The following is a 53,702-nucleotide window of genomic DNA, read 5'->3' as shown; positions in this document are numbered from 1 at the left end:
CGGAGTACGATCTGCTATCCAGTCCTATAGCTCAGTTGGTTAGAGCGCTACACTGATAATGTAGAGGTCGGCAGTTCAAATCTGCCTGGGACTACGAAAGGACTTCAACCGGCGGGATTGGAGGGACAACAACGAGATAATTAACTCTTAAGGGGGATTAGCTCAGCTGGCTAGAGCACCTGCCTTGCACGCAGGGGGTCGACGGTTCGAATCCGTCATTCTCCACAAAACAAAGAGAGTCGCAATGTTATCTGACACTGCGACTCTCTTTTTATACCCTCTTTCTACTCCTAAACTTATTAAGATTCTGTTTAAGCATTTAATTTTATTGTCTTAGAAAAGGATATTCAAATACGAGCCACATATCCAATTCTTGATTCTCTTTAATTAAGTATCTGAAAATAAATCAGATAATTGGAATAAAATTCTCCCTTTGTCGTCTATCTCTACATTTGACCTGCATTTATTTCCCAAATTCTCTCAGAAATAGTTCCATAAAATCTGATTATCAAATTATTAGAGTTGTTGTCGACCTTCCACTCTTTTTCTATTATTATAGAACGACAACTTTTCCCTAAAATTTATCCCCTCTTTCTCTTCTCTATCCCTTTGTTTGCATCACTTTTTTCATGTAATTTTACGGCTATCAATCGTACCTTAGTGGAATTAAAACGTGATAAAGCCCCCCCCGTCAGGGGGGCTTTTTCTCTATCAATCGTACCTTAGTGGAATTAAAACAAGGAAAAAAAGAAGTCTTTTTGGACTTATATTACTATCAATCGTACCTTAGTGGAATTAAAACCTCGCATGAGGTCAAAACCTCTTTTCCGCTTGGAACTATCAATCGTACCTTAGTGGAATTAAAACATTCAATTTGGACCCTGCTATGTTTTTGAATATGACTATCAATCGTACCTTAGTGGAATTAAAACAAGATGTACCGCAATTCGGGTGCCTGATTTGGCAACCTATCAATCGTACCTTAGTGGAATTAAAACTCTTACAATGAAGCTTCAAATGAGATTGTTTTATACTCTATCAATCGTACCTTAGTGGAATTAAAACTATACTAAGTGTGGATTCAGACCAGCTCTGGCGACTATCAATCGTACCTTAGTGGAATTAAAACCTCTCCGTGCTTCTTCTGCATGCCGTAGTCGTTGATGCTATCAATCGTACCTTAGTGGAATTAAAACGTTGTCCCCTGGATATGAGACTTCACGCTCTTTCCTGCTATCAATCGTACCTTAGTGGAATTAAAACACGCTCTGTCGGATGAGAAATTTGTTTCTTATGTACCTATCAATCGTACCTTAGTGGAATTAAAACAAGGATGCTACTTTTAATAAGTATCTCGAAGAGTTTACTATCAATCGTACCTTAGTGGAATTAAAACGACGACCCTCGTAAATTTCCTACTCTTGCGGATTATAACTATCAATCGTACCTTAGTGGAATTAAAACAATGATTATACAGTTAATAGACCACAATACCTCGGGCTATCAATCGTACCTTAGTGGAATTAAAACGGTTGTCTAGTGCGAAATTCGTTCAAGCGGATGAGTCTATCAATCGTACCTTAGTGGAATTAAAACATTCCGTCGCAAGCTTCTACTTTTGATATTGATGCCTATCAATCGTACCTTAGTGGAATTAAAACTTTGCAGGCTGTTTTTACAACTTTTGCTAATGCTTCTATCAATCGTACCTTAGTGGAATTAAAACCTGGATTCTCAAGTTGTTGTTCATTCACCCACTCCAGTCTATCAATCGTACCTTAGTGGAATTAAAACGGGACATCTTTTCTTTGCGTCTCTACCTGCTTGATTACTATCAATCGTACCTTAGTGGAATTAAAACAGTTTGAGTATGATGTGAATTTGTTCGGGATTTATGCTATCAATCGTACCTTAGTGGAATTAAAACATATGAGGGTGAGATGCTTCTTCTCACTCTCATATCTATCAATCGTACCTTAGTGGAATTAAAACTTTGCTTATTCAGAGAATTTGTCTTTTGAAATGTATCTATCAATCGTACCTTAGTGGAATTAAAACAGCCTTAAACATTATCAAATGTTCATTCACTATCTTCGCTATCAATCGTACCTTAGTGGAATTAAAACTGAATATAGACAAGGAGCCGCAGGCTTTCATATCTCTATCAATCGTACCTTAGTGGAATTAAAACAAGCAAATCCCCATTTTATTTTATAAACAGCGAAGCTATCAATCGTACCTTAGTGGAATTAAAACATTCTCCGGGGAACACTCCTTGCATAAGTGTGAGCTCTATCAATCGTACCTTAGTGGAATTAAAACTCTTAAATGCCCGCTCCTTGTCTCCGGACAATTGAACTATCAATCGTACCTTAGTGGAATTAAAACACCTGTTCATCCACGTGGGATGGATATAGGCTATACTATCAATCGTACCTTAGTGGAATTAAAACGGATGAGGACGCTGAACACTTCGCTCATCAGTTCCTCTATCAATCGTACCTTAGTGGAATTAAAACTCGCATTAAAATTTTGTCTTGTGCAAAAGTCTGAAACTATCAATCGTACCTTAGTGGAATTAAAACAATTGTTACAATTGAAAAATGCTAATTGGCGACCCGACTATCAATCGTACCTTAGTGGAATTAAAACACCGAAACGGAGTCCGTTCTTTGGCAGCTGATTTGCCTATCAATCGTACCTTAGTGGAATTAAAACCTGATATTAGTGTTATTTCTTCTACAACATTTCCCCTATCAATCGTACCTTAGTGGAATTAAAACAAATGATTTCTTTTTTTCTTTTGGCAAAAAGACACAACTATCAATCGTACCTTAGTGGAATTAAAACAAGATTTTTTGGAATGCAAACCGAGTCTCGCTCCCTCTATCAATCGTACCTTAGTGGAATTAAAACAGTTGGTAGTTTTATTTCTACACAATCAGCAAATACTATCAATCGTACCTTAGTGGAATTAAAACCGCTATTATATAAAGAAGATTTTCACTGACGAAGACTATCAATCGTACCTTAGTGGAATTAAAACATCTCATTTTTGTGTGTGTAGATGTATCGCGGTATCCTATCAATCGTACCTTAGTGGAATTAAAACACGAGAGCGAATACAATCGTAGCAAACGCCACAACTATCAATCGTACCTTAGTGGAATTAAAACCTTCAACAAATGAACCGCTTGCGAGATGCTGGATTCTATCAATCGTACCTTAGTGGAATTAAAACGATGGGAATAATCGGGAAGACGACACTTAGCGATGAGACTATCAATCGTACCTTAGTGGAATTAAAACCGAATTTCTACGAGCGCGTACGCAGTCGTAGCAAACTATCAATCGTACCTTAGTGGAATTAAAACTCTAATCAGATGCAACGTATTAAAGATGCTGGTCTTACTATCAATCGTACCTTAGTGGAATTAAAACTTCGCCCCTCGTATGCTGCAAAAGGGCGTAAAGTTCTATCAATCGTACCTTAGTGGAATTAAAACTGCCTATCACCTGGTGTATAACTACTTTTATAAAGACCTATCAATCGTACCTTAGTGGAATTAAAACTTTGCTTATTCTGAAAATCTTTCTTTTGAGATGTATTCTATCAATCGTACCTTAGTGGAATTAAAACAATGGATTCATGGCACATCATACACCTGCTACAAACTATCAATCGTACCTTAGTGGAATTAAAACGTAGGGTGCATTTGCCCAAGGTGCGAGATTCCATGACTATCAATCGTACCTTAGTGGAATTAAAACCTTGGTACCCTTGGTGGTAAATCTGTTACTTCTTTTGCTATCAATCGTACCTTAGTGGAATTAAAACAATCAGGCACCATCCCTTTCCCAGATTGTTGGTGCTCTATCAATCGTACCTTAGTGGAATTAAAACAAACCTTGTTCCGTTCTTTGATGATGTTGATACGATCTATCAATCGTACCTTAGTGGAATTAAAACCTGACAACGCGCTAACCCGCTGGCTCGGTCGTGTCCCTATCAATCGTACCTTAGTGGAATTAAAACTTGAAGTCTGATTATCAAAAACTCTTGAAGCGATTGACTATCAATCGTACCTTAGTGGAATTAAAACGGCAACAACAACTTATTGTTTGCCAGATCGCGGAGGCTATCAATCGTACCTTAGTGGAATTAAAACAAGAGGCGTTTGAGGGGCTTGGCGGTAAAACCTCCCTATCAATCGTACCTTAGTGGAATTAAAACCGTTCTATTATCTCTCTTCTGACAGAGAAGAGAGCTATCAATCGTACCTTAGTGGAATTAAAAGAAATCAAACAGTACTCGCTTGGCATACCGTAAGATCCGCCAGCGAGTCATTTTTTTATATAAAATCAGAACAATAAAACAGGGACGAAAGTACAACGCTCTCGCCCCTGTTCTATAATAGCCCGATCTGGAAGTCTGTTCAGAAAGGTCTCTTCGGTATTCTTGCCTTGCCTGTTGCGCCTGTCAGGGCGGTTTTAATCTTCTTCTTGAGGTCTTCTACCTTTATCGTCCACTCCGGCTTGAGGTGTGCATAAGTGATGCTTATCCAATCTTCTACAGCTCTGCATACAAGATAATTCATGTATAAGTGTTTGCAGTAGATTTGCTGTTGTGATGGAAAATTTATCGTAGACATTCATTGTTACATGATAAGACTCCGGAACATGGAACTCATTAGTATATTCGCTCTTGTCGTCCACTTCATCTTTTGTTATTCTGTAAAGTAGCTCGACAACTTCATCAAAAGCAAGATTCAAGACCCTTGTAACTCTGTCGATGTTTCCATCTTGAGCAACATCTATAGTCATGTGTCTTGCGTTTTCTATCTCTTCGCCAATTACCTGCCCCTGAACATAGCAATAATTAGAGATGTCGTATAACAGAGCCTCACGACAGAAGCAGTATTGTAGCTTCTTCTTTCCTGCCTGTATCTCTAAATCACGAGGGATGTATATATGATAGCTCATTATTATTACGACCTCACGGGTCTTTTTCTCTGATGTATAGATCTTATGAGATTGTGTACGTTCTCTTGAGATTTCTCGAGATACGTTGCAGAACCTTCTCTGTTTGTAATGTCAAACCAATCTGCTATTGATTTGTTAACTATGTACTGATGCGCCTCTGTTGCGATTGTGTTGGCAGAGGCGGAGTTATAATTTTCAGGCATAGAGAGAGCCAGAGTGATATTGCTACTTGAAGAAATCAGGTTGTTTGAAGCAGTTGAGCTGCTATCTTCAATGTATTCAGATAGTATTGATCTCAGTTTGTTATAGTGATCTCCGATACTTCTAAGTATTTGATTTAGTTCTTCTTCGTCATTGTTGGCCTGCATATATGCAGCTTTGTCATGATTCCCATCGTCTCTCTTCGATCTACCTGTCAAAAATGTTTTGTTCTGTATGTCATAGATCATCTCTGAGATGTGTAGTGTAATCGTTAGATTTTTTCGTGCCATCTTATTTCTGTTTTATATTGATACTCGTTTTGGCTTTGCTCTGTAATATATGAGAGCCTTAATTTCTTTGAGTTGCCCAAGTGCTTGTTGTACGTAAGAAGAAGCAACATTCTCTCCTTTTGTCATTGTGAGCCATCTGCTTGATATAGAGTTGATAAAGTAAGAATATATAGATGTCTCTATGCTGCTTCTTAGGTTTGTGTCGAAGTTCGACGGCATAGAGAGCGTGAGTGTGTAGTTGCTTGAAAGATCCACTTTCGATGTTACCTTTTGAGTGCTAACTTCTTTTATGTACTCTTTAACCACCTGAGTGATCTCATCGCAAGTGCTGACCCAAAATGTCTCAAGCATCAGCCTGTCTGCATCAGATGTAAATACTTTTTCGTATGTGCTTTCGTCGTTCTTCGCTATATAAGACGTCGTCTTCGAGACCTCTTCATAGACAGACGTCTTTTTTATTGTTATGCTTATCTCTTTCATTATTCGTTATTCGTTATTCGTTGTTGTCTGCTTTCGATAGTTCAACGAGTTTGTCTTCTATTGTTTTAACCTTGATAGTTTGATCTTCAAACTGCACACTTTGCAACCTGGGTGCGCAGTATGGAAGAATTGCGACAAACGTTCTGCAATAATTTACTTCATCAAGAGCGTTCATTCTCTGTATAAATGTTTCCATGTTATTATCAACAAAGTCCTTTATCATAAGACGAACCTCTCTTGTGATAACATTTTCAGATCCTTTTTGTCTCCCTCCTCTTCTGACGCCTTTTTGTTTCGTCTCTTTGCTATTATCCATCTCTCGATTAAATACTTACGAGTTTAATATCTGCAATACTTCTACAAATATCGTATCGTACTTTCGCTCTTAGATTACAGATATTAAATTCATATAAGTATATGTTACCAATCGCAATTGGAGCCGGAATGTCCGTTCTTGGAAGTGTCCTCGGTGGCGTCCTTCAGGCAAATGAGATGAGAAAAGCGCAACAAGATCTTGAAAGCAGAAAGCAAGCGAATAAAGATCTGTTCGATAGAAGGTACAATGAGGATGCAACTCAGAGAGCATCTGCTCTCAGAATGATCAACATGGCTTCTGACGCTATCCGCAACAGATCTAACAGGTCGGCAGGGGCTCAGGCTGTAACGGGCGCAACGAATGAAGCAATAGCGCTTGAGAAGGAGACCGCCAACAAGGCTATGACAGATGTCGTTTCTGACATTGTGGCGCAAAACGATTATAGAAAAGATGCGCTTGAAAGAGCCTTCTTAAATAGAGATGAGGCGTTCAATGCTCAGGTCGCTCAGATGAAACTCCAGAGAGCGCAAGGTGTTGCTAATGCTGTGAGAGGTGTCATGAGCGCCGGTGCTTCTTTTGCTGCCAATCCGCTCTTGTCGAAAGGAGGAAAGCAATGAGAACGATAGACGCAATAAGCAAAAGAAGAACATCGGTCCGGCAGGATTCCGGCACTGAACCCAAGCAAGGAACTGCGATCTCAGCCCCGACACTTCAACCCATATCTACTGCTCCGGCTATTCTGCCAAAGGTGGAATCTGATGTTGTTGTGAAAGCTCCAAACACAAAGATGTCCTACCAGGATGCTATAGATATATTAAATCAAAACCACGAAAAGAAGGAAGAAGAGATTGCAAAAAGAGAGGGCAGGAATATGCTGCTTGCTTCAATAGGCGATGGCATATCTGCTCTATCTAATCTATTCTTTGCATCTAAAGGAGCATATAGTACATACGATCCTCGTAATAGCCTCTCCGGAGCTCTACAACAGAGATATGATAAATTGAAAGCTGAAAGGGATAGAAATAGAGATGCCTATATCAACTATTCTTTGAGAGCTCGCCACTTCGACGATCAGAGAGCAGATCAGGATAGACGCTACAATCTTGCTACACAAAGAGAAAAACGAGATGCACAAGAGCAAGACGAGAGAATGAAAAGGGACAGAGAAAACCAAATAAACAGGGCTGCCCTTGATTATTACAAGATAAACGCAGCCAAATCGGATGCTGGCAGAAAGGAAGTGGAGGCTGCTTATCAGAAAGATCTGTCGCAGAGTCAAATAGACAGAAACAGGGCGGCAGCGTCAAGCAGCAGGGCTTCTGCCGCTAATAGCCTGGCAAGTGCGGAGAAACACAAAAAGGGTAAGACGATATCTATCCCGATAGACGGAGAGATTGTTGATATTGAGGCAGGTAGGATCAATTCTGCGACAATCGGGAAAGGTTTTGCAGACTTAGGTCTCAGCGATGAAAGAGAGGTCAGGTCTACACGAGAGAATCCATATCAGGGCAAGACGACCACCGTATCTCGAAGAAAACTTACAGACGACGAAAAGCTTGTACACATTATAAATGAAGCAAACAATGGAAATGAGAGGGCGAGAGAGTTTGTGTACAAACTCGCCGGGAAAACAAAACCTAAAGCAACATGGAGATGGTGAAAGCGCAAGATAAAGAACTGAAAAGAATATATCAAACACTGTCGAAGAATTTCGATGGCATAGGATCTGAAGATGAGTTCAAGAAGAGAATGCAAGATGAGGGTAGCCGAAGGAAAGTCTTCGACTACCTTAAAAGCATAGACGGTAGTCTGAAAGACTTCGACACATTCTCTGATAGAATTGTTGTCCGTCCCAATCTCAATATGAGAGTATCTAACGAGTATGGGGAGGAGGAATTTCTGCCAAGGCGAGGAAGTAAAACAACCATACAAGATAATTCAAAAGACGGGTCCCCTTCTCAGAGAAACAGCACTCCCATAAGACGATTTGATGAAGGTTTTATGCAGGGAGGTAAGGCGCTTATACAAGGTGGGAAAGCTCTTGCGGGAGAAACTGCGAATCTATTTACAGGATCGAGCCGTGATGCCTCTGAGGCTATCAAGGTTTTGAATGATTTTGATGCTCTTGGAATAGACATAGATAGCTACGAGAAATCTTTGGGTGCCAAATTAAAGTATAGAGACTATCTGTACAGCAAAGCGCGCAGGGAGTGGGGGGATATGTCTAAAAAAGATAGAGGCTTTATATCTGAGGCTTTGTGGCGCATCAGCAACCCGGAGCCACAGAGATACCAATATAACAAGGAGGATAATAAGGGAGCCATTAAAGCTCTAAGAAAGGCAATAGAAGAGTCCGGAGGAGATAAGAAGAAAGCTGTCGAACTGCTATCCAAGTGGTCTAAAGACAAAACATGGGGGGATGAGATTATATCAGAGGCGGGCAAAGAACTTTCAGAGCAGAGACCGGTAGAGGGCGCTGCTTGGTTTGGCAATCTCCTTCCTCAGATGGTGCCAAATATAGCAGCTGTTGCAAGTTCATTACATCCTGCCACGAGACCTCTCGCAAGACCTCTTGCGCAGATAGGGATGAGCGGGATGACTGCATCTGCGACAGGACAAGCAATGGCGGAGGCCAGACAATATAGCGAGCAGGAAGGAAAGAAAATAAGCGATGGAGATATTTGGAAGTCCGGTATCACATCCGGAGCCATTGAGTATGCAACGGAGAAGATCCCTCTTGATTATTTCTTTGGATGGTTAAAGAAGCCCGGAGTCAAAAACAGCATAGGGAATGCTGTAGGGAAGGTTGTTGCGGATAATCCCACAGCACGGCAAGAGATGTCTAAGCTTGCAGAAAAAGCAAGCAGAGAGCTTGGAGCGGATGCTTTTGGGAAGAAAACATTACTGCAACTCGCTAAAGATTCAAGTGTTGAGGGTGCGAGTGAATTCGCTGCTGAATACCTTGGAGCATTTGTTCCTGTGATATATCAAAACCCGGAAGATTATCCTACGCTTAGCGAGGCACTACGCAATGGATTCGAGGGAGCAAAAGCAGGTCTTTTCATGGGCGGGGTTATTGGTGGACCTAATAGGATCGCATCCAATTATGTCAACAAAAAGAGACGGCAAGCACAGGGAGCGGTCTATGTAGTAGAGTCTAAAGATGGGAATATATCGGAAGTCTTAGGACTTGACAAGAATAATAATTTGATTGTTCAAGATTTTGATGGCAACCAGTCTTCTCTATTACAGAGCGATATTGCAGAATATACCTCTATCCCTTTTGAGCAATTCAGCAAAGGATTTTCCGATCAGGTAAATAATATTGCAGAGAAGAGCAGAGAAGAGGGGTATAGCATAGAAGATCCTACTCAGAAAAATCAAGCAAAGATGCTCTATGATAAGAGCAGAGAAGGAGTAGAGTCTATTTGGGGAGGAGATCCGGATGAGGAGCTGTTGAAATATGGCAATACGCCTGCAGAGCAATTGCAATCATTGAGTGAATCGGGAGCAGACGAGAAGACCATACAGGCAGTATCCGACTATATCAATGCTCGATCCGCATACGAAGGTATGATTGATAAAGTCATAGAGAGTGTAGACCTGAAGATTGCTCAAGACAGAGAGACGATTCAGTCTAATGCCAATAAAGATGGTAACGTATATTCCGCAAAAATACACGGAAGAGATGAGACTGAGTACTATATCGTTGGTGGTGATATCTCTCTTTCCTCTGACGAAAGCGGAGATATAGATAAAGAGAACAGCAGCGGAAGTGTTGTCATCAAGGATTCATCAACAGGTGCATTGGAGATGATTTCGATTGATCAGCTCTTTGACGTACAACGTACCTCAATTAATGATATGCTCTCCGAGCTTGAGACGACAATAAGAGAGACGGAGATGCAAAGGCTCGCGGGAGAGATAGATGGAGATCTACCTTTCAATCCCGGAGATGTGTATGAGATAGATGGACCGGATGGCAGTACAAGTTCTGTGCAAATTCTTCAAAGCAATCCGGATGGATCTGTTGTTGTTTCTGATGGACACAATCAAGAGGTTGCCAAACGAGAGGATGTGCAGGCGCTTGTTGATCTGAAGAAGAGAAACGACCTATTCGGAAGAGCAAAAGACGAGGGCAATGAATCCCGGATGCAATACGAGCCGGGGGATGTTGTACGGCTCGGTGATGGAATTGAGGGGGAAGTCGTTCGTGGAGAAGATGCGGATGGCAATATACTTGTAAGAGTAGAGAAAGATGGGCAAGAGTCGGTCATTCAGTACCCATCAAAAGACATCGGAACGACTGATATAATAGAGTCTGCCAATGCTGAGCAAGGGGGAGCTAATGCTGTTTCTATTCCAGATCAGACTACAGCACCAACCGATAATGTCTTTGAAGATACAAATAATGGAAAGACTCCTGTTGATGAGAATGGGAATATAGATTATGACTCCATTAGTGATGCGCAGATGTATGCAGATGCTCTTGTGTCTGAATTTCCGGACGACGTATCTCTGCAGTCCGAGATTATCAATGATGAGGTGGATAGGATTCAAGCGCAGATAGGTCATATTTCTTCTCCTGAACAATCGAAAGGGAAAAGGAGGATTGAGATAGAGAGAGAAAAGAAAGCCTTGAAGGAGAGACTCCGAATGCTAAAACAAGCAGAGGAGCTTCTGAATCCTAAAGATGTTCAAAAGGATGAGACCTCTGTTAGTGTTGCAGAAAATATAGATGCCTCGGAAGACAAACAGCAAGGCGATAATGAATTAGAGGATGAAGTTCCTGTTTCTTCTTCTATAGAAGAGATGAGGGAGAGCATAGATACCAATCCCTCCGAGGCGCAGAAAGAAGCCGGCAACTATAAGAAGGGACATGTCAAGGTGGATGGATTTTCTATTACAATAGAGAACCCTAAGAATAGTGAGAGAAGCGGAAAAGACAAAGATGGAGCGGCATGGAGCGTAACCATGCAAAATGACTATGGATATATACTTGGAACCAAGGGCAAAGATGGAGACCATATAGACATATTCTTGTCCGACTCGCCGGGAGAAGGATCTGTCTTTGTTGTAGACCAAATCAGAGAAGATGGCTCTTTTGACGAACACAAGGTGATGTATGGTTTCTCCAACATAGAGGAAGCCAAGTCCGCATACCTATCTAACTATTCACCCGGATGGAAAGGTCTTGGCAATATAACAGAAGTTTCTAAAGAGAATTTTAAGAAGTGGATAAAGTCATCCAAAAGAAAGACCAAGCCGTTTGCGGAGTACTCTTCTATGAACAGGGAGGAGAAAAATCCGGACTATCTAAACGAGTTGGAAGAGTTCAGAAAACAGACGGACACGAGCGGACGGACGAAGATAGACGAGGCAGCATACGATTCTGAAGAATTGTACGCTCCTTTATTGGTTGATGGGATGCCGTCAAAATTGGCTGTATTAACGGCGGTCTCAGACAATATAACAGACCCGGCCATTCAGATTGCCGTCTATGACTATTCTGACGAAATAGATGAAAAGACAAATGAGGGATGGCAGAAATGGGCAGACCTTTCAGATGAGTATAATAGTGGAACCAAAGCCCCCGACAAGGCAATAGAACGAGGAGATACAGGCTCATTGGGCTTTAGAACGGTAGATGCCGCTTTGAAGTTTACAGATTGGCTTGAAAAGAAAAACCGGGATAGTAACATCCTGTTTAGAGAGGGTCCGACGAACGTTTATTCTGACGAGGAGCGGAGTATAATATCCAAAGCAAAGGATGAAGGGGTATTCATGCTTGCCCCCAATGGCAATCCTACAAATCTCAATGAAAAGCAGTGGGTTCAAGTTCGTACCAAATCTTTCAAAGATTGGTTCGGAGATTGGGAAAAGGTTGCGAGGGTTGAGAAGTTGCGCAAGAGCAGTCCTGTGTCAATATCAGGCACGGAAATAGAGGCGAGCAAAGATCTCAAGCAATACAAGAAGAACGCGTTTGAGTACGGCAAAAGCTTGCAGGGCGTCTATGTCAACCGGGACACAGGCAAGAAGATAAGCTTACAGCGAGGTCGCAAGCGAGGTGGTCTCAATGAGGTCTTGCAGCATGATTACAAGGACACCGAACACCTCCAGAGCATAGCGGCAATTCCAGGTATCATTGAGAATGCCATCTATATTGACAGCGCAGACAACACGGATAGAAAGGTCAATGCTCAATCATTCGACTATTATGTTGTAGGGATACAGATCGGCGGCGTTGATTACACCGTCCGTGCGGTTGTAGTTAACACCAAGAGCGGTGAAACTTACTATGATCACAAGTTGTCAAGTATTGAAAAAGGAAAGCTCCTTGACCTGATAGCAAGACAAGGAGCCTACAACAGCGATTTTGGCACAACGCCCGACACGAAGTCTACTATCACTGATCTTTCTAAGGTCAAAGATACAAAACTTGTTTCTCTTTTGCAAACCAACACCTCAAAGGTTGTCGACGAAAATGGAGAGCCAATGGTGGTGTATCATGGAACATTATCGAAAAGTCTGACAGAGTTCAGCAAAGATTTTATAGGCAGTCGTTATAGCTTTGATGATAAAGGGTTCTTCTTTATCAGTAGCAAGAAAATCGCGGAAGATTATGCGACATCAGAGTTTGATTCTTCTAAAAAGGGAGAAGTTGTTGATGCCTATGTGGAGCTGAAGACTCCACTAATAATCGATGATAATTGGTGCAGGAAAAACGGACTTGGCAAAAACATATTCAAAGATTATGATGTAATAGGTTTTTGGGATAGTTACCAATCTTTAATTATAGAAGAGTCTGAAAACAATGATGGTGTGATCATTTATGATGGGAAGTCCTCTATGGTTGTTGCTTTTGAACCTAACCAAATCAAGTCTGCCTCAGAGAATGTCGGCACATTCTATTCTGAAAATCCAAGCATACTATTCAGAGAAAGCGATACACCGCTAAGAGAATCTGAAGAAGAGATCTTTGCAAGAGGTCAATTATCTGATGATATACCTGAAGACTTCGCCTCTGTACACTTTGCCTACGAACCAGGACTTAGACACATATATGCGAACCCGGAGGCGTACGACAAGCTGGAAGCTATATATAAAGAGAATGGCGGATATTTGGAAGAAGGGTGGGAATATGAGTTCTCGCCTGAAGATTTTACCCTGAAGAAAGGGTATGTGTGCTGCAAATCTTCAAATGAGTATGAGTATCCTGCTATGATCCCCGGAGCCGGTGATGACAGCTATTGCGTATTCTTCGAGGGTGAAGAGGTCGCAAGGATATATGATGGTGTCGTGGCAAAGGTTGGCAAACTGCTTGATGTCTGGAAAAGGCAAAAGAATGGCGTCTATGAAAGGACTGATAAGAAGAAAGCTCTTGATTATATTGCCAGCGCTTCCGCTCCAATTGCGGATGCTAAACATAATAACCAAGAGCTTATCTCTGCCACAAAGGTAATAAAAGAATTTGAAAACCCAAGCACAGGAGATAAGGATGTTAGGCTTAGAGATGCAGATGGTGCGAATAAGGGCATCGGTAACGGCACTGAGCGAATCGAACAAGCGGTAAAAGATCTTGCCGAAAAGCTTGGAGGAAATATACGAATTGTCAAAGATGTAAGAGAGATCAAGAGCCTCAACAAAGGGACGGAGATTCGCATGCAACGATCAAAAGGATGGTATGATCTGTCTTCCGGAGAAGTTGTTCTGTTGCTTGAAAATGCCACAAGTGAGGCAGATGCAAGGGCTACTGTTTTTCACGAGATGGTTGCCCATAAAGGCTTGAGAGAGTTGTTCGGTGATGATTTTGATGCTTTCCTTGACAGAGTTTATAGTCAAGTCTCTGTCAAATCAAGAGAGCGCATCAACGAGAAAGCAAAGGAAAAAGGATGGGACTTCCGCGTGGCAACAGAAGAGTATATGGCAGAACTCGCAGAAAGAGGTTTCTCCGATAATGAGGAGCATTCTTTTTGGAGGAAAGTGAAAAGCCTGTTCATGCAACTTCTGGACAAGGCGAGTGTTAAACTTGGATTCTCTTTGACGGACGACGATCTCAGGTATATCCTGTGGAGGAGTTATAAGAAGATGACCGATAAGAGCTTGCTTGCGGAGGCAGATAATGTCTCTATGAAAAACAAACTCGGCATAGGTGCTTTCAGAGAAAAAGGTAGAATACCGGAAAATAATTACCGAGACGAAGAGAAACCTGTAACCGGAGTGGCGAGAGAGTATTACGAAGAGAAAGTAAAAGGTTTCGGATATAAGATGATGGAGGGATATGTGGATCATTCAAGGGGTCTGTTGAAGTTTCAGGAGGCTCTTGAGAAAGAGCATGGCAAGCCAATCGAGGCTCACGAAAACGCCTATCTCGGTCTTAACAGGTTGAGCAGCGTTAATACTTTTGATATGGAGGATTACATGCTTAACTATTTCAAACCTCTCATGAAAAGCGTTGCCGATGTTTCCGATAAGAGCAAAAGCGGATATAATGATCTTTGTAACTACCTCATCGCAAAGCATGGTCTTGAGCGTAATGAATATATGGCAGAAAAGAAAGCTGTAGAGGCATTGTTCAAGGGCAAGGATGTGGATCAGGAATTGGCAAGAAAAACAAAAGAGAGCTTCTTGAATGAGAAGGAGGCTCTAAAGAAGAAGCTTGAAGACAGAGAGATTTCTACGGCAGAGTTCGGAAGAGATCTTGAAGACTTGAGGCATAGATGCCTCCCAAGGTATAGGAGATATAGAGCTATGGACCACTCAGGATTGTCTGCCTTAACCGGCGACCCTGTAAATTTTGAGTCGCTATCCAAAGAACTTGTTTCGGAGTACGAGAAGGGACGAGAGTCGGAAATACAAGGATTATGGGATAAGATTAGGTCTGCGACAGGCGAGACTCTGAAGAAAGCATATCATAGCGGTCTGATCAGTCGTCAGCAGTATGAGCATATAAGTGGGATGTATCAGTAAGTTATTATTATCCACATTACTGTCCTAGAGGGCGACCAAATCGGAATACCTCGACCCTGTCTCACAAGCAAACACAAATAGGTTTCGGATAATTACAGACAGCCCTTTAAGATCAAGGTTGTACAAACGCTCTATCTCATCATCAGACGAAGCAACCGTTGTAACCTCCTCAATGCCCATCTTGTAGTCCGAGTAGTCTCTGCGGGCATCATATCCATCACGCTTGAGGCGATTTAAGGTTGAGATGATTGCTTGTATTATTTTGACGACCGTGTTGTGTCTAAGCTCATAGTTCTGCCGCACAAAATAAAAGAATGCTTTGACCAGCAGATAGCTGAAATCACTATTATTCACCTCCGTACCTATATAGGCTTCGAGGTATTTGGCGGTGTTGCGCAGCGTGCTTTTCATGCTCGCTGCGCACCTTCTTTGCGAGGAGGAGATATTCAAATAAGCATATCTGTCAGAAAATCAAAATAATAAGTCTTCATAAATAGGAAAGGGATTACGACTTGTCAACGAGCGAACTTCTTTCATTAATGATGATTACTATGTGCCGATATAATAGAAATAGAATCTATGTTTCAGATCAGCAACAGACAACGATTAAATCTTTCAAGGTTCTACTTGCAGGGTGTGGCATAGGAAGTAATATAGCCGAGGCTCTACTGCGCCTCGGCTTTGAGACAATTACGCTAGTTGATTGAGATATTGTTCAAGAGAGTAATCTAAAGCGCCCAAATTATATGCTTTAGCTTTTTTAGTATATAAAATTGTATGCCCGTATATATAAAGAGTTATATTTACGTAGTAAAACAAGAGGAGATGAGAATAAAGGATGTCTTAAAAGAAAAAGGTATGACCTATCAGATTCTTGCAGATGCAATGGAGGTGTCTTTGCAATCTGTCAAGAGGATGCTTAACGCAGAATCCATTACAACCACAACAGCCGAGAGAATAGCCAAAGCAGTCGGGGTGCCTGTGTGGGAGCTTTTTGTTAAAAGGGAGGAAGTTATAGGAGAAGATCTGATGGCACTTGTCTCCCATAAAGGGAACTACTATAAAGCGGAAACAATATCGGAGCTTGAAAATATAGTAGAGTCAATAAAAAGCGATAACGGGCTTGTAGAAAGCCTTTAATATCTCTATATTTGCGACAAATCAAATCTTGAGAAGAATCAAAATTCCTGTTAGTTGATCTCTTTGTTGATTTGTCCTTTGATTTATCAATCGTACCTTAGTGGCAAAATATAAAGGATATTGGCTATATATGTTGTTCTATCAATTGTACATTAATGATTTGAAAGAATAGAGAGAATTAATCTCTAATTACTTGACAGCATAATGTTATCCTTGAGGAAAGATGATATTTGATTTTTTGCACAGATAAGTCAGGTCAAGAAAAATTTTATGGATTTTCTTTTCTACCTTTGTACTCTTCTAATTACAAGGATTTTGAACAAAAGATAAAGGGAAATATGAGCAATTATCTCAGTAGTGATAGAAAAAAAGTAACAACTCACAGACTGCTGGAAATGAAACAGAGGGGAGAGAAGATAAGCATGCTTACAGCTTATGACTTCTCTTTCGGTGGATTGATAGATGAGTCGGGCATGGATGTTATTCTTGTTGGGGATTCTGCCTCTAATGTCATGGCTGGGAATGTTACTACTCTTCCTATTACATTGGATCAGATGATTTATCATGGCAAGAGCGTGATGAAAGCTGTGAGGCGTGCACTTGTTGTTGTAGATCTTCCATTTGGCTCTTATCAAGGAAATTCAAAGGAGGCATTGCACTCTGCTATACGTGTGATGAAAGAGACTCATGCAGATGCTATCAAGATGGAAGGTGGTTCAGAGATTACCGAGTCTGTTCAGAGAATTTTGTCGGCAGGTATTCCAATAATGGGGCACTTAGGGCTTACTCCTCAAAGTATAAATAAATTTGGCACTTATGCTGTCCGAGCAAGAGAAGAAGCAGAAGCCGAAAAACTTCTTGCTGATGCAAAACTTTTGGAAGAATTGGGATGCTTTGCTCTTGTGTTAGAAAAGATCCCAGCACAGCTCGCAAAGCAAGTTGCGGAGAGTGTGATGATTCCTGTTATTGGCATTGGAGCTGGTGCCGGAGTAGATGGGCAAGTACTTGTTATGCACGATATGCTGGGAATATCTCAAGGGTTTTCACCAAGATTCCTTCGCCGCTATGCTAAACTTAATGAAGTTATTCATGAAGCATTGAAAGCCTATATTGAGGATGTGAAAAGCGGAGACTTTCCTAACGAGAATGAACAGTATTAACTGTCTATAGAAGTAGATTAATGATAGATTTTATTACGATTTGTGACTATTTGGGCACATTTGCTTTTGCTATATCTGGTATTCGATTGGCTTCTGCGAAGAAGTTTGACTGGTTTGGTGCCTATGTTGTGGGTTTTGTTACCGCAGTGGGTGGCGGTACCGTTCGAGATCTTTTTTTGGGTGTAACACCTTTCTGGATGATACAAGAGTCATACCTTATTATTTCTTTTGTAGCCTTGCTTTTTACCGCAATTTTTAAGAAATATCTGGTCCGTATGCAGAATACGGTTTTTCTTTTTGATGCCATAGGGTTGGGATTGTTTGTTGTGGTTGGTGTTGATAAAACATTGGATTTGGGATTCCCATATTGGGTTGCTATCATCATGGGGACTATCACCGGCTTTTTTGGTGGAATGACTCGCGACATCCTCATAAATGAGATACCTCTTGTCTTTAGAAAGGATATTTATGCTCTTGCGTGCGTCTTAGGAGGACTTATCTATACGATTTTGGTAAGTATAGGGATGAACTTAGGGCTTACTCAGTTATTGTCTGCTCTTAGTGTAATTGTTTGTCGGGTTCTTTGTGCTTGGTTTAATATTAGCCTTCCTGTGCTAAAGGGGGCAGATGAACAGGAGCACAATAAAGACCATTCAGATAAAACACCCTTTATATAATGCAGGACAGAAGCCAATTCTAATTACTTCCGAGTTGAAATAAAGTTGTATCTTTGTCTCTCACTATTGAGGATGATGATTTCCAATATATGTTTTGATTTTGAGTCTCTAAAAGAAAAAGAATAAAAAGATGAAATTAGGTCCCAATAAACCATCAGTATTGCTTATTTATACAGGTGGGACTATCGGTATGATAGAGAATAGTGATACCGGGCTTTTAGAAGCTTTTGACTTTCATTACTTGGAGGCACAGGTTCCGGAGTTAAAGCGTTTTGGATATAATATTTCATCCGTCTCTTTTGACCCTCCATTGGACTCTTCTTCGATGGACCAGTTTTCATGGATAGAAATAGCCAAAGTAATAGAGAAGAACTATGATATTTATGATGGCTTTGTTGTATTGCATGGAACGGACACGATGGCTTACACTGCGTCCGCTCTTTCTTTTATGTTGGATGACTTGGCAAAGCCGGTAATATTAACAGGATCTCAGCTACCAATAGGGAAATTGAGGACTGATGGTAAGGAAAATCTTATAACATCGATAGAAATAGCTGCTGCTAAAAGGGATAGTGGATTGCCTTATATTCAAGAGGTTTGTGTCTTTTTTGAGAACAAATTGATGCGAGGAAATCGAACAACCAAGATTTCAACGGATCATTTTAATGCTTTTGATACACCGAATTTTCCTCCTCTTGCTGATGTCGGAATAAATATACATTATTCAAAGGCAGTAAGAAGTGCAAATCTATTGTCATTGAATGCACCATTAAAGATTTCAACATCAATGGATACCAATGTTGTTGCACTAAAGCTTTTTCCAGGAATAACTCCCGTTGTGATTGATCAAATACTGAGCATTCCAAACCTTAAGGGCGTCGTCATGGAAACTTTTGGTAGTGGTAATGCTCCTACTCATGAATGGTTCTTATCGGCCTTACGTAATGCAATAGAAACACGAGACATTGTTATTGTAAATGTTACCCAATGTATTATGGGAGCTGTTGAAATGCGTCGCTATAAAACGGGAAATGAACTTTCAGAAGCAGGAGTTATAAGTGGAATAGATCTCACCTTTGAAGCTGCGCTATGTAAGTTAATGTATCTCTTGGGTAAAGGACTCCCTATGGATGCGGTTAGGAAACTAATGCAGGAACCATTAAAAGGGGAAATAAGCTTGGATTGACGAAGCAAACTTAGGAGGGATAATAGCATTAAGGTGAAACAATCAGCTGACTATATTACATTTTTTAGCATAGGAAGTGGCAGCAGTGGAAATTGCTACTTCTTCTCGTATTTTGGAACATCTGTACTCATAGATGCCGGGCTTAGAGGACGAGCAATCGTGGATGCCTTGAAAGATAAGGGAATAGATCCTACCTCTCTATCCGGAATTTTGGTAACACATGATCATGCTGATCATGTGCGTGGAGTAGGAAGTATTGCTACGAGGTATCATATGCCTATTTATGCTACAAGAAAGGTAATGCACGCTCTTATCACAAGTAGATATATCCAAGAAGATATTTCCGGATATTTGAAGCCGATCGAGCCAAGTAAGGTCTCAGAAATAGGAGCTATCAGGGTTAGAGCTATTCCTATTCCCCACGATAGCACAGACAATATTGGATATATGATAGAGACTCCTGTCGGAGTGTTTACTTTGATGACGGACATAGGAGATGTTACACCTGAAGTGGAGAGAGCTATAAGACAAAGTAACTTTCTTGTATTTGAGAGCAACTATGATGAAGAAATGTTGAAAGGAGGTAGGTATCCACAGTTTTTAAAAGAGCGTATTACTTGTGGCACAGGACACCTTAGTAATGTGAAAAGTGCTGAATGTCTAGCCTCTAACTATCATTTGGATATGACCTTTATAGCTCTTTGCCACCTAAGCAAAGACAATAATCACCCCGATCTTGCTTACAAGTTTGTGGAAAATCGCTTGTTTCGAGAGGGAATAAGAGTGGGTAAAGATTTGGAACTGAAGGTGCTCAAGAGGAGCATTCCTTCCGAAAGGCTTTTCTTGCGTCGCGGAGAACTTCCCATCAGAATCTTATGACCCCAAAAGATGTAGTACCTTTGTTTTTAGATAATACAAGAGAATGAAGCATTTCCAAAAGTATATAGTTTTTTTGTGGGGTATCCTTGTTCTGATCTTTTGCTGTGGCAGTTTATCAGCTCAAACTGTAGCAGAAGTCTTTATTGATGCTCCGGAATCTGCTTTTCCCGTACTTTCCTTGAATAATAAGAAAGATCTGATAGATCGTTATGAAGCGAGGAGGGAGAAAGAAGAGGTAGACTTGGAGGTGGAGAATGAATTTAATGGCAAAAGTAAACTCCTTTATCTTAGCAATACGAGAATGGTTGTTGTACTGGATAAGCACTCAAAGATAGAGCTTTGTATGCTTCCGGTGAAAGGGCAAAAAGATCCTTTGATTGCTGTTATCAGAACATCTTTAATCTCTCCTGAGCATTCGGTCTTGTCTTTTTATGATGTGTCTTGGAAGAAAAAAGATAAAACTTTCCATGAACCATCATATTCTTTTGAAACATTCATGAAGAATAGTTCTTCTAAAGCTATGACACAGGGTAAGTTAGTAATGTCTCAGCTTGTATCCATCACAAATCTTCTTACTTTTATAGAAGGTGATAGAGGGAAAGTTGGTCTTTCCGTACATCTGACGGGCATAGATGGTACTCCTCTTGAGAGTGAGGAGAGTATGAAAAGCCTATTGAAAAACGAAAAAATAATATTTTGGTGGAATAATAAGAAGTTTTTATAGAAGAGAAATAGCGACAATATATGCAGAAGAAAGCTTTAGTTTATACCATAGTTGTAGTGGCTGCCATAGCTTTGGGAGTGGCAGGTTTTATCCTTCTGAGACAAAATAATGAACTCAATGAGTTCAAAGAGCAGATGATATTGGATAGACAACTTCTTGAAGAGGAGTTTAACGATTTATCTATGCAGTATGAAGGATATAAATTCACAGTGAGTAATGACTCCTTATTGAAGAAACTTGAGGGAGAGCAAGCAAAAGTACAGCGCTTGATGGAAGAGTTGAAGACCGTTAAGAGCAATAATGCAAAACGGATTGGAGAACTCAAGAAGGAATTGGAAACACTCCGAAAGATCATGCGACACTATGTACAGCAGATAGACTCGTTGAACAAAGCAAATATGGAGCTTAAAGAAGAGAATACCAGAGTCCGCCAGCAGATATCTCAAGTAACTACCACTGCTCAGAGACTTCAAGCCGAGAAGACTGCCCTGAATGAGCAGGTTCAAAGAGCCAGTAAGCTTAGTGTTTCGTATATTGCAGTCTCTTTATTGGATAAGAAAGGTAAAGAGACTAAAAAGATAAAGAAAGCTGCTCAAATCCGTGTTGTTGCAAATATAGATCGTAATGTAACGGCAGAAGTAGGAGAGAAGACTATTTATGTTCGTATTTTGAAGCCTGATGGAGAAATACTGACTTTACATGATGGCACTTTTGCGTATGAAAATGGAATGCTTGAATATTCTATGAAAAGAACTATTGAGTACGATGGAGAACCTGTTCAAGTAACTCTATTTTGGGATATCAGTGAATATCTTTTGGAGGGAAATTATAGGGCAGATATCTTCTCGGATGGTCATTTGATAGGTAAGAAAGCATTTAGAATAGAGTAAAACATTTTCTTATGGAAGTATTTGATGGAGGATGGGGATTTTTTCTCATCTGTATAGTATCCCTTGTTACTATATCTAATCCTTTGGCTGTTATGCCGTTTTATCTTTCTCTTACAAATGGGTTAACCCAAAAGGCTAAGGGGCGAGTTATCGTAAAGGCTATAACAGCTTCTATTGTAACACTCTTGTTTTTTGCATTTCTTGGACCTCTTATTTTTAAGGTCTTTGGAATATCCATAGATGGCTTTCGTATTATTGGAGGAATTATCTTTTTTAATCTGGGATATGCAATGATGAACGATGCCGGCAGTAGGAGAAACTCTAAGCTTGTTGAAGATCACGATACGGAAAAGCAGGAGGATACCGATAATATCTCTATAATTCCATTAGCCATTCCTATTTTGTGTGGTCCCGGCATGATGACCAACGGAATTTTACTCCGAGAAGAGGCCGATACTAATGGAAAGGTAATAATATTGGTGGCGACCATCATATTGTTTTATATTTCGGCGGGTTTGATTTTAAGAACATCAGAACGCATAACTGTTTGGCTCGGAGAAACCGGTAATAAAGTTCTTTCTCGAATTATGGGCTTGATATTGATGGTGATAGCTGCGGAATTTATTATAACAGGTGTTAAGCCGATTTTCACTGAAATTATTAGAACAGCTGTTGGCAGCTGATTTTTTGAATAGAGTTTTATGCAAGAGTTTAAGAATATTCTCCCCACAGAAAAAGAGCATCCGAAGATCCCATGTTATGTCATGGAGGAGGAGAAGCTACGTTATAATCTTTCCCTCATAAAAGATGTTGCCCAAAGAAGTGGAGCAGAAATAATATTGGCATTCAAGGCTTTTGCTCTTTGGAAATCTTTTCCAATATTTCGAGAGTATATCAAATCAAGCACCGCAAGTTCCATATTTGAGGCTCGGATGGGGTATGAATATATGGGATCTCCTACATATACTTTTGCTCCTGCATACAAAGAGGATGAATTCGATGAGATTTTGAAATATAGCGATCATATTGTCTTTAACTCGCTATCTCAGTTTCAAAAATTTTATCCTCTTGTGCAAAACTATGGAGGAACACACTCTTGTGGTATTCGCATCAATCCCGAATATTCTACGGTAGGGACTGATTTATATAATCCTTGCGCTCCGGGTTCAAGATTGGGTATATTATCCTCTCAGTTGCCTCAAGAGCTTCCCCAAGGTATAGACGGCTTTCATTTTCATTCCCATTGTGAGAGTAATTCTTATGATTTAGAGGAAACTCTCAAGCACGTGGAGGAAAAGTTTGGAGAATATCTTCCTCAACTAAAGTGGCTCAATATGGGAGGAGGACATTTGATGACTCACGCAGAGTATGATGTTGAACATTTGATTACGCTGTTGCGGAGGTTCAAAGAAAAATACCCGAATCTAACTCTTATTTTAGAGCCGGGAAGTGCTTTTGCTTGGCAAACCGGTTACTTGAAGACTCAGGTATTGGACGTCGTTGAAAATAGTGGAATAAAAACTCTTATCGTAGATGCTTCTTTCACCGCTCACATGCCGGACTGTCTTGAGATGCCGTATCAGCCACGTGTCCGTGGAGCAGAGATTGGCGCATTCCCGGAGAAAGGATATGTGTATAGAATAGGAGGCAACAGCTGTTTGAGTGGAGATTTTATAGGAGATTGGACCTTTCCTCAGGAAGTTAAGATTGGAGACATTGTCTTGTTCGAGGACATGATTCATTATACTACTGTAAAGACGACAATGTTTAATGGTATTCCTCATCCAAGTATTGCTATTAAGCATACAGATGGCACGTTTGAGATTTATCGCTCATACGGATATGAAGATTACCTGAATAGGATGTGTTAGGCAGTTAAGAAGATATTAAAGGCAAAAAGGGATAGAGTTATGGGATTATTTGGTTTTTTTTCAAAGGATAAGAAGAAAACTTTGGATGAGGGTTTGGAGAACACAAGGTCCAACGTCTTTTCTAAGATCGGTCGTGCAATAGCCGGAAAAAGCACGGTTGACGATGAGGTCTTGGACGAACTGGAAGAAATCTTGGTAACATCTGATGTCGGAGTGGAAACCACTCTGAAGATCATTAAACGTATAGAAGAACGCGTTGCTCAAGACAAATATTTTGGAACAAACGAGCTGACCAAAATACTTAGAGGAGAAATAGCTGCTCTGTTGGAAGAGAACAACTCTATGGATGGCGATGCGTTTTCTCTCCCTAAGGAAACAAAACCTTATGTCATAATGGTTGTAGGGGTCAATGGTGTTGGAAAGACAACGACGATAGGGAAGTTAGCATACCAATTCAAGTCTGCAGGATATAATGTCGTTCTTGGTGCAGCGGATACATTTAGAGCCGCCGCTGTTGACCAGTTGGTTATTTGGGGCGAAAGAGTGGGAGTGCCTGTTGTCAAGCAGCAAATGGGTTCGGATCCTGCTTCTGTCGCTTTCGATACACTCTCTTCTGCAAAAGCCAGTGGAGCAGACGTGGTTATCATAGACACAGCCGGCAGACTTCATAATAAGGTCGGCTTGATGAATGAACTTACCAAGATAAAGAACGTCATGAAAAAAGTTGTACCGGATGCTCCTCATGAAGTTCTTCTTGTTCTGGATGGTTCCACAGGTCAAAATGCGTTTGAACAAGCAAAGCAGTTTACAGCTGCAACGGAAGTGAATGCTTTGGCTATAACAAAGTTGGATGGAACAGCCAAGGGAGGTGTCGTAATAGGTATTTCAGACCAATTTAAGATACCTGTAAAGTACATAGGATTGGGAGAAAAAGTTACCGATTTGCAGCTTTTCCGTAAGAAAGAGTTTGTGGACTCTCTCTTCGGTGAATAACTCTCAAGGAGTATATAAGAGATTCAATTTGAATGAGAAAGAATAGAGTAGATATCATAACACTGGGATGTTCTAAAAATCTCGTAGATTCAGAACTGCTGATGCACCATTTTATTACGGTGGGGTATCAGGTCTTTCATGATCCTGAGAGGGTTTGTGGAGAGATCGTTGTTATCAATACTTGTGGATTTATAGGAGATGCCAAGGAGGAGTCTATCGAAACTATTCTTAGAATGGTAGAGGCAAAGAAGCAAGGTGCCATAGGACAGCTTTATGTGATGGGTTGCCTCTCTGAAAGATACAGGGAAGAACTGAAAAAAGAGATCCCGGAAGTCGATGCGTATTATGGAAAGTTCGACTGGAAAGACCTCGTCGGAAATCTTACCAAGGCTTTTCTTGTTGATGCTTCGGGTCTTAGGAAGATCACCACACCACAGCATTATGCTTATGTGAAGATTTCGGAAGGGTGTGATAGAGCTTGTTCTTATTGTGCCATTCCTCTCATCACCGGTAAGCACAAGAGTAGGAGTATAGATAACATCATAAAAGAAGTTACATCTCTTACTGATAGTGGTGTAAAAGAAATTCAGCTCATCGCTCAAGATCTTACTTATTATGGAAGGGATCTTTATAAGAGAGCTGCTTTGGCAGACTTGCTAAGAGAGCTATGTACCATAGACAGACTGGAGTGGATACGTTTGCACTACGCCTATCCTACACAGTTCCCTTTGGATATTTTGCCGGTTATGGCAGCAGAGGATAAGATCTGCAACTACTTGGATATCGCTTTGCAACACGCTTCAGACAATATGTTGAAGATTATGAGAAGAGGTATCTCGAGAAAAGAAACAGAAGCTCTTCTAAGTCGGATTCGGCAAGAAGTTCCGGGTATTCACATCCGTACTACAATGATGGTAGGACATCCCGGAGAGACAGAGTCGGATTTTGAAGAACTCTTGGATTTTGTCGCTGCACAAAGATTTGAACGAATGGGAGCTTTTGCATACTCCCACGAAGATGACACATACTCTTGGAAGCACTATAAAGACGATATCCCCTTGAAGATAAAGAAGGATAGACTATCCAAACTAATGAAGCTGCAAGAGGGTATTGCTTTTGATAATGCTCAACAGAAAGTAGGACAACAGCAAAAGGTCATTATAGACAGAGAGGATACAGAGTATTATATCGGTCGTACAGAGTTTGACTCTCCCGATGTCGATCCGGAAGTACTAATCTCCAAGCAAGGATGCTTGTCTGTTCCTTTGGATATAGGGCAGTTTTACAAAGCTGATATTGTGGACACTATAGGTTTTGACCTTATAGCAGAGATACGAAACAAAACATAAATTGAAATTGTGGCATGAACACATACGGGAACGAATCTCGCCTCATATGCTTATGGGTGCACTGGCTTCAGACTACGCTTCTTGACGGAAATCCTTTTTGTTGGGAAGGTGTAGGTACTCTCTATGTGAAATGCGAAGATGAGTACATCGGTGTTTTAGAAGACACTCCATACCTTTTCCCTCCTCATATTGCTCTTGTTTTCGAGCCGGCCGGAGAGCTTATCTCTTTTCTTCAGAAGAGAGACTTGTCCCTTCTCTCATCATACTCTCAACATCATACGGCTCAACTGCTTTCCGAGATTTACTCTACATTCTCTTGCAAAGAGTTTGCCCTTGATCTGGAAGAACACACTCGCTCTTTCTTGTCTCTGCTTTTAGAGGGGAAAAGTGCGTACCAAGAGGGATTTGGTACACTCTCTCTGCGTAATGCTTCTGAAGGTAGCACTCTCGATTTCTCCCCTGATGCCTCTTTTGTCGAGCGACTTCAAAAACCTTTTGAGGCTTTTGAGCCAACCATACTAAAGTCTGCCTCTTTATTCCCCGATCTTTACATCAAAAAGATATCCGATATTCATATCGAAACACCGGTTCAAACATTTTCTATTCCTCGATTTATACCGGAAGAGAAAAAGGTTGAAAGCGGTAGTTTCGATATTTCTGTTTTAGGGCAAAAAGATACACCCTCTTCTTCGGAACAAGGGATTGATGTTGTACCGGCTGTGCAAAACAAGAAGAAATGGTCTCCTGCCTTTTTGTTTATTCCCATACTCCTTCTCTTGCTTGGAGGTATTATGTTTTGGTATCTGAACTCTCATAAGGAGACAGTCCCTGAAACGCTTCCCGCTCCTCTTCCACAAACAGAGGTGGTAGAGGCTCAAAAGGTAGATGCCGAACCGGAAGAGCAGACAGACAAGATGCTTCCTCTTGCTGTGGAGACAGTAGAAAGAGGCACCACTTTAAGTGGATTGGCACAGAAACATTATGGGAATGTTATCTTTTGGGTCTGCATCTATATGGAGAACTATTCTGTCATATCGGATTACAATAATGTCCCTCTCGGACAAGAGCTCAAGATACCTCCTTTGGACAAGTACAAAATGAAAGGAGATAGAGCAGAGGATATATCCCGATGCAGAAGAATCGAGTACCTTATCTACTCCTCTCAGTACAAGCCCGGCGATGAGAATAATCTCTAAAATAATTACTCAAACTACAACACACAATATCTAAGACCGTATCCATGTTTACTCCGGAACATTTTCTTCTCGTAGGATCTTCACTCATCATATTAGGACTCATTCTTAGTCGAGCCGGCTTCAAGCTGGGCGTACCTGTACTGCTTCTCTTTTTGGGAGTTGGTATGTTGGCAGGAGAGGAAGGACTCGGGATCAGTTTTAACGACACCAAGATAGCACAGTTCGTTGGAGTGATGGCTTTAACGGTAATCCTTTTTTCAGGAGGTATGGATACCAACTTCAAGGATGTAAAGCCTCGTCTGAAAGAAGGAATATCTCTGGCTACGGTTGGGGTCTTGCTTACAACTCTGCTTACAGGAACGTTCATATACTATCTCTTTCAGCTTGAGTTCATGCCCATCCATCTTACCTATGTACAATCTTTGCTTTGTGCTGCGGTAATGTCCTCTACCGATTCTGCTTCTGTATTCTCTATCTTGAGGACGAAAGAGATTACGCTGAAACAGAATCTCCGTCCCACACTGGAGTTGGAGAGTGGAAGCAATGACCCTATGGCATATATGCTTACAGTGATACTTATTCAGCTGGCTTCGTTAGGCGATATAAGTACTTTTGAAGCAGTGTTTGACTTTTTCAGACAGTTTATCATTGGTGCTTTTGTCGGTTGGGGGATGGGAAAGATAGCCGTTTGGATGGTCAATAGGATCAATCTCCCCAATCCTTCTCTATATCCCATTTTGTTATTGGCATTTTCGGGGCTGATCTTTGCTTCTGCATACGCATTTAAGGGCAATGGATATCTGGCTGTTTATATCGGAGGGCTCATCGTAGGAAACTCTAAACTCAAGTTTCAGAAGTCTGTCAAAGGATTTTTTGATGGTTTCGCATGGCTTTGGCAGCTTATTATGTTCCTTACGTTGGGGCTGTTGGTCGTTCCCTCCGAACTCTTCCACGTTGCCATTCCGGCGATACTCATAGCCCTGTTTTTGATATTTCTTGGGCGCCCTATTGCTACATTCTTGACCCTCTTACCCATAAGAAGCTCTTTGAGTAATAAGGCAAGGCTGTATGTCTCATGGATGGGTCTTCGTGGTGCTGTCCCCATCATCTTTGCCACCTATCCTTTAGTTGCAGAAGTTCCTAATGCCACTACTATTTTTAACGTGGTTTTCTTCATCACTCTGCTTTCCCTCATTATACAAGGCTCTACCGCTACATGGATGGCAGAAAAGCTCGATTTGGTGGATGAACCGGTGCAGAAACGAGTATTTGATGTCGAGCTTCCCGAAGAGATCAAGAGCGCACTAAGCGAGATTATTGTTACGCAAGAGATGTTGGCTTACGGCAACACTCTCACAGATATACCCCTTCCACGCCATACACTTGCGGTGATGGTATTGCGTGGAGGACACTATTTTATACCGAGCGGAACTACCGAACTCCAAGTGGAAGACCATATCCTGCTCATTTCGGACGACCAGGAAGCTCTCTTGGCATACTATGAAGAGACCGGAATAGCTCCGTACAGAATGGAAGTAAACGAATAACGTTATGACCAGATCTACTTTACTTGCACTTTTTCTCTCTTTTCTCTTTCCTTTTTTCTCCTCTTCTGTTTCTGCTCGGAATAGCAAAGGGAAGTTTGTCGTGGTCATAGATCCCGGGCACGGAGGCAAGGATGCCGGAGCATTGGGAACCATTAGCAAGGAGAAAGATATTGTTCTCAAAGTAGGACTAAAAGTAAGAGAGTTTCTGCGTAAGCAGGATCCCGGCATCGCTGTTTTGATGACTCGCTCCACCGATGTGTTTATCGGTCTCAACGAGAGGGCAGACTATGCCAATCGCAACCATGCCGACCTTTTTGTCTCTATACATGCCAACTCCGTAAAGTCCAAGTCGGCACGAGGAATAGAAACTTATACTCTCGGTCTCGCTCGCTCGGAAGAGAATCTTCGTGTAGCGATGAAAGAAAACTCCGTTATCCTCAAAGAGGATGACTACAAGACAAAATATGAAGGTTTCGATCCCAACTCCACGGAGAGCTATATCATGTTCGAGTTCATGCAGAATAAGAACATGGAAAGCTCCATCAAGCTGGCTCAGAACGTGCAGAAGAATTTGGTCGTTGGAGGACGTCGGGTCAATAGAGGGGTCAAGCAGAATATCTTTTTGGTTTTGCGTCGTACATCCATGCCGAGTATCCTTATAGAGTTAGGGTTTATATCCGATCGGCAAGAAGAGAGTTACATGAACTCCTCAGCCGGTATAGACGAAATGGCGCGTTCCATATCCTCTGCGGTGATCAAGTATAAGCAGGATTTAGATAAAAAGCTTTCCGCTCAGTCTGCGCAGTCTGCACCACAGCCGCCTGCGGAAGAGGTGAATGCTTCTACCAAAACATCTGTTCACGCAGAAACACAGAAAGCATCCGCTCCGGAAGGGGAGAAGAGATACCGCATTCAGATCCTTACTCATTCCAAAAAGATAGATCCGTCAGATGCTCGCTTCAAAGGGTATGGACAGCATCTCAAATGTTATCGGGATGGCGACCAATACAAATATACTCTTTACGACTTTGCCTCTCAAAAAGAGGCTTTGGAGCAACAAAAGAAGCTGAAGAAAGTTTTTAATGGCTGTTTTATCGTTACCTTTGTCGGAGATAAAAGGGTAGATTAGAATTATCGTTGTATTTATATTAAGCAAAACTGTATGGAAACACTCAACAAGAAGTCGCAGTTGTTAAGAATCGGAATTGTAGGACTCATTGCATTGGTCATTCTCTATTTTGGACTCAACTTCTTAAAGGGGCTGAATATATTCAGTCGGGAATACGTGTACTATACCAGTTTGCAAAATGCCAAAGACGTTACCGTATCCACTCCCATCCTCATAGACGGATACCGGGTAGGCTTGGTTACGGCTGTGGAGTACGACTACAAAGACTTCACAGGTACAAAGGTCGAAATGTCCATAGATAAAAATCTGAAGATACCCAAGAGCAGCTACGTCATAGTCAAGGGTAACCCTTTAAGTGGAGCCGAGCTGGTGATTGTTCGCACCGGTACTACCGATTTTCATCAACCGGGTGAGAGGCTGAACAGTAAAGCCACAACGGATATTCTTTCTCAGTTTACCGACGAGCTTCTTCCTAAGTTGGCAGGGACGATCAACAGGATAGATACTCTTCTCATGGGTATTCATACCATTATTGACAACGGGAATATTCCCGAAACACTTGGTGAAATTCATGCCACCTCTATCAACCTGAACCAAACCGTACGCACACTCAGACTATCCATAGACAAGCATCTGCCCGGAATGATGACCGATTTCAGAGCCGGAGCAGCCTCCATAGCCGGCATAACATCCAAGCTCGACAGCCTCGACTATGCTGCCACTTACGCAGAGCTTCAGCGTACCGTAGAGCAGCTTCATCAGCTTACCCGGAAGCTTCAACAGCCCGACAATACACTCGGACTGCTTCTCACAGACAAAAGGCTCTACGAACAGCTCAACCGCGTAGCCCTCTCTGCCGATAGTCTTCTTGTGGACATCAAGGCAAATCCTAAGCGTTATGTGAAGTTCTCTCTCTTCTGACAACAGGAGATTGAGCTGCTCCTTTCTTAGGAACAATCTTTTAAGGATATACGAAAAATCCGATTCGATTTTGGTCGAATCGGATTTTTTTATTGTCGGGACAGATAAAAAGATACCTTTGAAAAGGTCTCAAAAAGAGGATCTGTCCGCTCTATTACAGCCATTGAGCCATGAAAGCATCCATCTCTTCTGCCTTCTCTTCCAGCCTTTTGAAAAACTCAAACTGAGCCAAAGAGCGTTGCAGATTATGCTTCGGACTCTCTATCTTGTAGTAAGTATCACCGTTGATATAGTCTGTCAAGAAGCGCACGGTCTGCATATAAGTAAGCAATCTTCCGCCATAAGGGAGCAGACGGATCTCCTGAGGCGTTAGGAACGCTTGCGCACTCTCCATATATCCACGAGTGTAAGCCTCGAATATAGGCATATTGACGCCGATCTTCTCAAGCTCCGGCTCATCTTCTCTGCCTGTATTCACTGCTGTACGGATGAAGTCGCCTATATCGGAAAGAACAAATCCCGGCATAACCGTATCGAGATCCACCACGCAGAGCACCTTCTTTTCATTCTTATCGAAAAGGATATTGTTCACCTTCGTGTCGCAATGGTTCGTACGCATCGTGAGCTTACCCTCCTCATACAGTCTCTCTTGAATGCACATCTTTTCGGCACGGCTTTCAAGCTCATCCACTAACCACTGTACCTCCGACAGTCTGCCCGCTTTATCCTCTTTCACCGCATCCCTTAGCTGACCGAGGCGAAACGTCATGTTGTGGAAGTTTGGAATGGTATCGCCCAACACTCCGGCAGGAATATCCGCAAGCATCGCCTGGAACTCGCCGAACGCTTTACCTGCTTCGTAGGAAAGCTCCGGAGTAACAGCCTCGTAGCTCACGCTGTCCGGAATAAAGAGGCATACGCGCCAGTAGCTCTCTCCATCGAAATGATAGTTTTTGCCATCTTTGGTACGGAAAAATGTCAGCACCTTTCTGTCCAAATCTTTCTCTCCTCGCTCCGACAGTTTCTTGCGGATATGCTCCGTAACTGCAAAGATATTGTTCTGAAGCGTCTCCACATCCGTAAAGATCAGATGATTGATACGCTGTAAAATATACTTGAACTCTCCATCGGACATCCTCACTCCGAGAGTGTCATTGATGTGTCCGTTACCTACGGGCACCACTTCCACAACCTCTCCCTCGATAGGAAAATGCTGAAGAATAGACGCATAGTCGGCTCTTATATTCGTCATAAATAGAAGGGTTTATAAGGGTTTACTAAATCTTTTGTGTCCATAAACACGCGACCATAAAGATACTATTTTTTCTCCGTATCTCTTCCTGTATCTTCCTTGCAGCACTCCTTTCTGTTTTTGTTTACCATACAACACTCCCTACTACCGAAGCCCGTATCTTCTTCACGGCATTTCTTCCTGCTTTTGTCTATCCTACAACCTTCCCCACTACCGAATCCCGTATCTTCTTCACGGCTCTCCATCTTGCCGTATAGCCGTTCAGAAGTTCAGATAACCCTGTTCACATCTTTCGTTAAACAGGATAAAGAGTTCAAATCACGAGTTGATTTCCAAAATTCAAGCCTCGATTTCTCAAAACCCAATCTCGATTTCCAAAAATCTACCCTTGATTTTTATACCCCATGTCCTGACTTCCACAATTGTTTGCTTTTAGAACTATTTTTATTCTTGATAAAGAATATTTATAAATACGCTTATGCCATCTTTTCATCATCAAACATCATAAGACCATTCCTTTTCATCTCTTTCCTAAACTGTATTTTCCCTCTTTTGCGAGCTGTTATTCTCTTTATCTGTTTTGTTATTAAATGATTAAGACATTCTTTTATCCTTTTGGATAAACTTCTTGTGAAGCAAACCGAACGATCTTACAATCGTCGTTATGATCATCTTATTGTTTTATAACATAGATTGGAATATTAGTGTTTATTGACTATATTTGGAGGAAATAAAATCCCCGAAATACATTTAACAATTTATGAAGATTAAATTAAGCATATCCGGAAATAATAGTTTTGTCCCTTTTGTTCATCAACCTTTACTTGTTGGAACCATTCAAAAATGGTTGGGAGATAATGAATGGCATGGGAATAAATCGCCTTTTAGTTTTTCTCGACTTAGAGGAGGACGAGCGGTAAAGGGTATGAACGGAATGATGTTTGAATCCACCGGGAGCCTTATCATAGGTACTCCATACAAGGAAGTTTTAGATAGATTCATAGATGGAATTTCTAAAGATCCAACCATGTTCAATGGCTTAGTAGTCCAAGAAATATTGGTCATGGGAGATCCTGATCTGTCAGGTTGTGATATATTCTATCCGGTAAGCCCCATTTTGTTGAAGCAAAAACAACCGGAAGGAGGATACTCTCATATTATTTTTTCAGATAAGGAAGCAGATAAGGTGCTTACAGAATCACTTCAAGCAAAACTCAGAATGGGGGGGCTTGAAGACCCTTCTGCTTATGCGGAATTTATTAGAGATAGCGGAGGGGCTAAGGGGATGCTCATAGATTATAGAGGAGTTAAAAATAAAACGAGTTGGTGTCCGATCAGAATCGTTGGTAAGCCGGAGACAAAACTATATATCTGGAATATAGGAATAGGACACTCTACCGGTATAGGTTTTGGTTGTATAACAGACAAATAGATTATCAGTATGAATACAACAGAAAAAAGCATAAATCTTGAGATCCTTCGGGATGTTCCGGAACTTACGGATAAGATTCAACTCATCTTAGAACCTCTTGTCCCTCTTTCAATGGTTTCAGAGTTCCCGGGATCTTACTATAAAACTTTGGACGTTCCAAGTAAAAAAATGCTATGCGGACTATTTGAAAATATTTTCGGATGGCATTTCAGTCCTAAGTGTAGGGAAGATATAATTAAGGAGATCTCCAAAATCAGAAAGAAGAGAGATAAAGCATATAAACACGAAAAGTATGACTATTCTTCAAGCTATAAGCCACTTCTAATGGAACATTTTGATGTTCTTAAGTGTGAGATAAAGTCAGAGGGTGAAGTGATAAAGTTTAATGATTTTTGGAAAAGGCAGTATAGGAGAGGGGATGCAGGAAAGACACATGTGGGTGGATGTTCCAGTATGGATTATCGTGTAATTAAAGATCTTGAAAACATTGTTAAAGATCCAAAGTTATTTGAGACAACAAAAGGATATTTCCCTACTTACTATACAACGCCAACCAATAGGGAGTATGTGGATATTGGAGGTCGTTACGTGATAGATCTTAAGGTTTCACCATTTCTCGGAAAGCTCTTGCTTGGGTCTTTGGATAACAACATGGGGTATTTAGGAACAAGTGAAGGTTGGATAAATATTAAAGTTGGATACTATGAAAATAAATGAACATCCTCTCATTAAATATGCAGAAGCTCTTCTTTTATTTAGAAAAGAAGATTCTGCCGATGCAAAAACAGAGGAGCTGTCTCTTTTAGAGGAGATTAGACACTGTAAAAATCGTTTTCGTCTAATGCCTAATGAGGCTTGGGAAGGAAAAGAAGACGTTTCTTATGACTATATTGCAAAAGAGAAAGGAAATACGGAAAAGGGAGTGTTCCTTTCTCCTAGCATTATGTCTACTGATATGCTTGCTGGTAATGTGTGGAAGAGTCTGAGTGCATACGAAGCGACCTTATGTGAGTCAGATTGTGATCTTGAAAAGATGAAGGAGGTTGTGATGTCTGAAATACCTCTTGCTGGAGAATTTTTGGGATTTACTGAAAAAGGAGGAATAACAAGAAGTAAGCCTAAAGCTTCTATCAAAGAGAAAATCTTGGGTACCATAGCGACTACGACTGATCTGAAGCCATGTTGTCAGCACGAAGGAAGTAACTTTTGTATTATACCTGATCTCTCTGCTGAGCGAATGCTTGACTTCATATATGTTTTTGATAGAATGATGAGACAGAGAACAGAGGGATTATTTAAGGGAAGAGTAATCAAGAATAAACCCAAACGTCCGCTTCTGTATCGTGGAAATTATCCCGGAGCGCCGAAAAGTTTTGTGATGAATGGAATATCTTTACTCGCCGCATTGGGAGAAATGACAAAGGATTCCGAGTGCTCCATTCGGGCAGAACGCGTTTTAGACGCACTAAAATCTGCTGATATCTATCTGATACAATATGGGGATGCAAAGCCATTTTCGTATAATCATTATATTATAGAATTGGCGAAGCAAAAGCAATTGCGTGGCATAGTCGATGGGATGTATTACTCTAGACTTTACAAGTGTGGAAAAAGAATAGCACAGAAGTCTGTTAGTATTGAATATGAACGTTTCGATTTTGCGTTGTCTCGTTTTTTACACTTGTTTAATTCCTCATCTTTCAAGGATTTTATGGTATTTAGAGCAGAATATCCTGTTAGTGCAGAATTATTATTTAATACATATTTTATAAGGATAGAAAAAATGGATCAGAAAGTAGTGGAATCGGCAAAAAGCCTTGGACAATGGCTAAATAAAATAGCCTCTAAGGTAGCTTTTAAGGAGCTGGAAAAAGCCAAAGGTTCTCCAAACTATTGGCAAAAGTGGGAAGAGATAAAATTTAAGACCTTAGTTGAGTTAGAAAGTTCGATATTTTCAGCTAAAAATGGTCCTGCCATGATTGCTCAAATCTTGACAAGGGCTGGTCGAATTTCAAATACAGATGCTCCTTTTGAAGCTTCTCTGTTTATTGAAAATACAATTATTGGAAACATCCCATTGGATAGTGCCAAGGATATTCTTATAGCTTTTTCTCGAATAAAAAGTGAAAAGCAGTCAATGGAGCAAGAAGACATTGATGACGTGGAAGATGATAGTGAAGATCTAAATAACGCATAAAAAAGAAATGAGATGAATATTACAGGAATTTTGGTGTCTATAGTAGCACCCTTTGAAAACCATATTGCTAATGGTGGAGATAAGCTGTTGGGTAATGCTAATTCTATTAAAAGAAGACCCGATGGTAGAGTCTATGTTAGTGGACAAATGCAGAGACATGTTTTGTTTTCCGCAATGGATAGGCTTAATATGGTAGATCCGGAAAGAAAAGATACTTTTCTTTCTAATGCTGATGGTATTACTTCTTTGGTCGAAAAAGACTTGCGTGCTGATCTTGGAGGTTTTATGAATCCTAGTAAAGGAGGATATACAGATCGACGTATTGCACCTCTTTCTGCAACTTATGCAGTTTCTCTAAATGAAAGTAATGTGGGGAGAGATTTATTGGTGAGGATAAAGTATGACGCCAATGCCAAGGAACAGGCTATGGCGACTAAAGAGTTCAGTGAACGGGATTCTATGTTGATGAATTTTCATTTGGATGTAAGTGCTCTAAGTATATCCAAATTATTTAATTATGAAGAAACATTAAATGTTGGAGTTAAATACGTCAAGCATGCGACCGAGCAAGAAAGAAAGAGAAGAGTAAAGCTTTATCTGGAAGCAACCAGAATGATGAATGACTATGCAAATCAAGCAAGAAATGCTATTTGTGGGGAACCGGAAAAAGTATTTATTGTTTTTGATGAACATTTGAGTAGAAAGGCTATGAGATATTTTAGTGCTGATGAGCAAGAGAGAAAGAATATTATAGCCGAACTGGATAGTAGAAATGCAAAGTATTTTATAGGAGACGATAAAACAGAGAATAGCGTCAATAAAGCATATAGTGACGCACTTGCTTTCTTAGAAGCAAATAATCTCTTTGATCCTTCTGAAAAAGATGAGAGGGGAAATGAGATTATAAAGAAATATGAAGACATATTCAAATAGGGTAAATATATCAGAGGAAAAATCCAAGATTTTGGCTAAACCTTCGGGAATCACATTAGAGGAACATACCTCTAATGTGGTTCGTGAAGGAGAGACTATTGTTGCCATATTGCCGGCGACTAAGGAGAAATATCATAGCTTTAGCGGAAAAGATTTCTCCAGAAGATTGGAGTTGGCTTGTAGATATCATGACGAAGGAAAGAGAGAAAAGTGTTGGCAACAAGCTTGTTGGAAAGACTATGAAAACTTTGTTTTGTGGTTAAAAAAGGAACAGACTAAATCTTTTTCACAGTATCAATTAGAGAGAGGAACAGAAGTAGGAAAAAATCTCCGTATGGTGGGAATCCGTCACGAGATTTATTCCATAAAGTCCGTTCAGAAAAAATTTCCTCTTTGGCTTAAGGTCGCCATTGGAGCACACCATGGAAAATTGGGATTTCGATATGAGGAACGATGGAAACAAGAGGCAGGAAAGGAGATTTGGATAGAGTTCTTGAAGGAGTCTAATAATATTTCAGAATCAGGTGATACTGAAAAATTAGCAATAGAGCATTATTGTTATGCAGGTCCAAGAGGTCTTTTAAGATTAGCCGATCACAGAGCGAGTGCAAGAGAAGAAGGTTTGGATGTTGTTGATATTTCTTCTTTTGAGTATTCCTTTCCCTCGAATTGGGAAAAACGCACTGTCCAAAAACTTGTAGAGACAAATTGGAAGAAAGATTTTCTTTTAGTACGTGCTCCCACAGGGGCAGGAAAAACAGATGCTGCTTTACTATGGGCATCCAAACAGATAGAAAATAAGAGAGCCGATCGATTGGTGATTGCAATGCCAACCCGGTTTACATCTAATGCTTTAGCTATTAACATTTCTAAGACACTTTCTGATACAGGGTTGTATCATTCGACATCGTGGCATGTAAAGTATCAGAGTGCTGTAGAGATGGGACATTCTAATGTGCAAAAAGAGCGAATGACTCACCAATTAGCTAGGTATTTAGCTACTCCTATAACTGTCTGTACTATAGATCATCTGTTAATGGCATTAACACTGAGTCGAGAAGATCATCATCTTATTACTTTTAATCTTGCTAATTCTTGTTTAGTGGTAGATGAAGTGGACTTTTATGATGATTTCACACAAGCAAATATTAGAGTTTTGTTAGAACTTTTGAGCTATTGGAAAGTTCCTATTCTCATGATGAGTGCTTCTCTTCCAGACTCAACTCTTTCAGAATATCGTGAACTTGGATATTCTAATGCAGAGCTTATTGAAGATGATTCCGATTATCAAAGGGTCAGATTTTTTATAAGAGACATCCAGAAGAGAGAGGGATTGGAGAATATTGAGAATACTTTACAAATAGCATTGGAGAAGAAGACTGCTATTATTTATGCCAACGCCGTAGATAGGGCAATAATGTATTACGATTGGTTTAGGAGTAGAGGGGTAGGAGTAGAGGATGTTGTACTGTATCATAGTAGATTTTCAGAGCCGGATAAAAAGAAAAAGGAGGAGCTTCTAATAGAGATGCTTGGGCGAAATGCTTGGGAAAAAGGAGAGGCAAAAGGATTTGCTATTCTAACCCAAATAGGAGAAATGAGTATAAATATAAGCTCTGATATTATGATATCGGATATATGTCCGATAGATAGACTTACTCAGAGAGCGGGGCGACTCTGTCGTTTTGATAATAATAAGATAGGAGAACTTTATATTATAGTTCCTCTAAAGAATGGTTGTATGTACCCGGCTCCCTATGGATCTTATGACAACAAAACAAAGAGTTGGAAAGCTTGTGATGCACTAACAAGTACAATAGATCTGATCTCTAAAGATTGTTATTCTGCGCAAATGCTTATTGATTTGGTCAATAAGGTATATTCAGAAGAACGTAGATATTCATTTGAAGCACAAGATAATGCAAGAAAATTGAGAAATTCATTTCGAGATAATTGGATGATCAATCCCATGAATAATCCGGAGAAAGAAGATACAAACAATGATTTCTGGAAGTCTCGTGATATATCTCCACAAGAGACTGTTTATGTAGAACGTCCTCCTAAAAAGTACTTTTCTTCACGCATGGAATTTGAAATATGGAAATTGTCTCATTCGGTAGATATTCCCATATACATGTTTGAAAAAGGAAATAAAACTCATATGATAAGTCAAGAAAAGGTTGTCATAGGAGAGCAAGATCTGAGTATTTTTGTTGTAAATACAGGTTTTTATTCTTTTGAAAAGGGTATAGATCTAAAGGAGTCAGATGTCTTTTTATAGTCTGTTGGATGTCAATGTTTATCACCGGTACTCATTTCAACTACTATTTAGTCTGTCACAGAAAGCTATGGCTATTTTCTTCCGGGATCACTATGGAGCATACATCGGATCTTGTGTACGAAGGAAAGTTGATTCATGAGAATAGCTATCCGCAACGATCCTTGCGGTACGAGGAGTTGGAGCTTGATGGTATAAAGATAGACTACTATGATGCTAAAAACAAAGTGGTACATGAGATAAAGAAATCGGATAAAATAGCACCTGCGCATAGGCTTCAGCTTCTTTACTACCTCTATGTCCTCGAGCAGAATGGAGTGGTCGGTGCAACCGGGATATTGGAATATCCGAAACTCAGACGGCGCGAGGAGGTTTTGCTAACGGATATGGACAGAGAGCAGATACAGGAGATTGGAGAAGAGATAGAAAGAATAATAGAGAGTAAAGAGTGTCCTCCTGTGATATCATCTAAGATATGTAAGAATTGCAGCTATTACGATTTTTGTTTTTCCGGGAAAGAGTCAGAGCAGTTATGAAGAAAAGTTATTATCTATTCAATCCGGGAGAGTTGTCAAGGAAGGACAATACTCTTCGCTTTACTCCCATCGAAGAAGATGGAAATGGTATTGAGCATTTCGGACAGCCTCGATACATTCCGATAGAGGGCATAAACGATCTTTTTGTCTTTGGTTCTCTGAGGGCAAATAGCAGTTTATTCAACTTCCTTGGACAGAATGGCGTGGATGTTCACTTCTTTGACTATTACGAGAACTACACCGGATCTTTTATGTCAAGAGATGCCTTGCTCTCCGGCAAGATGTTATTGGCACAGACTAAAGCTCATCTGGATTTTGAGAGACGCCTGTCGCTTGCCAAAAAGTTTATAAAAGGAGCTGCTTTCAATATGCAGAAAAATCTCAGCTACTACAATAACAGAGGGAAAGATGTGCAGGATATCATAGATCAGATCTCGGCTCTTGCTTCACATTTGAATGCTGCGGATTCCATCGAAGCCGTTATGGGCATCGAGGGAAATATCAGAATTGCCTACTATGAGGCTTTCAATACCATCATAGATCATTTTGAAATGGGAGCAAGAAGCAAGCAACCACCCAGAAATGAAGTGAACGCCCTTATCTCTTTTGGTAATATGATGTGCTACTCCCAGTGTCTGAAGGCGGTACATCAGACACAACTCAATCCCACCATCAGCTTCCTCCACACTCCCGGAGAGCGACGATACTCTCTCTGCTTGGATATCTCTGAAGTCTTCAAGCCGATACTTGTGGATAGGACGATATTTAAGGTTTTGAACAAAAGACTCATTCAGGAGAGACATTTCGATAGAAAGCTGAACAGATGTATTCTTAATCCAAACGGGAAGAAGATTTTTGTTCAGGCTTTTGAAGAGAGACTTTCCGAGACCATCAAGCACAGAAGATTGGGGCGTTCCGTCAGCTATAAACATTTGGTAAAGTTGGAGTGTTACAAACTGGCAAAAGATCTGCTTGATATAGAGGAATACGAACCATTTAAGATGTACTGGTGATGTATGTGATCTTGGTATATGATGTGGGAGAAAAGCGAGTGGCAAAGATGCTGAAGCTGTGTCGGAAATATCTCAACTGGATTCAGAACTCCGTGTTTGAGGGAGAAATCACCGAAGTAAAGCTTCTCGAACTCAAAATGGAAGCCTCTGATATAATGGATGAAGAGGAGGATAGTGTTATCATCTTTTCTTCCCGACAGCACCGCTGGTTGGAAAAAGAGATAATAGGAAAAGAGAAAGCCTCTGTGGATATTTTCTTATGACACGGCTCAATGTCTGTTTCTGGTCCTCTTTTACTCTATTATTGTAGTTTTCGGAAAGGGATTGCAGGTGTTGATTCTCATAGAATAATAAATTCCCGAATGCTATTATGGTTTTCTGTTATCGGATTTGCTCAGCCTTTTATTCTGGATTATAGCCTTTTAGATATCTTTTGCTTTCTGTTTTTATCTGCTTTTCTCGTAAATTTGAGAGTATCAATCGCACTTTAGCGGAATTAAAACTTCCTTGCTTACCATTTGATTTATAATTATTTTTACTTTCAATTGTACCTAAGGGGAATTAAAACTGCTCTTTGCATTTTGCGTCAAGCATCGAAATTCTCTCTATCAATCGTACCTTAGAGGAATTAAAACGCGAGATATGCGTTCGTTGCAAAAGTTCTTCTTGCTCTATCAATCGTACCTTGGTAGAATTAAAACTCAATCTAAATCTGTAAACTTGCAAAGCTCCATGCTAATATCAATTGTATCATACAGAATTGAAATGGAGAGAGGGTAATGTCTGTATGATTGCTTTAATTATTCTTGACTATACCCTCAACAGCTCCAAATTTTTCCTTGAATCCCTTTGATCGTGTTTGCAAGGCTGCTTTTATCGGTGTTTTCATCCCAACATCAAGATGTTTAATCTTTTAGAGCTGTGAAGAGAGTATTTTTGTACTTTTGTATGACCATATTTGAGAGTGGTATCGGTATCTCTAAAAATGGGAATAGTATGAAGTTAAGACAGATATTTTTTGTGGTAATCTTTCTGTTCGGATTGCTTTCCTGCTCCGGAAACAGGCAGGCGAGCAGGACTTCCGAAGCGGTGCCTGTGGAGGCTATGTCGGATATGGCTTCCTCGGTAAAGAGCCTGGCGATAGATGCGGATGGCAGCGATGTCAAGTGGACCGGCTATAAACCGACCGGTAAGCACTGGGGGGAGGTGAAGATAGCGAGTGGAGAGATCCGGATAGACCCTAAGACTATTTTGGTACTTGGCGGTAAGATTGTGCTCGATATGAATAGCATAGAGGTGGACGACTTGGATGATAACTCTCCGGATAAGGTCAAACTGGAGACGCATCTGAAGAGTGAGGACTTTTTTAACGTGAAAGAGTTCCCGGAAGGTCTCTTTGAAGTTACCGGCAGTGAGCCTATCGAAGGCTCTAAAGCTCAGATGTTGTCCGGTAATCTGACCCTGAAAGGGGAGACGCTGAATGTCTCTTTCCGTGTAACCGTAACCAAAGGAGGTGAGGGCGAATACGAAGCCATGAGCGAGACCATCGTATTGGATCGTACAAAGTGGGGAATCAACTATGCGTCCAAAAACATCTTCAAGGATCTGAAAGATAACTTTATTGATGACCATTTCGAGGTTGTTCTGGAGATAGAAGCAAGATAGACTTTGTAGTAACCACTTTTAGTGAGGAGAAAAGAAATAGCGAGGAGAGTGTCTAAGATTTTTGGACACTCTCCTCGTTTCTGCTTCCTGCCGGGTCGGACTCTTTATTTTTATATATTCCATCCCATTTATCAGTCCGGATTTCCCCTGTTTCTATTTGGGTCGAAGCTGTTGTTTTTAGAGCAGAACCGAAATGTTAAATCGGCTTGTTTTATTTACACTTATTTGCTTTCAGGGATAGGAAAAAAGCTGAACAGATTCGGTTTTTCAACTAAACGTATTCAGATTTTTTCTGAATACGTTTACTGTTTTCATTAAACACGTTTATTGATTCCTCTGAATACTTTTAATGGATTGCTTAAACGTATTTAGAATTTTTCTTGAAGTCTTGATTATCAGCGGAATAGCTATTTTAACGGTTTTTGAACGGGATTTTATATGATTTTATCATTAGGGAATATTTACGATTAAGGTATTTGTTTTTAACGAATATTGGCTCAAAAACAGCCCTTGAAAGCGATCGGAGGGCGATTGGAACTCATTTTCGAGATTCTGTGTATTGCCCTGTTTTCCAGGGTGATATGGTCTGCTCAAGATTTTGAGAGAGTAAATTCAAGAGGAAGAAGAGAGTCTTGGAAGAGGAAAAACAGCCTTCTGTTTTTATATAAAAGTGCACATGAAAAAAGCTCATCTTTAAGGAGAATATCCCCAAAGATGAGCTTTCCCATTGGTTATACGAGTCTTTTTTCTGATCAGTATCTGTAAGTGACGCCTAACAATATTTGGTGAGACATCTGTTTCATATTACCCCCCTTGGATGGGAAGACATAAACGTTGTTGTCTGCCTTGTAGGAAGATGAGGTGAACGGATATGCCTTAGCCGAACGAGTGTTGTTTACATACGCCAAGTCCAGAGAGAAACCATTCTTGAATGCGTAGCCGATACCGAGTGTGTAGTACTGATTTTTTCCTTTGGTCAGGATAAAATCGGACATTGTTCCGGATGTTCCGACATCTTCTTTGAGTCCGTTTTCGTCTTCACCCAGTACATCAAGATCTTTAATCGGGTTGGAGTAGATGGCCGCTCCTCCTCGAATAGAAAGCTGACGTGTAGGTTTAAGTTCCAAACCGAATCTATGGCTTGTTACCGCTCCGTAATACTCTTTGATGTATTGGTTGTTGCTGTTTTCGACACCATTGTCAAACTTCAGTCTGGTCGAGCCTGCATTGGAATAGTCAAAGTCATACGTTACAACTCCATAACCTCCCAAGTAAATCATGGCACTGGCTGTGATGACGCCGGGTCTGATCAGAGAGTATTGGGTGTAGTAGTCTTTCGGAGTGCTATAGCTGAACGGGCTTTTATCTTTGTCGTATCTCCAGTTGAAACTTCTGGCTTCTGCGATATACTCATCCTTGAGTGCCAAGACTTGCGGAGTAAGATAAGAGACGCCGATACGACCGAAATCACCAAGACTTATAAGTGCTCCGAAAGTGGCACTGACGCCTTGACCGGAGGTGTTGAGGTGATTGCTGATTTCGAGATAGTCGTTAGAGGCAGCTCCTTTGTAGTCGCTGTAGTTGTCCGTATAAAACTTATTACTATCGAATGCCTCGCCATAGTAGGTTTTCTTATTGTAGTTGATGCTGTGCAGTCTGAGCGTTGCTCCGAAGTGCAGATACTCTCCGGAAGAGAACCCAAGAGAGAAGTCGAAAGACTTATCCGCGCCTCTCTCCTGAACTTTAAGCGTGGAGTGGTCCGGAGCAGAGCTCAGATTCTCGTAGATGAACGTACTGCGATAACGGTCTGTACCATCTACGTGTTCTATGAGACCTGCATTCTCGGCAAAGATCGGAAGCCATTCGTAGCCGGAGTTATAAGGATTGTTTTTCTTGGTATCCTGAATGGCAGCAGGAGGTATCTTGTATGCCATTCTCGCCGCATAGTCGGCAATGGAGACCGGCATACCGTCTGCTTCCATGCGATAAGCGCGTCCGAACTCTTTGTCTCTGTTGTAAGAGAATGAGAGATTCACACCACGACCCAATCTGGTCGAGGGTAGCACAAATGTAAAGTTGTTTAACGCTCTCGGCCTGTGAGTGGTAGAGATACCGGTCTTGGTATTCATACCCCACTCGGTAGCAGTGTTGAGATTGCCAAATCCGAATGTTCCGTGTATGATGTGTGAGGTGTAGAGGTTTACACCAGCGGGATTGATCCGTATGGCAGAAGGGTCTGCTCCCAATGCTCCGACAGCTCCACCCATACCCATGGATCGGGCTGTACCATTGAGAGCACGCTCTGTAAGGTTTTGAGCATCCCGCTCATTCTGTGCCTGCAAGCCTGAGAAGGAGCATAAGACAAGCCCCAATCCCAGCATTCCTTTGATACTATATGATACTATTCTTTTCATCAGTGTTTCTCTTTGTTGTGAAAGACTATAAGATCAAGACGCTTTATCTTCTGCCGCGTCCGCCTCCCGAACCGCTGCCGGAGTTGTGATTTCCGCCTCCGGAAGAAGAGTTGGATGAACCTGAACTGCTACTGCGTACAGAAGATGAGTTGGACGACGATGAGGACGAACCGCTTCTGTTGTAGTAGTCGTAAGAGGATCTTGATCGGTTTTCATAGCTTCCGTAGTTGCTGCCACGGTTATAGTCTGTTGCTCCCGAACGTCCACTGTTGCGATACACTCCTCCTCTGCCACTGTTGTAGTTAGGATCATTGCCGCTGCGATACCTGTCGAGCGTGCGACCATAATCCTGACCATAACGTGAACCTAAGGAAGAACCATCGGAGCTATATCTGCCTCTTATGTTATTGTTGCTACCATAGCCGGAACGTCCGGTGTAGGAATGCGTTTTAGGAGTAGAGTAGTAGCCTCCGTATCCATAGTAGTCGTATCCGTAGCTATAATCGTAGAAGTAGTGCGGACGATATGGGCGGTAGTAATAGCCACCCCAATAGTCGTAGCCGTAATACGGACCACCCCAACCCCAATAATGGTGTCTCGGATAGCCCCAGAAGTCCCAATAGGAGTCGTACCAAGGATAGTAGTATCCGTAATATCTGTAATATGGATAAGGATATCCCCAATCTCTCCATGGTCTGTAACCGAAAGAGATGTTTATGGAGACATTGTTGTAGTCGTCGTAGCCGTAGTAGCTGTCTGTCCATGGATTGTAACGGACATCGTCCACGATATAAACATCGGCATCCCTTAGCACTACCGTGTTGTCCGAATGGAATCTTTTGATTCTCTTGGAGTATTTTCCATTTGTTCTCGGACGTTTTCCTCCTTCGAGTCTATCGAGGTTGGCTTCCATCTCTTCGGATGAAATGCCTTCCCATCCCTTTCCTCTTCTGTTGTAATAGTCTATGAGATCGCTTTCGTAAGTCTCTTCTTTTTTGAGTTGCAACAGCCTTGCAGCTCGCTCTTCTTCCAATTTTTTCCTCTTTTCTGCTTTTCTTTTGAGGTATTCGAGATGTTCCTTTTCTTCTCTTTCCTTGAGCTTTTTCACTTGGGAAGGAGTCAGATAGGCGTCATCTTCATATTGGGCAACAGCAACCGAGCTACCCAAAAAGGCTGCCAATAGGGCAACAAGTAAAAATTTTGTCTTCATGGTTGTTACTGTTTTTATGTATTGTTTATTGATTATCTTGTTTCTTTTTGGTGGATAAGTGGGCTGTTTTGTGCCTCTTTTCCGCACGAAATATAGTGATTATTTCCGAGAAACCCTTGATTCCATCTATTTTAACCTGCTTTAGACAAGGTAAGGTATTATTTTAATAAAAAGAGTGAAGCAACAAAAACACTCCCGAAAAAGTACTTGCCTCTTTTCGGGAGTGTTTTTAGGTTTTTATTCTTGGAAAGACCAATAATCGACGTTTCTTGCTTGATCTATTAGAAAGCAAAGTAAGTCAAGATAGCAACAAGCAGAGCCAAGATCGCGTAAAGCTCCGGGAATACTGCCATAACAAGGCTGGATACCATAACATCGTGTCCGGAAGCCAATCCTGCAATACCGTTAGCACACACTTGCGCTTGTCTGATAGCAGAGAAGAGAGCCACTACACCAAGAGCAAGCCCTGTGGCAAGGATAGCCCATGCTTGTACAGAGGTGATAGCTTCTGTAAGGAATCCTTTTGCAAAGAAGAATGCCAAGAAACCGTAGATACCTTGAGACGATGGAAGGGCGGATAGTGTAATGTATGAAGCCATCTTTGTAGGGTCTTTTTTCATCGCTCCTACCACTGCATTACCTGCGATTGTAATACCGACGCTACTTCCAATACCGGAGAGGATTACCATGAAGGCTATACCGAGCCATCCTAACATCAAATTCATTTCCATGAGATAATCGTTTTATTTAAGTGTTTATTATTTTGTTTTTATCTGTAATATCTATTTGTACAAGAAGATTTCTTACTGTACTTCTTCCGTATTCAGCTTTTGAAGAGGCTTGTACTCGACTCCTCCTCCCTCATAATCGGAGTTATTAAAGTACTCTACGAAGATGAGACGTATCGGGTGTACGAATGCTCCGATGAGACATAAGCCAAAGTTGATGGCATGACCGAGAGCCAATATAATAAGCATCGGCAACCATTTAATATATATAGGTAGTCCCCCGGTAACCTGCATGGCAAGATCGTTGAACACACCACCGAGAATACCTCCGGCAAGTCCGATCGCAAATAGACGGATATAGGATAGAGTGTCTCCTAATAGCCCGGAAGCTGTATTGTAAGCCGTCCAAACTGCACTACCGACATTGATGAGCGGATTTTTACCGGGAGAGTTGAAGAAGACAATGAATATTCCGAAGAGTGCGAGGAGTCCATATACGGCATAAGTTACCCACTGAGGAAGCTCTATCTTCAGCAACGGAAGAGAGAAAAAGAGTACTCCGGTGAGTATCAGAAATGCCCATGCAAACTGCGATACGGAATATTTGAGTCCTTTTTGCTTGGTCGTTTTTACCGCCTTTATGACTTTCGCAAAGATGATCTGTACCAATCCCAAAGCAATAGCAATGATCATGATATTATCTTGCGATAGGAAGAAGGCTTTGAAAGGAGCTAAGAATGGAATATTGACATACTGCACGCCAAAGAATGTTCCCATGAAGAACGACACAATAATGGTTGCTCCTCCAAGATATTGCAGCATAGTCATCATTGCCTGCTTGTCCGGAGAAGACTTTCTTTTTATTAGTGTGGCTGCAAGAAGCAGGATTATGCCATAACCTCCATCCCCAAAACACATTGCAAAGAACAGCATGAAGAATGGTGCTACAAACGGAGTGGGATCAAGCTCGAAGTAGTTGGGGAATGAGTGCATCTTGATGATCGGCTCAAATGCCCTTGCAAAGAAGTTGTTCTTAAGCTTGATGGGTACTCTTTCTCCTTCCTTTATTTCTATTTCTGCAAAGGCATAACCCTCTTTATCCAGAGCACTCTCCATTGCCTCTGCCTTCTTTTGAGGCAACCAGCCTTCGAGTACGACGAGCTGATCATCAAAGAGAGATACACCTTGAAGACGGGCATCATCCATTCGGTAAGTCTCTTCAAGGGAGAGCTGATATGCTTGAGCAATCTCTTTGTGTTGTGCTAATGCCGAGAGTTTAAGTTGTTCCTCTTTTAATCTGACCGAGAGTGTTTCATTTTCTGCTTCAATATCCGAGATGCTTCTGTTCGGGACATCCAACAGACTACTTTCGGGAAGATCCTTTGTAGTAAGCTCTTGTGGCGAAAGCGTTACAAAGTAAAAGAGCCTTTGAGAATCCCCTATAAATACCGCTCCAAACAGCTCTTCCCACTGTTCGTTATAGGCATTTGCCGGCACTGTCCAGAATTGAAGCTGAAGACCGTCCTTTCTGAATTTTTCTACGATGCTTGGATCAAAATCTCCCCAGACAGAGAGAGAAGATATGGTCTCCTTGTTTGCCGCAATCTTTTGAGAAAGCTGTTTGATCTGCTTTTGAGCCTCCAAGAATGTGGCAACATACTCTTCACCATTTTGTGGCACAACAAAATCGGAATGCTGTGCTTGCTGTTCTTCTTTGGCTTCAGCTTTCCGGATGATCTCCAACAGGGTAAGAATGGTTGCAATCTCCTTTTTCTTTCCCAAAAGAGACTTGATATTTTCTATCTCATCTGTATTCCGATTCTGGCGGATATGAATCACTCCGAGTGATTTCAGCCGTTCCAGAAACGCTTCGTGTTCTTTCCTGTAGATGAGGAAAGAGTATTTACTCATAGGTACTATCATACTGCTTTCACCTCCTCTTCTGCTTTACGTTCTAAGTTTGCCCGCATGATTTTTTGTGCTGCCTTAGCCAAAGATTCTTCGTCTTCCAGATACCTTTTAATCTTTCTTATGGCATCCTGATAGCCCGGAATCTGTACCTTCTCAAAGAGATTCACTTTTTGAGTCGTTTTCTTTCTGGCATGTTCGAGCAGATTCATTTTCATGCGTTCAAATTCTGCCTGTATCCCTACCGTTGCAAGCTCCTTGACCAGAGAGAGACCCTCCATAAACCATGCAGGATGAGCAGCAAGGCTAAATGGTTTTACATTGAACTCGACATCCGATAGCAATGGAATGACCACACCTGCAATCTTTCTTGTCGCCATCTTCACATCTTTTACTTCCAAGAGTGAAGGATCCAGTTCATTCCAAAGAGCCTTCATGTTGTCATACGTTCCGAGACGCATTTCCAACTCATTCTCAAGTCTCTCTACTTCGCTCTTGGTTCGCTTTACCTCCATACGCAGTGCACTCTCCTTGCTTTTTATTGTAGGAAGAGCTCGCACACGCACTTTGAGTTGCTTCTCCTGCTGTTGTAGTGAGGTCTTATTGTATTGGAATTTAATAGCCATTATCTCTTACTTTGAGGGCCAATACTTATCTACCAAATCTTGACGGATGTTTACCTCTTCCGGTTTGAAGTATTGAGAGAAGAGACCCCAAGTAGTATCCAACATTTGGGTATTGTTCAAGTTGACGTCTATCGCCAACAAGTGGCGAGAGTAATCCTTGGCAAAGTCGAGCGTTCGAGAGTCATACTCGGTAAGGTCAAAACCGTTTTCCAACTTGGTCTGTGCATTGGAAGCATCGGAGTATAGACGTACAGCGGCATTCATCACCTGAGGATGATCTTCTCGTGTTTTCTTTCCGATTACAAGCTGTTTTAGGCGAGAAAGACTCCGGAATGGGTCTACGATAACCTTTCCTACCTGAGTATCTCTACGGAGATAGAGCTGCCCTTCGGTGATGTAACCGGTGTTGTCGGGAACGGCATGCGTAATATCTCCTCCCGATAGCGTTGTAACCGCAATTATGGTGATAGAACCTCCGTCGGGGAACTGTACTGCCTTTTCATAGATCTTAGCCAAATCCGAATAGAGAGAGCCGGGCATCGCATCCTTGGAAGGGATTTGATCCATCTTGTTAGACACGATCGCAAGAGCATCGGCATAGTTTGTCATGTCCGTCAGCAGTACCAACACTTTCTTGTGTTCCTCTACTGCAAAATACTCTGCTGCCGTAAGAGCCATGTCCGGAATAAGTACACGCTCGACCGAAGGGTCTTCTGTCGTATTGATAAAAGAGATAATACGATCCAGTGCACCTGCATTAGTGAAAGTGTTTTTGAAGTACAGGTAGTCGTCATTCGTCATACCCATTCCTCCAAGAATAATGAGATCACTTTCCGCACGAAGTGCTACCGTAGCCATCACTTGGTTAAAAGGTTGGTCAGGGTCTGCAAAGAACGGAATCTTTTGCCCTGTTACCAGGGTATTGTTAAGGTCGATACCGGCGATACCCGTAGCTATCAGTTCGGATGGCTGTTGCCGGCGAACAGGGTTTACCGAAGGGCCTCCGATCTCCACCTGTTTACCTTCAAGCTGCGGACCATCATCTATTGGTTCGCCATAGGCATTAAGGAAACGTCCGGCAAGAGACGGCCCCACTTTGAGCGATGGAGAGTTTCCGAGGAAAACCACTTCCGCATTGGTACGAATATCTTCTGTACCACGGAAGACCTGAAGAGTAACCTCATCGTCTTGTATCTTCACTACTTGAGCCAACTTTCCATCTATTGTTGCCAGCTCGTCATACCCTACATCCTGTGCCTTAATGGTGCAGGTTGCTTTGGTTATCTTCGTAACCTCTGTATATATTTTCTGGAATGCTTTATTCGCCATCGTCTTGAATCTTATTTAAGAGTCTTGTCATTGATAACACTCTGTAGTTCTACCTCATACTTCTTAAAGCTCTCATCTTGGAACTTTGCGTAGTTCATCTGCTTGAGCATATTGATGAGCTTTTTGAAGAATGCCGATACATCGTTGAAGTCTTCAAAGTCGTATTCGCCTCTACAAATGTTTACCACGATCTCCAACATATATTTCTGTCTTTGCAGAGGAGTGATACAGTCTATCGAGTCGAAAGCATCCTGTTGGAGCAGAACAAAGTCTATGAGTTCGGATTTCCAGAATATATCGTGATACTCAACCGGCACACCATCGTCTCCGAGAATGTTTATCTGTTCGGCTATCTCCTTACCACGTTGCATTCTGGTACGGCATTCGTGTACCATTTTGAGCCACTCTTTTCCTGTTATAGCGGAGATATACTCTTCAAATTCCGGGTATTCCAGATACTTCGAGTAGGAGTCTATCGGATTCACGGCCGGGTATCTCTTCTTGTCCGCACGGTCTTGTTCGAGGGCATAGAAGCATCGAGCCACCTTCTTGGTATTTTCCGTTACAGGCTCTTTCAGGTTACCTCCGGCAGGAGATACCGTTCCGATGAATGTAACGGAGCCGCTCTCGCCATTCTTAAGTTCTACATAACCTGCACGAGAATAGAAGTTGGCAATGATGGCAGAAAGGTCCATTGGGAATGCGTCCGGTCCCGGAAGCTCTTCCAAACGGTTAGACATTTCACGAAGAGCCTGTGCCCAACGAGAAGTAGAGTCTGCCATCAGAAGCACTTTAAGCCCCATCGCCCGGTAATATTCCGAGATAGTCATCGCCGTATATACGGATGCTTCACGAGCCGCTACCGGCATGTTGGATGTGTTGGCTATGATAATGGTACGCTCCATAAGCTTTCTTCCTGTGTGAGGGTCCACCAGTTCCGGAAACTCTTTGAAGATCTCCACCACCTCGTTGGCACGCTCACCACAAGCCGCTATAACCACTATATCCGCTTCTGCCTGCTTCGAGATGGCATGCTGAAGTACGGTCTTACCTGTACCGAAAGGACCGGGGATGAAGCCTGTACCCCCTTCCACCATCGGGTTGAAGGTATCTATGATACGTACTCCTGTTTCAAGGAGTTTGTATGGTCTTGGTTTATTCTTGTATCCCGGTACGGGCAGCTTCACGGGCCAGCGTTGTACCATCGTTACCTTATGCTCGTTACCGTCTTTGTCTTCAAGCACGGCAATAGTGTCCGTAAGTGCATAAGTTCCGGCAGGAGCGATGCTCTTCACGGTGTAGATACCCTTAAACACGAAAGGCACCATTATTTTATGGCTCTTGTAGCTCTCGTCCACTTCTCCAAGCCAAGACGCCGCTTCAACCTCATCACCTGCTTTGGCAATGGGGGTAAACTCCCACTTGGAATCCATTTCCAACGGTGGAGTATAATCGCCTCTCTTTAGAAAGACACCCTCCATCTTGTCCAAATCATTCTGCAAACCGTCAAAATTCTTGGAGAGAAGCCCGGGGCCGAGTTGCACTTCAAGCATATGTTGCTCGAAGCGAGCCTTATCTCCGACTCTCATACCGCGTGTACTGTCGAAGACCTGAACATAGGCGTTCTTTCCAATGATCTTGATAACCTCGCTCATCAGTTCGGTTCCCCGCACTGAGATATAGCAGATCTCATTTTGAGCCACCGGTCCATCCACCTCTATCGTTACGAGGTTAGACACAATGCCTCTTACTATCCCGGTTGTTTTCATGCGAATATGTTCTATCGTGTAGGTATTTATACTTTTTCTGTTTGTTGATTATCGGCAACGCTTTTCGACTTGTTTTTTGTGCTCTCCACAAAGTTTGCAAGCTTCTGTTTGCCATCGCTGTTGAGCGAACTTATCAGGGTGCGGAATGCCATTTCTCCCTGTTCTTTATCCAGTGTAGTCCATCGTTCTATGATTCTCGTCTTAAGGAAATAGACCATCATAGCCTCTATGGAGAAGGTGTCGGAGAATACAACTTCATCGAGGAATCGCCAACGGATCGTGTCCAAGTGGCGTTCTCTCGTGTAGAGATTGCTCTCTTCCGATACTTTTATAATCTCTTGGAGCGTGTCGCTTCCGGGTAAAAACTGCAGATCTGTCCAGGAAGAGAGGCGGAGGATCTCTGTCAAAGGAGAGGCTCCGACCAGATAAGACGAAATATCCAATCCGAACTTCTTGGCAGTGGTTGCCGCCATGATATTTGCTATATGGGCGTTCAGATCCACCCACTTCTTCACAAATCCTATTGCCTTCTTGCGGATATGGTCGTAGTATGCCACAGCAAGAAAATCTTCCGCAAACCCTTTGGCTCCATTCTGTTCAAACTTGCCCTCCAGATACTCTTCGACAAACCGAACCATATATGCCGGTACATTTTCGGGTATCGGAGTCGGCTCGTCGTTCTCCTCGTCTCTGCGCTCTTCTACGGCACGGATCAGTGTCCTGAGTGTCTCTTCTCCGAGAGCGACCGGTACGGTCGGGGTCTCAGTGGGAAGCCCTTTGAGCAGCTTGATGAGAGTCTTGTTGTCCTCCTGCAGAAAGAGCAGCTCCATCTGCCGAATGTCTCTTTTGGAAAACTGAGGACGCATCATCTCTTCCCACAACTCAAGTGAAGAGTAGGAAAGAGAGGTTTGTTCCTGTTTAAGTCCGGGTAGCTCCGCACCTAATGTATAGTAATGCGCCATCTCGCAGTCCTATGCTTTTTCCGGGAAAAGTATGGCACGGAGTCTCGGTCTGAAGAATTCTCGGAAGTACGCTTCAAGTTCCTCTTGTCCGATGACCATTTTGTAGCCTTGTCCTTCCGGCTTTAGTTCGAATGAGTGTGGTTTACCGTTGATGCTCTTGATGCTTACGCCCTTGTTCAGAGTCTCTTGTGCATGAGAAGCAAAGTAGGCTTGCAACGCATCCGCATCGGCTGTGGATATTTCCATGTTGCCTTTCGCGCTCCATGCTTTCACCATTTCCACTATGAGGTTGTATATCTTATCCGGTGTTCCGGCAGCGGCAGCCACTCCGGCAGATATGGCAGAGTCGTTGAGGATACCTGCCATTTCGCTTTTAAGAGAGTCTATCGCACGTCTTGCAGCCATCACTATCTCGGCTGTTGCTGTCTCTTTCTCCTTCACGGCATCTTGTTGTGCCTGTTGCAGTATAGCATCAGCCTCTTCTTTTGCCTGTTTTAGGATTTTCTCTTTTTGAGCTTGTGCGCTGTTCAGAATCTCTTCTGCTTCTT

At 41.7% G+C, this 53,702-nt stretch carries 43 protein-coding genes, 2 tRNA genes and 1 CRISPR repeat array (1 of these 46 only partly in view); of the genes, 30 read left to right on the top strand and 15 right to left on the bottom strand.

Annotated features, from left to right (window positions below):
* Positions 1–20: 20 nt before the first annotated feature.
* A tRNA-Ile gene (locus tag JT26_RS05595) sits at positions 21–94 on the top strand.
* Between the two features lie 57 nt (positions 95–151).
* Positions 152–225: transfer RNA gene (locus JT26_RS05590), tRNA-Ala, on the top strand.
* Positions 226–643: 418 nt separating this feature from the next.
* Positions 644–4,298: direct repeats of the CRISPR family, unit length 30 nt; unit sequence CTATCAATCGTACCTTAGTGGAATTAAAAC.
* A 193-nt stretch (positions 4,299–4,491) separates the two neighbouring features.
* On the opposite strand, the gene JT26_RS05585 is transcribed toward JT26_RS05590, so the two are convergent.
* Genes JT26_RS05585 through JT26_RS05570 form a run of 4 tightly spaced genes read right to left on the bottom strand, consistent with a single transcriptional unit; the run spans position 4,492 to position 6,270 of the window.
* Positions 4,492–4,983 (bottom strand): hypothetical protein, encoded by a 492-nt coding sequence (locus tag JT26_RS05585; protein ID WP_052110382.1) that lies wholly within the window; start codon positions 4,981–4,983, stop codon positions 4,492–4,494.
* Between the two features lie 5 nt (positions 4,984–4,988).
* Positions 4,989–5,474, bottom strand: a complete 486-nt coding sequence (locus tag JT26_RS05580; protein ID WP_036847378.1) for a hypothetical protein — start codon at positions 5,472–5,474, stop codon at positions 4,989–4,991.
* Positions 5,475–5,486: 12 nt separating this feature from the next.
* Positions 5,487–5,954 carry a hypothetical protein gene (locus tag JT26_RS05575; protein WP_036847375.1) on the bottom strand — a complete coding sequence of 156 codons (468 nt, stop codon included), beginning with the start codon at positions 5,952–5,954 and terminating at the stop codon, positions 5,487–5,489.
* 13 nt (positions 5,955–5,967) lie between these two features.
* Positions 5,968–6,270 (bottom strand): hypothetical protein, encoded by a 303-nt coding sequence (locus JT26_RS05570; protein WP_036790464.1) that lies wholly within the window; start codon positions 6,268–6,270, stop codon positions 5,968–5,970.
* Positions 6,271–6,371: 101 nt separating this feature from the next.
* On the opposite strand from JT26_RS05570, the gene JT26_RS05565 reads away from it, so the two are divergent.
* From JT26_RS05565 to JT26_RS05555, 3 genes are read left to right on the top strand one after another with little or no spacing between them, the layout of a single operon-like run.
* Positions 6,372–6,887: a hypothetical protein gene (locus tag JT26_RS05565; protein ID WP_052110381.1), complete on the top strand. Its 516-nt coding sequence runs from the start codon at positions 6,372–6,374 to the stop codon at positions 6,885–6,887.
* Positions 6,884–7,930: a hypothetical protein gene (locus tag JT26_RS05560; RefSeq protein ID WP_036847371.1), complete on the top strand. Its 1,047-nt coding sequence runs from the start codon at positions 6,884–6,886 to the stop codon at positions 7,928–7,930. The genes JT26_RS05565 and JT26_RS05560 overlap by 4 nt, the downstream gene beginning before the upstream one ends.
* On the top strand, positions 7,918–15,240 hold the full coding sequence (locus JT26_RS05555; protein WP_036847368.1) for an ankyrin repeat domain-containing protein: 7,323 nt from the start codon (positions 7,918–7,920) through the stop codon (positions 15,238–15,240). The genes JT26_RS05560 and JT26_RS05555 overlap by 13 nt, the downstream gene beginning before the upstream one ends.
* A gap of 24 nt (positions 15,241–15,264) precedes the next feature.
* Here JT26_RS05555 and JT26_RS05550 read toward each other — a convergent pair whose 3' ends face one another.
* Positions 15,265–15,690, bottom strand: a complete 426-nt coding sequence (locus JT26_RS05550) for a phage integrase SAM-like domain-containing protein (RefSeq protein WP_316931420.1) — start codon at positions 15,688–15,690, stop codon at positions 15,265–15,267.
* Between the two features lie 89 nt (positions 15,691–15,779).
* Here JT26_RS05550 and JT26_RS10445 point away from each other — a divergent pair, with 89 nt between their 5' ends.
* The 16 genes from JT26_RS10445 (at position 15,780) to JT26_RS05475 (ending at position 30,902) form a co-directional block, all read left to right on the top strand.
* Positions 15,780–15,947, top strand: a complete 168-nt coding sequence (locus tag JT26_RS10445; protein WP_316931157.1) for a ThiF family adenylyltransferase — start codon at positions 15,780–15,782, stop codon at positions 15,945–15,947.
* 70 nt (positions 15,948–16,017) lie between these two features.
* Positions 16,018–16,380 (top strand): helix-turn-helix transcriptional regulator, encoded by a 363-nt coding sequence (locus JT26_RS05545; protein WP_052089720.1) that lies wholly within the window; start codon positions 16,018–16,020, stop codon positions 16,378–16,380.
* A gap of 338 nt (positions 16,381–16,718) precedes the next feature.
* Entirely contained in the window at positions 16,719–17,540 is an 822-nt protein-coding gene (panB, locus tag JT26_RS05540; RefSeq protein ID WP_036847422.1) for a 3-methyl-2-oxobutanoate hydroxymethyltransferase, read from the top strand.
* 20 nt (positions 17,541–17,560) lie between these two features.
* Positions 17,561–18,217 (top strand): trimeric intracellular cation channel family protein, encoded by a 657-nt coding sequence (locus JT26_RS05535; RefSeq protein ID WP_036847362.1) that lies wholly within the window; start codon positions 17,561–17,563, stop codon positions 18,215–18,217.
* Between the two features lie 130 nt (positions 18,218–18,347).
* Complete coding sequence (locus tag JT26_RS05530; RefSeq protein ID WP_036847359.1) at positions 18,348–19,403, top strand: asparaginase; 1,056 nt, start codon at positions 18,348–18,350, stop codon at positions 19,401–19,403.
* Between the two features lie 33 nt (positions 19,404–19,436).
* A complete protein-coding gene (locus JT26_RS05525) occupies positions 19,437–20,282 on the top strand; it encodes an MBL fold metallo-hydrolase (protein ID WP_235300027.1) in 846 nt (281 codons plus the stop codon).
* Positions 20,283–20,325: 43 nt separating this feature from the next.
* On the top strand, positions 20,326–21,006 hold the full coding sequence (locus JT26_RS05520) for a DUF3256 family protein (protein ID WP_036847356.1): 681 nt from the start codon (positions 20,326–20,328) through the stop codon (positions 21,004–21,006).
* Between the two features lie 20 nt (positions 21,007–21,026).
* Entirely contained in the window at positions 21,027–21,896 is an 870-nt protein-coding gene (locus JT26_RS05515; RefSeq protein ID WP_036847353.1) for a hypothetical protein, read from the top strand.
* Positions 21,897–21,907: 11 nt separating this feature from the next.
* Positions 21,908–22,579 (top strand): MarC family protein, encoded by a 672-nt coding sequence (locus JT26_RS05510; RefSeq protein ID WP_036847351.1) that lies wholly within the window; start codon positions 21,908–21,910, stop codon positions 22,577–22,579.
* An 18-nt stretch (positions 22,580–22,597) separates the two neighbouring features.
* Entirely contained in the window at positions 22,598–23,767 is a 1,170-nt protein-coding gene (gene nspC, locus JT26_RS05505; protein WP_052110380.1) for a carboxynorspermidine decarboxylase, read from the top strand.
* A 39-nt stretch (positions 23,768–23,806) separates the two neighbouring features.
* Positions 23,807–24,760, top strand: a complete 954-nt coding sequence (ftsY, locus tag JT26_RS05500) for a signal recognition particle-docking protein FtsY (RefSeq protein WP_036847348.1) — start codon at positions 23,807–23,809, stop codon at positions 24,758–24,760.
* 32 nt (positions 24,761–24,792) lie between these two features.
* Positions 24,793–26,109: a 30S ribosomal protein S12 methylthiotransferase RimO gene (rimO, locus tag JT26_RS05495; RefSeq protein WP_036847345.1), complete on the top strand. Its 1,317-nt coding sequence runs from the start codon at positions 24,793–24,795 to the stop codon at positions 26,107–26,109.
* A 14-nt stretch (positions 26,110–26,123) separates the two neighbouring features.
* Positions 26,124–27,305 carry a LysM peptidoglycan-binding domain-containing protein gene (locus tag JT26_RS05490; RefSeq protein WP_036847342.1) on the top strand — a complete coding sequence of 394 codons (1,182 nt, stop codon included), beginning with the start codon at positions 26,124–26,126 and terminating at the stop codon, positions 27,303–27,305.
* 44 nt (positions 27,306–27,349) lie between these two features.
* Entirely contained in the window at positions 27,350–28,852 is a 1,503-nt protein-coding gene (locus tag JT26_RS05485) for a potassium/proton antiporter (RefSeq protein WP_036790428.1), read from the top strand.
* A gap of 4 nt (positions 28,853–28,856) precedes the next feature.
* Positions 28,857–29,981 (top strand): N-acetylmuramoyl-L-alanine amidase, encoded by a 1,125-nt coding sequence (locus JT26_RS05480; RefSeq protein WP_036847338.1) that lies wholly within the window; start codon positions 28,857–28,859, stop codon positions 29,979–29,981.
* Positions 29,982–30,014: 33 nt separating this feature from the next.
* Entirely contained in the window at positions 30,015–30,902 is an 888-nt protein-coding gene (locus tag JT26_RS05475; protein WP_036847334.1) for an MlaD family protein, read from the top strand.
* Positions 30,903–31,056: 154 nt separating this feature from the next.
* Here the strand turns inward: JT26_RS05475 and JT26_RS05470 are convergent, their stop codons facing one another.
* Entirely contained in the window at positions 31,057–32,154 is a 1,098-nt protein-coding gene (locus JT26_RS05470; protein WP_036847332.1) for a phosphotransferase enzyme family protein, read from the bottom strand.
* A gap of 760 nt (positions 32,155–32,914) precedes the next feature.
* Between JT26_RS05470 and cas6 the strand changes: the two genes are divergently transcribed.
* The 9 genes from cas6 (at position 32,915) to JT26_RS05420 (ending at position 42,208) form a co-directional block, all read left to right on the top strand.
* Positions 32,915–33,586 (top strand): CRISPR-associated endoribonuclease Cas6, encoded by a 672-nt coding sequence (gene cas6, locus JT26_RS05460; RefSeq protein WP_036847327.1) that lies wholly within the window; start codon positions 32,915–32,917, stop codon positions 33,584–33,586.
* Between the two features lie 9 nt (positions 33,587–33,595).
* Positions 33,596–34,303 carry a type I-PGING CRISPR-associated protein Cas5p gene (gene cas5p / locus JT26_RS05455; protein WP_036847324.1) on the top strand — a complete coding sequence of 236 codons (708 nt, stop codon included), beginning with the start codon at positions 33,596–33,598 and terminating at the stop codon, positions 34,301–34,303.
* Positions 34,290–35,783 (top strand): type I-PGING CRISPR-associated protein Cas8c/Csp2, encoded by a 1,494-nt coding sequence (gene cas8c, locus JT26_RS05450; protein ID WP_036847321.1) that lies wholly within the window; start codon positions 34,290–34,292, stop codon positions 35,781–35,783. Before cas5p ends, cas8c begins: the two co-directional genes overlap by 14 nt.
* A 12-nt stretch (positions 35,784–35,795) precedes the next feature.
* Positions 35,796–36,716: a type I-PGING CRISPR-associated protein Cas7/Csp1 gene (gene cas7p, locus JT26_RS05445; RefSeq protein WP_036790407.1), complete on the top strand. Its 921-nt coding sequence runs from the start codon at positions 35,796–35,798 to the stop codon at positions 36,714–36,716.
* Positions 36,697–38,997 carry a CRISPR-associated helicase/endonuclease Cas3 gene (locus tag JT26_RS05440; RefSeq protein WP_052110379.1) on the top strand — a complete coding sequence of 767 codons (2,301 nt, stop codon included), beginning with the start codon at positions 36,697–36,699 and terminating at the stop codon, positions 38,995–38,997. Before cas7p ends, JT26_RS05440 begins: the two co-directional genes overlap by 20 nt.
* Before the next feature lie 14 nt (positions 38,998–39,011).
* Positions 39,012–39,530, top strand: a complete 519-nt coding sequence (gene cas4 / locus JT26_RS05435; RefSeq protein WP_036847318.1) for a CRISPR-associated protein Cas4 — start codon at positions 39,012–39,014, stop codon at positions 39,528–39,530.
* Positions 39,527–40,543, top strand: a complete 1,017-nt coding sequence (gene cas1b, locus JT26_RS05430; RefSeq protein ID WP_036847315.1) for a type I-B CRISPR-associated endonuclease Cas1b — start codon at positions 39,527–39,529, stop codon at positions 40,541–40,543. The genes cas4 and cas1b overlap by 4 nt, the downstream gene beginning before the upstream one ends.
* Positions 40,543–40,806, top strand: coding sequence for a CRISPR-associated endonuclease Cas2 (gene cas2 / locus JT26_RS05425; protein ID WP_036790397.1), 264 nt, complete (start codon positions 40,543–40,545; stop codon positions 40,804–40,806). The genes cas1b and cas2 overlap by 1 nt, the downstream gene beginning before the upstream one ends.
* 733 nt (positions 40,807–41,539) lie before the next feature.
* Positions 41,540–42,208 (top strand): YceI family protein, encoded by a 669-nt coding sequence (locus tag JT26_RS05420; RefSeq protein WP_036847410.1) that lies wholly within the window; start codon positions 41,540–41,542, stop codon positions 42,206–42,208.
* A gap of 752 nt (positions 42,209–42,960) precedes the next feature.
* Here JT26_RS05420 and JT26_RS05415 read toward each other — a convergent pair.
* The 9 genes from JT26_RS05415 to JT26_RS05370 form a co-directional block, all read right to left on the bottom strand.
* Positions 42,961–44,622: a hypothetical protein gene (locus tag JT26_RS05415; RefSeq protein ID WP_036847312.1), complete on the bottom strand. Its 1,662-nt coding sequence runs from the start codon at positions 44,620–44,622 to the stop codon at positions 42,961–42,963.
* Positions 44,623–44,665: 43 nt separating this feature from the next.
* Positions 44,666–45,832, bottom strand: a complete 1,167-nt coding sequence (locus tag JT26_RS05410) for a hypothetical protein (RefSeq protein ID WP_036847308.1) — start codon at positions 45,830–45,832, stop codon at positions 44,666–44,668.
* Positions 45,833–46,113: 281 nt separating this feature from the next.
* Positions 46,114–46,563 carry a hypothetical protein gene (locus tag JT26_RS05405; protein WP_036790391.1) on the bottom strand — a complete coding sequence of 150 codons (450 nt, stop codon included), beginning with the start codon at positions 46,561–46,563 and terminating at the stop codon, positions 46,114–46,116.
* Positions 46,564–46,635: 72 nt separating this feature from the next.
* Positions 46,636–48,483: a V-type ATP synthase subunit I gene (locus tag JT26_RS05400; protein ID WP_036847305.1), complete on the bottom strand. Its 1,848-nt coding sequence runs from the start codon at positions 48,481–48,483 to the stop codon at positions 46,636–46,638.
* Positions 48,480–49,094 (bottom strand): V-type ATP synthase subunit D, encoded by a 615-nt coding sequence (locus JT26_RS05395; RefSeq protein ID WP_036847302.1) that lies wholly within the window; start codon positions 49,092–49,094, stop codon positions 48,480–48,482. The genes JT26_RS05400 and JT26_RS05395 overlap by 4 nt, the downstream gene beginning before the upstream one ends.
* Before the next feature lie 6 nt (positions 49,095–49,100).
* Positions 49,101–50,423, bottom strand: coding sequence for a V-type ATP synthase subunit B (locus tag JT26_RS05390; protein WP_036847299.1), 1,323 nt, complete (start codon positions 50,421–50,423; stop codon positions 49,101–49,103).
* 11 nt (positions 50,424–50,434) lie between these two features.
* Positions 50,435–52,192, bottom strand: coding sequence for a V-type ATP synthase subunit A (locus JT26_RS10170; protein ID WP_052110377.1), 1,758 nt, complete (start codon positions 52,190–52,192; stop codon positions 50,435–50,437).
* A 26-nt stretch (positions 52,193–52,218) separates the two neighbouring features.
* Positions 52,219–53,154 (bottom strand): DUF2764 family protein, encoded by a 936-nt coding sequence (locus JT26_RS05375; protein ID WP_036847293.1) that lies wholly within the window; start codon positions 53,152–53,154, stop codon positions 52,219–52,221.
* Between the two features lie 9 nt (positions 53,155–53,163).
* Positions 53,164–53,702: the 3' portion of a hypothetical protein gene (locus JT26_RS05370; protein WP_052079501.1), read on the bottom strand. Its footprint extends 73 nt past the window's final position; only the last 539 of its 612 coding nucleotides appear in the window; the start codon falls outside the window, past its right edge; it ends in the stop codon at positions 53,164–53,166.

Origin of the sequence: Porphyromonas sp. COT-108 OH1349, assembly GCF_000768755.1 — a bacterium.
Classification (GTDB): domain Bacteria; phylum Bacteroidota; class Bacteroidia; order Bacteroidales; family Porphyromonadaceae; genus Porphyromonas_A; species Porphyromonas_A canoris.
Note: the sequence above shows the minus strand (reverse complement) of the source record. Positions and strands in the feature narration are given on the sequence as shown.

Coding starts and splice junctions, on each gene's coding strand:
- JT26_RS05395 (WP_036847302.1), bottom strand. CDS start 49,094: ATGGCTATTAAATTCCAATACAATAAGACCTCACTACAACAGCAGGAG.
- ftsY (WP_036847348.1), top strand. CDS start 23,807: ATGGGATTATTTGGTTTTTTTTCAAAGGATAAGAAGAAAACTTTGGAT.
- JT26_RS05580 (WP_036847378.1), bottom strand. CDS start 5,474: ATGGCACGAAAAAATCTAACGATTACACTACACATCTCAGAGATGATC.
- JT26_RS05415 (WP_036847312.1), bottom strand. CDS start 44,622: ATGAAAAGAATAGTATCATATAGTATCAAAGGAATGCTGGGATTGGGG.
- cas1b (WP_036847315.1), top strand. CDS start 39,527: ATGAAGAAAAGTTATTATCTATTCAATCCGGGAGAGTTGTCAAGGAAG.
- JT26_RS05400 (WP_036847305.1), bottom strand. CDS start 48,483: ATGATAGTACCTATGAGTAAATACTCTTTCCTCATCTACAGGAAAGAA.
- cas4 (WP_036847318.1), top strand. CDS start 39,012: ATGTTTATCACCGGTACTCATTTCAACTACTATTTAGTCTGTCACAGA.
- JT26_RS05480 (WP_036847338.1), top strand. CDS start 28,857: ATGACCAGATCTACTTTACTTGCACTTTTTCTCTCTTTTCTCTTTCCT.
- JT26_RS05560 (WP_036847371.1), top strand. CDS start 6,884: ATGAGAACGATAGACGCAATAAGCAAAAGAAGAACATCGGTCCGGCAG.
- cas7p (WP_036790407.1), top strand. CDS start 35,796: ATGAATATTACAGGAATTTTGGTGTCTATAGTAGCACCCTTTGAAAAC.
- JT26_RS10170 (WP_052110377.1), bottom strand. CDS start 52,192: ATGAAAACAACCGGGATAGTAAGAGGCATTGTGTCTAACCTCGTAACG.
- JT26_RS05575 (WP_036847375.1), bottom strand. CDS start 5,954: ATGAAAGAGATAAGCATAACAATAAAAAAGACGTCTGTCTATGAAGAG.
- JT26_RS05535 (WP_036847362.1), top strand. CDS start 17,561: ATGATAGATTTTATTACGATTTGTGACTATTTGGGCACATTTGCTTTT.
- cas2 (WP_036790397.1), top strand. CDS start 40,543: ATGTATGTGATCTTGGTATATGATGTGGGAGAAAAGCGAGTGGCAAAG.
- cas5p (WP_036847324.1), top strand. CDS start 33,596: ATGAATACAACAGAAAAAAGCATAAATCTTGAGATCCTTCGGGATGTT.
- panB (WP_036847422.1), top strand. CDS start 16,719: ATGAGCAATTATCTCAGTAGTGATAGAAAAAAAGTAACAACTCACAGA.
- JT26_RS05545 (WP_052089720.1), top strand. CDS start 16,018: ATGCCCGTATATATAAAGAGTTATATTTACGTAGTAAAACAAGAGGAG.
- JT26_RS05410 (WP_036847308.1), bottom strand. CDS start 45,832: ATGAAGACAAAATTTTTACTTGTTGCCCTATTGGCAGCCTTTTTGGGT.
- JT26_RS05510 (WP_036847351.1), top strand. CDS start 21,908: ATGGAAGTATTTGATGGAGGATGGGGATTTTTTCTCATCTGTATAGTA.
- cas6 (WP_036847327.1), top strand. CDS start 32,915: ATGAAGATTAAATTAAGCATATCCGGAAATAATAGTTTTGTCCCTTTT.
- nspC (WP_052110380.1), top strand. CDS start 22,598: ATGCAAGAGTTTAAGAATATTCTCCCCACAGAAAAAGAGCATCCGAAG.
- JT26_RS05475 (WP_036847334.1), top strand. CDS start 30,015: ATGGAAACACTCAACAAGAAGTCGCAGTTGTTAAGAATCGGAATTGTA.
- JT26_RS05390 (WP_036847299.1), bottom strand. CDS start 50,423: ATGGCGAATAAAGCATTCCAGAAAATATATACAGAGGTTACGAAGATA.
- JT26_RS05420 (WP_036847410.1), top strand. CDS start 41,540: ATGAAGTTAAGACAGATATTTTTTGTGGTAATCTTTCTGTTCGGATTG.
- JT26_RS05570 (WP_036790464.1), bottom strand. CDS start 6,270: ATGGATAATAGCAAAGAGACGAAACAAAAAGGCGTCAGAAGAGGAGGG.
- JT26_RS05555 (WP_036847368.1), top strand. CDS start 7,918: ATGGAGATGGTGAAAGCGCAAGATAAAGAACTGAAAAGAATATATCAA.
- JT26_RS05520 (WP_036847356.1), top strand. CDS start 20,326: ATGAAGCATTTCCAAAAGTATATAGTTTTTTTGTGGGGTATCCTTGTT.
- rimO (WP_036847345.1), top strand. CDS start 24,793: ATGAGAAAGAATAGAGTAGATATCATAACACTGGGATGTTCTAAAAAT.
- JT26_RS05585 (WP_052110382.1), bottom strand. CDS start 4,983: ATGAGCTATCATATATACATCCCTCGTGATTTAGAGATACAGGCAGGA.
- JT26_RS05470 (WP_036847332.1), bottom strand. CDS start 32,154: ATGACGAATATAAGAGCCGACTATGCGTCTATTCTTCAGCATTTTCCT.
- JT26_RS10445 (WP_316931157.1), top strand. CDS start 15,780: ATGATGATTACTATGTGCCGATATAATAGAAATAGAATCTATGTTTCA.
- JT26_RS05530 (WP_036847359.1), top strand. CDS start 18,348: ATGAAATTAGGTCCCAATAAACCATCAGTATTGCTTATTTATACAGGT.
- JT26_RS05490 (WP_036847342.1), top strand. CDS start 26,124: ATGAACACATACGGGAACGAATCTCGCCTCATATGCTTATGGGTGCAC.
- JT26_RS05565 (WP_052110381.1), top strand. CDS start 6,372: ATGTTACCAATCGCAATTGGAGCCGGAATGTCCGTTCTTGGAAGTGTC.
- JT26_RS05375 (WP_036847293.1), bottom strand. CDS start 53,154: ATGGCGCATTACTATACATTAGGTGCGGAGCTACCCGGACTTAAACAG.
- JT26_RS05485 (WP_036790428.1), top strand. CDS start 27,350: ATGTTTACTCCGGAACATTTTCTTCTCGTAGGATCTTCACTCATCATA.
- JT26_RS05405 (WP_036790391.1), bottom strand. CDS start 46,563: ATGGAAATGAATTTGATGTTAGGATGGCTCGGTATAGCCTTCATGGTA.
- JT26_RS05440 (WP_052110379.1), top strand. CDS start 36,697: ATGAAGACATATTCAAATAGGGTAAATATATCAGAGGAAAAATCCAAG.
- JT26_RS05515 (WP_036847353.1), top strand. CDS start 21,027: ATGCAGAAGAAAGCTTTAGTTTATACCATAGTTGTAGTGGCTGCCATA.
- cas8c (WP_036847321.1), top strand. CDS start 34,290: ATGAAAATAAATGAACATCCTCTCATTAAATATGCAGAAGCTCTTCTT.